Below are 57,671 nucleotides of genomic sequence, written 5' to 3' on the forward strand. Positions count from 1 at the left end.
CATCACGTACAGCTGATGGGCTCCGGCACCATCCTGCGTGAAGTGCGTGAAGCGGCGAAGATTCTGCGTGAAGAGTTCAACATCGGCGCTGACGTATGGAGCGTCACCAGCTTCAACGAACTGCGTCGCGACGGCCTGGCCGTTGAGCGCAGCAACCGTCTGAAGCCTGGCCAGAAGCCTAAGCAGAGCTACGTTGAAGAGTGCCTGAGCGGCCGTAAAGGTCCGGTCATTGCCTCTACCGACTACATGAAGCTTTTCGCCGAGCAGATCCGTCAGTGGGTACCGTCCAAGGAATTCAAAGTCCTGGGCACCGACGGTTTCGGCCGCAGCGACAGCCGCAAGAAACTGCGTCATTTCTTCGAAGTCGACCGTCATTTCGTGGTGTTGGCAGCCCTGGAAGCACTGGCTGACCGTGGTGATATCGAACCTAAAGTCGTGGCCGAGGCCATCGTCAAGTTCGGCATCGACCCGGAAAAACGCAACCCACTGGACTGCTGAGGAGACATTTTGTGAGCGAACTCATTCGCGTACCTGACATCGGCAGCGGTGAAGGTGAAGTAATTGAACTGTTTGTGAAGGTCGGCGACCGTATCGAAGCCGACCAGAGCATCCTGACCCTGGAATCGGACAAGGCCAGCATGGAAGTGCCGGCCCCGAAAGCCGGCGTCATCAAGAGCCTGAAAGTGAAGCTGGGCGACCGTCTGAAAGAAGGCGACGAACTGCTCGAGCTGGAAGTCGAGGGCGCCGCGCAAGCGGCTCCTGCGCCTGCCGCTGCACCGGCGGCAAAAGCTGAAGCCAAACCGGCTGCTGCGCCTGCTGCCGCTGCTCCTGCGCCAGCCGCTGCCCCTGCTGCCGCTTCGGTGCAGCAAGTGCACGTGCCGGACATCGGTTCGTCGGGCAAGGCCCAGATCATCGAGATCCAGGTCAAGGTCGGCGACACCGTCGAGGCTGATCAGTCGCTGATCACCCTCGAATCCGACAAGGCCAGCATGGAAATCCCGTCGCCTGCCGCTGGCGTGGTCAAGGCCATCAGCGTCAAGCTCAACGACGAAGTCGGCACTGGCGACCTGATTCTGGATCTGGAAGTGGCGGGTGCTGCGGCCCCTGCTGCTGCCGCTCCGGCTCAGGCTGCTGCGCCGGCCGCTGCCGCTGCGCCTGCTCCTGCGGCAGCCCCGGCTGCTCCAGTTGCCGACAGCGTTCAGGACATCCACGTTCCGGACATCGGTTCGGCCGGCAAGGCCAAGATCATCGAAGTGCTGGTCAAGGCTGGCGACAGCGTTGAAGCCGACCAGTCGCTGATCACCCTCGAATCCGACAAGGCCAGCATGGAAATTCCATCGCCTGCCGCTGGCGTGGTGGAAAGCGTTTCGATCAAGCTGGACGACGAAGTCGGTACCGGCGACCTGATCCTCAAGCTGAAAGTCAAAGGCGCAGCCCCTGCTGCTGCCCCGGCTCCAGCTGCCGCTGCTGCAAGTGCTCCGGCACCTGCCGCTGCTGCTCCGGCTGCCGCTGCACCTGCTGCCGCCGCTCCGGCTGCTGCTCCGGCCAAGCCTGGCGCGAAAGTTCACGCCGGCCCTGCCGTGCGTCAACTGGCCCGTGAGTTCGGCGTCGAGCTGAGCGCTGTTGGCGCCAGCGGTCCGCACGGTCGCATCCTCAAGGAAGACGTGCAGGTTTACGTCAAGGCGATGATGCAGAAGGCCAAGGAAGCGCCAGCTGCTGGCGGCGCAACCGGTGGCGCGGGCATCCCGCCGATTCCGGTCGTGGACTTCAGCCGCTTCGGTGAAATCGAAGAAGTGCCGATGACCCGCCTGATGCAGGTCGGCGCTGCCAACCTCCACCGCAGCTGGCTGAACGTGCCGCACGTGACGCAATTCGACTCGGCGGATATCACCGAGCTGGAAGCGTTCCGCGTTGCGCAGAAAGCCGTTGCCGAGAAGGCCGGCGTCAAGCTGACCATTCTGCCGCTGCTGCTCAAGACCTGCGCGCACCTGCTCAAGGAGCTGCCGGACTTCAACAGTTCGCTGGCGCCAAGCGGCAAGGCGATCATTCGCAAGAAGTACGTCAACATCGGCTTCGCGGTCGACACCCCGGATGGCCTGCTGGTACCGGTCATCAAGAACGTCGACCAGAAGAGCCTGCTGCAACTGGCCGCAGAAGCTGCTTCGCTGGCTGAAAAAGCCCGCACCAAGAAGCTCTCTTCGGACGAGATGCAGGGCGCCTGCTTCACCATTTCCAGCCTCGGCCACATTGGCGGCACCGGCTTCACGCCGATCGTCAACGCGCCGGAAGTGGCGATCCTCGGTGTTTCCAAGGCAACCATCCAGCCAGTCTGGGACGGCAAAGCCTTCCAGCCGAAACTGATGCTGCCTCTGTCGCTGTCCTACGATCACCGTGTGATCAACGGCGCTGCTGCCGCACGCTTCACCCAGCGTCTGGGCAGCCTGTTGGGCGACATCCGCACCATCCTGCTGTAAAGCAATCGGCCCTCCGGCAACGGAGGGCCGATCGCGTTCCACGTTTTCGAGCGCCACACGCTCGTACCTCAACCCCGTCAGTTTGACGGGGCTTTTTTTTGCCCGCAGAAAAGTTTAAGCGCTTTTATTCCTACAACTTCGGTCCACTTAAGCCACGAGCCCAGTCGACTTCGCGCCGATATTTTTTCTCCGTTGACAACTAACCTTGGCGACGCAAGTTGAACGAACAACTTGTTCAAAACTGACTGTTATTCAAGTATCACTTCGAATGGATTCGAATATGTTCAAACCGACTGTCGGCCCGATTATTGGCCATGTAACAACTGATCACGCCCGTATATTCATGCGCGGCGACTCACAAAACAATGCCACGGTATTTGCCGGCCTGCGTTATCGAAAACTGGACAGCACACAATGGTCAAAGGGTCACTTTGCCCGTTTGAATGCATCACGCGATCTTTGCCAGGTCTTCTCATTGAATGATCTGGACAGTCATTGCGAGTACGAATACCAGACAGGCTGGTTCAGCCCGATGAACCCGGTGCATACCGTTGAAAGCATCGCCGAATTGCCATTGCAATGGCCGCGCGAGATCTACCGCTTTCGTACCCGCGCCAGTGCCCCCGCGCTGCCGCGCGCTTATATCGTCGGCTCCTGTCGCTACCTGCGCATGACCGCCGGCGTTGCCTCCTTGCCCCAACTCGGCGACCGCATATTCGCCTCGATCAATCAGTTGATCGAAGGCGCCGAGCCACCGATCAGCGCCACCCTGATGACCGGAGACCAGATCTATGTCGACGGCCTCAACCTGATCGCCCCGGATCGCGAGTACAAGGATATTCTGCTCAAATACCGCGCCGCGTTCTCGCAACCGAATATTCAGCGGCTGATGTCCGGCACCTCTACTTACATGATTCTCGACGATCATGAAATTGAAGATAACTGGCCGGCCAAAGCCAGCAAGTCTGATCATGAGTTATATCGCAACGCGATGGCCGCCTATGAAATCTATCAAGCCAGCCACAGCCCGGTGCATGAACTTACAACTAACGAAGCGCTGAATCGGGCAAAACCCGAACACTACTGGTACCAATTCAGCGACGGCGATATCGAATGGTTCGTGACTGACAGCCGTACCCGACGCAACTTGTCAGCCGATGATCGCCGCATTCTCGATGAGGCGCAGGAACAGGCGCTGCTCAAGTGGCTGATCAACAGCCCGGCGCGGGTGAAATTCGTCGTGACCAGCGTAATGTTCTACCCGGATCGCAAACAGCTTGGCGACGACGCCTGGAAAGCCTTTCCGGAACAGCGCCTGCGCCTGCTGGAAACCATCCGCACCCGCCAAATCAGGAATGTCATCTTCGTCTCAGGGGACGTTCACGGCTCGCTGACCGCGCGCCTGACCCACAGCGAAGACCCGGACTTCGAAGTCCACACCATCGTCTCTTCGCCGTTTTACAACAGCAAGCTGCTGCCGTATGCCACGGCGTCGACGTTCCTCCTCGATCAACCGCTGGTGACAACGGCGGCGGGTGATTATCGGCATGAGCTGACGAGTACCGTGGTCAGTGAGGACAACTTCGCGCATGTGCTGGTCGAGTCTGATCAGATTTTGGTCAATTACCATGATCGCGAGGGTAAAAAGCTGCAGTCAGTCGGTATAAATTTGCGCTAACCCTATAAAGATCGCAGCCTTCGGCAGCTCCTACAGGACATCGTATTCCGTGCAGGAGCTGCCGCAGGCTGCGATCTTTTGCTCTTTTCAACCACCCACTGGAGAAATGCCCCGAGCGGCCGACACATTCTTATAGCACTTGGCCTTCATCTCTCTTGTCAGTCGGTGCCGCAATGATGCAACCTTGCCGCAGGCAACAGTAAAGAGGGCGAGAGCCCGGCGCGTTCAGCATATTTCCAAGCGAGTTCCCTTCATGAAGAGCCAACCCGATGCCGCCAGCCGTATGGTGGCCGAGGTAGTGACGCAGTTGCCTGTGCCCTCGCGGCTCGGCATGCTGCGTTTCGAGCGCTTGAATGAAGCCAGCTGGGCGATGCTGTTTCTCGACCCCAACTGCGAACGCCAGTTCGGCCAGCCGGCCGTCGAATTGTGCGCACTGGTCGGCTCGCCCTACGCCAGCCTGATGGAACCCGAAGCGCGCTATCAGCTGCACGACGCGATCCAGCAGCAACTGCGCGACAGCCCGCACTATCTGGTGCGCTACACGCTGCACACCGCCGCCGGCGTGCTGAGCATCCTCGAACTGGGCGAAGCCTATAAACAGCACAATCGGCACTTGCTGCGCGGCTATCTGCTGGCAGTCGATGATGTGTTCGACGAGGCGCCAGCGCTGCCCTCCGTCGACCTCGAAACCCAGAACTCGCGCCTGCAGATCGCCCTCGAACTGAACCAGCGCGCCCAGCAGGAACAACTGCAGCACCTGGACCGAGTGCGTGCCCAACAGGATCTGATTCTGCTGCTCGCCCGCCAGCGTTACAGCAGCCACAACTCGCTGCAAGAAGCCGCCGAACTGATCACCCGCTGCGCCTGCGATATCTATGAGATCGACTGCGCCAGCCTGTGGAACCTCGAAGGCAATCTGCTGGTGCCGATTTCGGCGTATCACCGCGCGACCCAGGAATATCTCCTGCCCGAGGTGATCGACATCAGCGGCTTCCCCGATTACATGGAAGCGCTGCACGGCAGCCGCGCCATCGACGCGCACAATGCGATGCGCGACCCGCGCACCCGCGAGATGGCCGAAGCCCTGCGTCCGCGTGACGTCAACGCCATGCTCGACGCCAGCATCCGCGTCGACGGCCAGGTGGTCGGCGTGCTCTGTCTGGAGCAGACCGGCGTCACCCGTGCCTGGCAGTCCGACGAAATCGCCTTTGCCGGTGAGCTGGCGGATCAGTTCGCCCAAGTCATCAACAACCACAACCGCCGCACCGCCACCAGCGCCCTGCACCTGTTCCAGCGCGCGGTCGAGCAAAGCGCCAACGCCTTTCTGCTGGTCAATTGCGACGGCGTGGTCGAGTACGTCAACCCGAGCTTCACCGCGATCACCCAGTACTCCACCGAGGAAGTCCACGGCCAGCGCCTTTCGGAGTTGCCGGCTCTGGAAAATCTCAGCGAGCTGCTGTTCGACGCGCCCTCGGCGCTGGCCAAGAGCAACAGCTGGCAGGGCGAATTCAAGAGCCGCCGCAAGAACCTCGAACCGTACTGGGGCCAGTTGTCGATCTCCAAGGTGTATGGCGACAACCGCGAACTGACGCACTACATCGGCATCTACGAAGACATCACCCAGACCAAGCTCGCGCAGCAGCGCATCGAGCGGCTGGCGTACACCGACAACCTGACCAACCTCGGCAACCGCCCGGCATTTATCCGCAATCTGGACGAACGCTTCGCCCGCGATAGCGATACGCCGATCAGTCTGCTGCTGGTGGATATCGACAACTTCAAGCGGATCAACGACAGCCTCGGGCACCAGACCGGCGACAAACTGTTGATCAGCCTCGCCCGGCGCCTGCGCAACAGCCTCAGCCCGAGCGGCAGCCTCGCGCGCTTCGCCAGTAACGAATTTGCGGTGCTGCTCGACGACACCGACCTCGCCACCGGCCAGCAGATCGCCAACCAGTTGCTGGCGACCCTCGACAAACCGATGTTTGTCGACAACCAGCTGATCAGCGTCACCGGCTCCGTGGGCCTGGCCTGCGCGCCGCTGCACGGCCGCGATCCGCAAACCCTGATGCGCAACGCCGGCCTCGCCCTGCACAAGGCCAAGGCCAACGGCAAACATCAGGTCCAGGTCTTCACCGAAGCGTTGAATGCCGAAGCCAGTTACAAACTGTTCGTCGAGAACAATCTGCGCCGCGCCCTGACTCAGAACGAGCTGGACGTGTTCTATCAGCCCAAACTGTGCCTGCGCAGCGGTCGCCTGCTGGGCATGGAAGCGCTGCTGCGCTGGAACCACCCGGAACGGGGGATGATTCGCCCGGACCAGTTCATCAGCGTTGCCGAAGAGACCGGCCTGATCATCCCGATCGGCAAGTGGATTGCGCGTCAGGCCTGCCGCATGAGCAAGGCCCTGACCGCCGCTGGCCTGGGCAACCTGCAAGTGGCAATCAACCTCTCGCCGAAACAGTTCTCCGATCCGGATCTGGTCGCGTCCATCGCCAACATCCTCAAGGAAGAAGCGCTGCCGGCCAATCTGCTCGAACTGGAGCTGACCGAAGGCCTGTTGCTGGAAGCCACCGAAGACACTCACTTGCAGCTCGATCAGCTCAAGCGCCTGGGCCTGACCCTGGCCATGGACGACTTCGGCACCGGTTACTCGTCGCTCAGCTACCTGAAGAAATTCCCGATCGACATCATCAAGATTGATCGCAGCTTCATCCACGAAATCCCTGACAATCAGGACGACATGGAAATCACCTCGGCGGTGATCGCCATGGCGCACAACCTGAAGCTCAAAGTCGTGGCCGAAGGCATCGAGACCGCCGAGCAGCTGGCGTTCCTGCGTCGCCACCGTTGCGACGTCGGCCAGGGCTACCTGTTCGACCGACCGATCCCCGGCGGCGAACTGATCCAGGCGCTCAAGCGCTATCCGCGCGGGCCGCTCTGTCTCTAGCCCCCCACAGATTTCCCTGTCGATGAATTACCCTTGTGGGAGCGGGCTTGCTCGCGAATGCGGTTTGTCAGGCAATGTTGATGTCGACTGACACACCGCATTCGCGAGCAAGCCCGCTCCCACATTTGAATAGTGCGAAATCCGGCATCATTCGGCACACTGGCGGTCTGACTTTTTACATCCCATCCTGACTGAGAGGAACGATCATGGTTCTGCGCTCGGAAATTCTGGTGAACAAGAACGTGCTACCGACCAAAGATCAAGCTCTGCCCGGCCGCGAAACCGCGATGACCCTGCCTGAAAAGCATTTCGTCTTCGAAGAAACCCCATTGCTCGGCCCGTTCTTTCAGGACGTCGACTTTGCGATCTTCGGCCTCGGCTGCTTCTGGGGCGCGGAACGCCGCTTCTGGCAGCGCGAAGGCGTGGTCAGCACCGTGGTCGGTTATGCCGGCGGCTACACGCCGAACCCGACCTACGAAGAAGTTTGCTCGGGCCTGACCGGCCACGCTGAAGTGGTGTTGGTGGTGTACGACAAGGCCAAGGTCAGCTACGCAGAGCTGCTGGCGATGTTCTGGGAACTGCACAACCCGACGCAGGGCATGCGTCAGGGCAACGACATCGGCACCCAGTACCGTTCGGTGATCTACGCGACCTCGCCAGAGCAACTGGACGCGGCGCTGAAGAGCAAAGCGCTGTATCAGGCTGAACTGTCGAAGGCAGGCCTGGGTGAAATCAGCACCGAGATCGAGCAGGCGCCGACCGTGTACTTCGCCGAGGCCTATCACCAGCAATACCTGGCGAAAAACCCTGAAGGTTATTGCGGGATCGGTGGCACCGGCGTGTGCATGCCACCGAGCCTGGCGGGTAACTGACTTAAAACTGTGGCGAGGGAGCTTGCTCCCGCTGGGGTGCGAAGCGCCCCCAAAACTGGTGAACGCGTTCTTCAGGAAGAACCGGCTCTCCGATTTTACGACTGCTGCGCAGCCGAGCGGGAGCAAGCTCCCTCGCCACAAGTTCTGCGACTCAGCTTTCAGCGATCAACCAGTCCATCTGCCACCCACCCTGGGTCTGCCCAAGCTTCTTCGACAACCACGGCAGCAGCTCACGCAATTCTTCCTCCAGCCCCCACGGCGGATTGGCAATCGCCATCCCGGAGCCGTTCAGGCTGTTCGGCGTATCCAGCGGATGCACCAGCAGTTCCACGCGCAGTAACTTCGGCGCACCGGTACCGGCCAGGTCCTGATAGAAGCGCCGCAACGCACGTTGGTCCTTTACTGGGTACCAGATCGCCGCCACAGTCTGGCGCATGCGGCCAATCGCTTCTTTCAGCGACGCCGCACACTTTTGCATCTCATCAAGCTGCTCGAACGGCGGATCGATCAGCATCACCGCGCGTTTCTCCTGCACCGGCAACATCGCCCGCGCCACATGCCAGCCCTCGCCCAGATGCACCTTGACCCGACGGTCGCCGGCCATGTTCTCTTTGAGCTGCACGCCGTCTTCCGGGTGCTTCTCGTTGAGCATCACCCGATCCTGCGGCCGGGTCAGACGCCGCGCCAGCTCCGGCGAACCCGGGTAGTAGCGCAACTGGCCATCCGGGTTCATCTCGTGCAGCACCTTCATGTAGTCGGCGGTCAGCGCCGGCAGATCCGGCTGATCCCACAACCGCGCGATGCCTTCCAGGTACTCGCCGGTACGGTTGGCCTGATCACCCTGCAGGTCATACAGACCGATGCCGGCGTGCGTGTCGAGATAGGCAAACGGCTGCTCCTTGCGCGACATCAGGGCGATGAGGCGGGTCAAGGTCAGGTGTTTGAACACATCGGCGTGATTGCCGGCATGGAAGGCGTGACGATAATTCATGGCTGCTCCTGCGAGGGCCGTGAAGTTTACCTTTTACCGGCCGGCAAGTCAGGGGTTGGCGGCCGAGCGGGCCCCAACAGCAAAGATCGCAGCCTGCGGCAGCCTACACAGAATTGGCGTACCCCCTGTAGGAGCTGCCGAAGGCTGCGATCTTCTGCTCTTGCCTGGGTGGCGAGGGGATTTATCCCCGATGGGCTGCGCAGCGGCCCCAAGACCTCAATCCCCCATTTCGTCTGACACGGCGACAGCCGGGTTGCGCCTGCTACGCAGCCGAGCGGGAGCAAGCTCCCTCGCCACAAAAACGCTCCCAAGCTTAAAGGGACAGGTTGCCGAGGCGTTTACCGATGACATCCAGCACATCGCAGCCGTCACGCAGCGGAATGGCGCAGAGCATGGCGAAGTCGCTGAGGATGATCGAGTCGCACTCGACCGAGCCGCGCATGCACATGTTTTCCAGCACCTGGATCACGGCGCGGATGCGGTGGTTGGCGGCGTCCATGAGGATGTCGAGGGGGACTTGGGTGTCGATGAACAGAGTGGGCATGTCGCTGCAGTTGCCGGTCAGGGCCATGAAGCGGTTGTCGGGATGGGGGATGATTTTTTCGTAGGGTGGGTCGGGTTTAAGCATCGTCATATTTTCTACCATGGATGTAAAAATGAACTGCCTCGCTCCTTCCTACGGGATCGGGTGGCAGCTGTGCGCGGGAGTAGGAACCGACCCATGGAATTCGGCCACGCCAAAGCGTGCCCCGCACACAGCCGCCGCTAAAAATATTGCTGGCACAAGTTACATGTCGCAATTAAATCAACAGCGCTGATGCACCATAGGTAACGGGTTCCTACACCCTGTCACCACTCTCGCGGTGACAACGAAAAGACTATCCCTGCTACCCAACGCCCACCAGTTCATGAAAGCCGCCGCAACTCGCGGGAAATTTCCGAAGCCTTCGCCCGGAAATTTCATTCTGCTTCGTCCTGCAAATACCCCAATAACGCCGCTTGCGAGGATTCTTCCGACGCCGAAACCTGAAAAAACTGCCGAACCTTGCAGCGCAACACAGCCTGCGGAAACGCCTCGTACAGCGCAGGATGCTCCTCGCTCAGCCACTGCAGCGCATTACCGATCCGGACTGCATTGCCTGCTGAAGCCAGTACCGACTCAGGTACTTTCCACCAAGGAAACACCCGCCCCGAAACCTGCGCCCTGCCCCCGATCTCCACGGCCTGTCCATTGATCAAGCCGCGCGAGATCACTGGCATCAACTGCGCCAATTGCACTTCGTCGGACTGCAGGATCGGCAACACAAACCGCCCATCCCAGAAGCGAAAAAACACCGCTGTGCCGTCCGGCATCAGCACTTGAGTCAGGCTGCGAAAGTGCTCAACTACCACCTCAAGGCTCGCCGAAGACACCGCCAACCAGCCCCAGTCGCGAGATTCGGAAGAGGCCACCCAATCGAGAAGTTCACTGTCCGCCGCGACAATTCCCACGAAGGGCATCACTGCGTCCCACTCGGCGTAAATCGTGTCCGCCCAGATCGGGCTCGGTGCAACCAGCGGTGGCCTGGCGTCGCTGGCGTTACTCAAGATCGCGAACAGTTGCTCCGAAGCTTTCAGCGGTTCACGCGCCAGCCACTCTGAAGGCGTAAGGCGCTCAGGCTGCACAGACACCGTCCTTGCAGCGTTCGCACTCCTCGCAGAATGGCGCATCACCTTTAAAGCTCATGATTTGTGCGGCGGTGAGCATGGCCGCTGGTGCGGCTGCAAGTTTTGCCGGCAGCCCCGGCACACTCGGCGCCGCGCTCATCGCCGCCATGGGCGCCCCACCCACAACAATCGGCACGCTACTGAAGATCCCGCCGGGGCCGATGTTGATCCACTGCCCGCCGGCCTGAATCGTTGCGCTCGCGCCGCCGTCGATCACCACTTGTTGCCCGGCACTGAGGTGGATTTGCGCGCTGGCGCTGGTGGCCTGATTGCTCACCCGAATATGCCGATCGCCGACCACCGTCAGGTGATCGTCCTGCTTCACTTCGGTCTGGCGCTGACCGTGGGTGATGCGCTGCTCGTCGGCCTTTAATTCATGCTTGGCAAGGCCAGTGACGACTATGCTGCGCTGGTTGTCGACCTGCACCTGTTGGTCGTGCAGCACGTGCTGGGTCCAGTTGCGCTGGGCGCGCAGGTAGATTTCCTCGGCGCCCTTTTTGTCCTCGATGCGCAATTCGTTGTACCCGCCGCCACCGGGGCTGCTCTGGCTGCGGAAGATGCTGCGGGTCTGGTCGGCGGGCAAGTCCAGCGGCAGCGGAGTTGCGGCGTTCGGCAGGCAACCCATCACCAACGGTTTGTCGGCATCGGCGTCGATGAAACCGACCAGCACTTCCATGCCGACCCGCGGGATCAGCACGCTGCCGTAATGGTCATGCGCCCAGCCCGTGGCGACGCGCAGCCAGCAACTGGAGTGTTCGTTGAGCTCGCCGTCGCGATCCCAGGCCAGTTGCACCTTGACCCGGCCGTACTCGTCGCAGTGGATTTCCGTGCCTTGCGGCCCAGTGACCACGGCCGGTTGATAGCCAGGCATACGCGGTTTTTCCGGCCCCAGTGTCGGGCGAAAGAACACCGCCCACGGCGTAGCAAGAAAGGTATTACGGTAACCCTGGAATGCTTCGCCATCGCTGGTCACCGATTCTTCCAGCACTTGCGGCTGTCGCCCACGGTGCTCGATGGCAGTGAGCAGCCACAGGTCATTCCAGTCCTGGCGCGGATGCTCGCTCAGTTGCAGGAAATGTCCGCAAACCAGTGCGGATACGTCGCTGATGCCCTCGGCCTGACGGTAGTCGGCGACATGCCTTTCAAGCGCACGTTGCGCCAGATGCCTGCCAGTTTCACGGTCGTTGAATTGGCCGGGAAAGTGATAGTCCTCGAGCACCGGGCGCTGTTCACTGTCGCTGCGGCTTTGCAGTTGCAGACGCGGTTTTTCGAAGTTGTAGTCGCGCCGGGTGACCACGCTGGTGCGGGTTTCCAGCCGGACATTGAAGCGCTTGATCGCCGGCGCCGTCGACGCCATGCCGCTGCCCGGCAAATACAGTGTCGGCTCGGCGAGGCGCGGGAACACCGTTTGATCATCACCGAACACCAACACATGCCCGTCCGGGCTGTGCTGAAAGTGGTAATGAATGCCAACCTCGGCACATAGCCGCTGAATGAACGCCAGATCGCTCTCGGCGTACTGCACGCAATATTCACGCACCGGGTAATCACTGCCGAGACGAAATTCGAAGGCATCGCGCAGGATTGCGTGGTCCTTGAGGATTCGCGCGACAATCTGCGGCACCGTCTGATGCTGGAAAATCCGCTGGTTGATGCGGTGTCCGAGGTAAGTCAGACGCGGCACAAGGCTGACGTGATAACGCGTCAGACGCTTCCCGGAGTCGCCCTGCCCGACCTGATAAATCTGACCGTGGATGCCACTGCCAGCGGCATCGAAACTCAGAAATGCCTGACGGTGCAGCAAGCTTTCGAGGTCCAGATCCGGTCGTTCACTGACCAGTTCCAGCTCGAAACGAAAGGGTTGGCTGATGGCTTCCTTGCCGGTGAACTCAAGGACTTTGAGATCAAATTGGCCGCCTTCGAGGGTCAACGTGAAACGCGGTTGATTGGCAGGCGCGAACATCCGATGTCTCTCTGCAGAATGAGGGCGGGCGATTCTGCATGAGGGGCAAGGGGTGTTGGGTGGGTGACGGGAAAATCAGATTTTCCCTACTTTTTCTGGCGAAAAAACCTTCGGCTATTGGCGCAATCGACTACAGACATATCCCCAAACTCACCACCATCCCTTGTAGGAGTGAGCCTGCTCGCGATAGCGGTGTGTCAGTGGCAAGAATACCGACTGAAACACCGCTATCGCGAGCAGGCTCACTCCTACAGGGGAATTGCGGTACATCAGGGATATTGCAGGCACAAAAAAACGGCCCGTCTCCTGTAGGAAACTGGCCGTTTTCGCGTGAGCGTCAGCTCAGAACAATTACTTGTTCAGGTGGAAATCCTTTTCCGCTGCCTGGAAGCGCTGCACCATGCCAGCGGTCGGCTCGCCGAGCTTACTGACGATGTAGATCGCCAGGCTGGCGAAGATGAAGCCCGGGATGATTTCGTACAGCCCCATCACCTCGAAATGCTTCCACACCACCACGGTGATGGCGCCGACCAGGATGCCGGCCAGTGCGCCGTCGCGGGTCATGTCTTTCCAGATCACCGAGATCAGCACCACTGGACCGAACGCGGCACCGAAACCGGCCCAGGCGTAGGACACCAGGCCCAGCACGCGGTTGTCCGGGTTGGCGGCCATGGCGATAGCGATCAGCGCCACCAGCAACACCATCGCGCGGCCGACCCACACCAGCTCCAGTTGCGAAGCGGATTTGCGCAGGAAGGTTTTGTAGAAGTCTTCGGTCAGGGCGCTCGAGCACACCAGCAACTGGCAGCTCAGGGTGCTCATCACAGCGGCGAGAATCGCCGACAGCAGGACACCGGCCACCCATGGGTTGAAGAGGATTTTTGCCAGTTCGATGAACACCCGCTCGTGGTTCTCGGTCACCGGAACGGCCACTTCCGGGTGCGCCGAGAAGTAGGCGATACCGAAGAAGCCCACGGCGACGGTGCCGCCCAGGCACAGGATCATCCAGGTCATGGAGATGCGACGGGCGTTGGCAATCGACTTCACCGAGTCAGCGGCCATGAAACGCGCGAGGATGTGCGGCTGACCGAAGTAACCCAGACCCCAGCCCATCAGCGAGATGATGCCGATGAAGGTGGTGCCCTTGAGCATGTCGAAGTTGCTCGGGTCCTGGGCTTCGATGGCCAGGAACGTGGTGTCGACGCCGCCGGTGGCCAGCAGCACGATAATCGGCGTCAGCAGCAGGGCGAAAATCATCAACGTGGCTTGTACGGTATCGGTCCAGCTCACCGCGAGGAAACCGCCGACGAAGGTGTAGGCAATCGTCGCCGCCGCACCGGCCCACAGCGCCGTCTCGTAGGACATGCCGAAGGTGCTTTCGAACAGACGGGCGCCCGCCACGATGCCGGAAGCGCAGTAAATGGTGAAGAACACCAGAATCACGATCGCCGAGATGATGCGTAGCAGGCCGCTTTTGTCTTCGAAACGGCTGGAGAAGTAGTCCGGCAGGGTCAGGGCATCGCCGTTGTGCTCGGTCTGCACGCGCAGACGGCCGGCGACGAACAGCCAGTTCAGATAGGCACCGACAATCAGGCCGATGGCGATCCAGCTTTCGGACAGACCAGACATGTAGATGGCGCCCGGCAGGCCCATCAACAACCAGCCGCTCATGTCGGAAGCACCGGCGGACAACGCCGTTACCACGCTGCCGAGGCTGCGGCCGCCAAGAATGTAGTCAGAGAGGTTGTTGGTGGAGCGATAGGCCATGAAGCCGATCAGTACCATTGCTGCGATGTAGATCACGAACGTGATCAGTGTTGGATTGCTTACGCTCATTAAGTTACGCCCTGGCTTTGTTTTTATGTTGCAGCGGTGATCAATCGTCCACAAACGATGACGTTTGGCAGACGAAACGGGATCCCGCGCATTTAGGACTGATGTTTCCCCAGGAAAGCCACCAGCCGATGCACCGGGTATTCCCGGTTGCACCTTGGGCGCGAATGCTATGCAACAAAGCAAAAAAGGTGCAACCAGTTTCTGGCGATTAAGTTGCACCTAGTCGGATATACCGATAAATACGCGATTTTTGCTCCCTTTTAGCGCAGTCCAGGCGCTTCGCTAGAAGCAAAAGCACCAAGCCAGAGCGGCACTTCAGTACCAGAAAATAATTCCTGACGAAGCGTTTATTTTTCCGACAAAAAAAGGGTTGCACCCGGTTGCACCTCATTCAGCGCACGGCTAATCTTGCCGCCAGCTGATGCCACGCAACTGTGGCAACCATGAGGATAAAAATATGGCTACCACCACCCTTGGGGTCAAACTCGATGACCCGACCCGCGAGCGCCTGAAGGCTGCCGCGACCTCGATTGATCGCACCCCGCACTGGCTGATCAAGCAGGCAATTTTCAATTACCTGGAAAAACTCGAGGGTGGTGCAACCCTGACCGAGCTGAACGGTTTGACCGCCAAGGACGCCGACGACGCTGGCGAAGTGCAGACCGATCATGCCCACCAGTGCTTCCTCGAATTCGCTGAAAGCATCCTGCCGCAATCGGTACTGCGCGCTTCGATCACCGCCGCTTACCGTCGCCCAGAGCCGGAAGTGGTGCCGATGCTGATCGAGCAGGCGCGCCTGCCGGCACCGATGGCCGAAGCCACCAACAAACTCGCCGCGTCGATTGCGGAAAAACTGCGTAACCAGAAAAGTGCCGGCGGTCGTGCAGGCATTGTTCAGGGCCTGCTGCAGGAATTTTCCCTGTCGTCCCAGGAAGGCGTGGCGCTGATGTGCCTGGCCGAAGCGCTGCTGCGGATCCCCGACAAGGGCACTCGCGATGCGCTGATCCGCGACAAGATCAGCACCGGCAACTGGCAGCCGCACCTGGGCAACAGCCCGTCGCTGTTCGTCAACGCCGCGACCTGGGGTCTGCTGCTGACCGGCAAACTGGTGTCGACCCACAACGAAGCCGGCCTGACCTCGTCGCTGAGCCGGATCATCGGCAAGAGCGGCGAGCCGATGATCCGCAAGGGCGTCGACATGGCCATGCGCCTGATGGGCGAGCAGTTCGTCACCGGCGAAACCATCGCTGAAGCTCTGGCCAACGCGAGCAAGTTCGAAGCCAAAGGCTTCCGCTATTCCTACGACATGCTCGGTGAAGCGGCGCTGACCGAACACGATGCGCAGAAGTACCTGGCGTCGTACGAACAAGCCATCCACTCGATCGGCAAAGCCTCCCACGGCCGTGGGATTTATGAAGGCCCGGGCATTTCCATCAAGCTTTCGGCCCTGCACCCGCGTTACAGCCGCGCCCAGTACGAGCGGGTGATGGACGAGCTGTACCCGCGCCTGCTGTCGCTGACTCTGCTGGCCAAGCAATACGACATCGGCCTGAACATCGACGCCGAAGAGGCCGACCGCCTCGAGCTGTCGCTGGATCTGCTCGAGCGCCTGTGCTTCGAGCCGCAACTGACCGGCTGGAACGGCATCGGCTTCGTGATTCAGGCTTATCAGAAGCGTTGCCCGTACGTGATCGACTATGTGATCGATCTGGCCCGCCGCAGCCGTCATCGCCTGATGATCCGTCTGGTGAAGGGCGCGTATTGGGACAGCGAAATCAAGCGCGCCCAGGTCGAAGGCCTGGAAGGCTATCCGGTCTACACCCGCAAGGTGTACACCGACGTTTCCTACATTGCCTGCGCACGCAAACTGCTGTCGGTGCCGGAAGTCATCTACCCGCAGTTCGCCACGCACAACGCCCACACCTTGTCGGCGATTTACCACATTGCCGGTCAGAACTATTACCCGGGCCAGTACGAATTCCAGTGCCTGCACGGCATGGGCGAACCGCTCTACGAGCAGGTTGTCGGCAAAGTGTCCGAAGGCAAGCTGAACCGTCCCTGCCGCGTGTACGCACCGGTCGGCACCCACGAAACCCTGCTGGCGTACCTCGTGCGTCGTCTGCTGGAAAACGGCGCCAACACTTCGTTCGTCAACCGTATCGCCGACCAGTCGATTTCAATTCAGGAACTGGTAGCCGATCCGGTGGCGCAGATCGAGCAAATGGCAACTGTGGAAGGTGGTTTCGGCCTGCCGCACCCGCGTATTCCGCTGCCGCGTGACCTGTACGGCGCCGAGCGCGCCAACTCCGCCGGCATCGACATGGCCAACGAACATCGTCTGGCCTCGCTGTCCTGCGCCCTGCTCGCCACCGCGCACAACCACTGGAAAGCCGCGCCGATGCTCGGTTGCGCTTCCAGCAACGAAGCCCCGGCACCGGTGCTGAACCCGGCGGATCACCGCGATGTGGTCGGCCATGCGCAGGAAGCCACCGTCGAAGACGTCGACAACGCGATCCAGTGCGCGCTGAATGCGGCACCGATCTGGCAGGCCACCCCGCCAGCCGAACGTGCGGCGATTCTGGAGCGTGCCGCTGATCTGATGGAAGGCGAGATCCAGCCACTGATGGGCCTGCTGGCCCGTGAAGCCGGCAAGACTTTCGCCAACGCCATTGCTGAAGTGCGTGAAGCGGTGGACTTCCTGCGTTACTACGCAGTGCAGGCGCGCAACGATTTCAGCAACGACGCCCACCGCCCACTGGGCCCGGTGGTGTGCATCAGCCCGTGGAACTTCCCGCTGGCTATCTTCAGTGGTCAGGTCGCTGCCGCACTGGCCGCCGGTAACCCGGTACTGGCCAAACCGGCTGAGCAGACTCCGCTGGTCGCCGCGCAAGCCGTACGTTTGCTGCTCGAGGCGGGGATTCCCGAAGGCGTGCTGCAACTGCTGCCGGGTCGCGGTGAAACCGTCGGTGCCGGTCTGGTCGGCGATGAGCGCGTCAAAGGCGTGATGTTCACCGGCTCCACCGAGGTCGCGCGCCTGCTGCAACGCAACATCGCAGGTCGTCTCGACAGCCAGGGCCGTCCGATTCCGCTGATCGCCGAAACCGGCGGGCAGAACGCGATGATCGTCGATTCTTCGGCGCTGACCGAACAAGTGGTGATCGACGTGGTGTCCTCGGCCTTCGACAGCGCCGGTCAGCGTTGCTCGGCCCTGCGCGTACTGTGCTTGCAGGAAGATTCCGCCGACCGTGTCATCGAAATGCTCAAAGGTGCGATGGCTGAAAGCCGTCTCGGCAACCCTGAGCGTCTGTCCGTGGACATTGGCCCGGTGATCGACGCCGAAGCCAAGGCCGGTATCGACAAGCACATCCAGGGCATGCGTGATAAAGGTCGCAGCGTGTACCAGGTGGCTATCGCCGATGCCGAAGAAGTCAAACGCGGCACCTTCGTCATGCCGACCCTGATCGAACTGGAAAGCTTCGACGAACTGCAACGCGAGATCTTCGGCCCGGTGCTGCACGTGGTTCGCTACAAGCGCAAGGACATCGACCAGTTGATCGGCCAGATCAATGCGTCCGGTTATGGCCTGACCCTCGGCGTGCACACCCGCATCGATGAGACCATCGCCAAGGTGATCGACAACGTCAACGCCGGTAACGTCTACGTCAACCGCAACATCGTCGGTGCCGTGGTCGGCGTGCAACCGTTCGGCGGCGAAGGCCTGTCGGGGACTGGCCCGAAAGCCGGTGGTCCGCTGTACCTGTACCGCTTGCTGTCGACTCGTCCTACTGACGCGATCGAACAATCCTTCGCGCGCGGTGATGCAGCCGTCGCCCCGGACGTGCGTCTGCGTGATGCCATGAGCAAACCGCTGAACGCCTTCAAGGCCTGGGCCGAGAGCAACCAATACGCTGACCTGAGCAGCCTGTGCGTGCAGTACGCCGCGCAATCGCAAAGCGGCATCACCCGCGTGCTGGCCGGCCCGACCGGCGAGAAGAACAGCTACGCGATCCTGCCACGCGAACACGTGCTGTGCCTGGCGGACGTCGAAGGCGATCTGTTGACGCAACTGGCGGCGGTATTGGCTGTCGGTGGTTCGGCGGTTTGGCCGGAATCCGACATCAGCAAGGCATTGTTCGCACGCCTGCCGAAGGAAGTTCAGGCGCGGGTCAAACTGGTTTCCGACTGGAACAAGGATGAAGTGGTGTTTGATGCCGTGCTGCATCACGGCCATTCCGACCAGTTGCGTGGTGTCTGCCAGCAGATTGCCAAGCGTGCCGGTGCGATCGTTGGCGTTCAGGGCCTGTCCCAGGGCGAGACCAACATTGCGCTGGAGCGTCTGGTGATTGAGCGGGCATTGAGCGTCAACACCGCGGCGGCGGGGGGTAATGCGAGCTTGATGACTATCGGTTAAACCGCTGTAACTCCAGGCGACCGCAATGGCCGCCTGGAATAACACCTATGTAGGAGTGAGCCTGCTCGCGAAAGCGATCTATCAGGCACATTCATTTAGCTGACAGACCGCTTTCGCGAGCAGGCTCACTCCTACAGAAGATCAAAAGATCGCAGCCTTCGGCAGCTCCTACAAAGACCGTGTAGGAGCTGCCGAAGGCTGCGATCTTTTGCTTCTTTATCACGCCCATCAATCATCCTGTTCAGCGTTTATCAGCACGCCTAGACTCGGCCCAACCCCAATTTTCAGGTAGGCCGCCATGTCCGAGACGCTGCTCAGTTCCCGCAATCTGGCTTTCGAGCTGTACGAAGTCCTCGATGCCGAAGGCCTGACCCGACGTGAGCGCTTTGCCGAGCACAACCGCGAGACCTTCGACGCGGCCATCGGCACCGCGCGCAGCATCGCCGAGAAATACTTCGCGCCGCACAACCGCAAGGGCGACGAGAACGAGCCGCGCTACGAGAAGGGTCAGGCGATTCTGATTCCCGAAGTCAAACCGGCGGTGGATGCGTTTCTCGAAGCAGGTTTCCTCAACGCCGCGCGCAGCTTCGAAGCCGGCGGCATGCAACTGCCGACACTGCTGTCGCAAGCCTGCTTTGCGCACTTTCAAGCGGCGAATGCGGCGACCACGTCCTACCCGTTCCTGACCATGGGCGCGGCCAACCTGATCGAAAGCTTCGGCAGCGACGAGCAGAAACAGCGTTTCCTGCAACCGATGATCGACGGCCGTTTCTTCGGCACCATGGCCCTGACCGAACCGCACGCCGGCTCATCGCTGTCGGATATTCGTACCCGCGCCGAACCTGCGTCCGACGGCACGTATCGCCTCAAGGGCAACAAGATCTTCATTTCCGGCGGCGATCATCCGCTGTCGGAAAACATCGTGCACATGGTCCTGGCCAAACTGCCGGACGCGCCGCCGGGGGTGAAAGGTATTTCGCTGTTCATCGTGCCGAAGTTTCTGGTCAACGCTGACGGCAGCCTCGGCCAACGCAACGATGTGCTGCTGGCCGGGCTGTTCCACAAGATGGGCTGGCGTGGCACCACTTCCACCGCGCTGAACTTCGGCGATAACGGCGAGTGCGTCGGCTATTTGGTGGGCAAGCCGCATCATGGCTTGAGCTACATGTTCCAGATGATGAACGAGGCGCGGATCGGCGTCGGCATGGGCGCGGTGATGCTTGGTTACGCCGGTTACCTGTACTCGCTGGAGTACGCCCGCGAACGCCCGCAAGGGCGGGTGCCGGACAGCAAGGATCCGAGCACCGCACCGGTAGCGATCATTCAGCACGCGGACGTCAGACGCATGCTGCTGACGCAAAAATCCTACGTCGAAGGGGCCTTTGACCTCGGTTTGTACGCCGCACGGCTGTTCGATGACACCACCACGCTGGAAACTGAAGCCGAGCGCAAACAGGCGCATGAGCTGCTGGATTTGCTGACGCCGATCGTCAAATCCTGGCCGTCAGAGTTCTGCCTGAAGGCCAACGAACTGGCGATCCAGATTCTTGGCGGCCATGGCTATACCCGCGAATACCCGGTGGAGCAGTACTACCGCGACAACCGTCTGAACCCGATCCACGAAGGCACCCACGGCATTCAGTCGCTGGACTTGCTCGGGCGCAAACTGGCGCAGAACGGCGGCGCGGGCCTCAAGCAGCTGATTCGCTTGATCGCCAACACGGCTGAGCGCGCGACCGCGTACGAATCGCTGACCGCATTGCGCGAGCCACTGGAGCAACTGGTAGCCCGCCTGCAAACAGTCACCATCGGCCTGCTGACCGATCTGGCGCAGGGCAAGGTCAACAGCAGCCTGGCGAATTCGGCGCTGTACCTGAAAGTGTTCGGGCACACAGTGATTGGCTGGCGCTGGCTGGAACAGGCAATTCGTGCCGAGGAAGGCTTGGCCAAGGGCAATGCGGCGGATGCTGACTTCTATAAGGGCAAGCTGCAGGCGGCGCGGTATTTCCTGACGTGGGAAGTGCCGGGTTGCCAGCATGAGCTGGCGTTGCTGGAGGCGCGGGATGATACGTGTCTGGCGATGCGGGATGCGTGGTTCTGATCCGGATTATGTGTCGCAGCTGATGCCGTCTTCGCGGGCAAGCCCGCTCCCACAGGTTTATCTGGCGTACATGAGTCTTGGGTACGACACGGACACTGTGGGAGCGGGCTTGCCCGCGAAGAGGCCCGAACTGACAACACATCAGCTCAACTTGAACCCACCCATCTGCCGCGCCAGATCATCCGCCAACCGCTGCAACATCTGACAATCCTCGCGACAGGCCCGGACCTCCCCCGCCGTGGCCCGGGCCAGATCGGAAATTCCCTGCACATTGCGGTTAATCTCTTCCGTCACCGCCGACTGCTCTTCCGTCGCCGTCGCCACTTGATGGTTCATGTCACTGATGCGCTCGACCTGTCCGGTAATCGCGGTCAACGACGCGCCAGTACGCTGGCTCGATTCAACCCCGGTGCCGGTCGCCGCTTGCCCGGTGCGCATCGATGACACGGCATTCTCGGCGCCTTGCTTGAGGCTGCCGATCATCTGCTGAATCTCGTCGGTGGAGGCCTGGGTTCGGCGGGCCAAGGTCCGCACTTCATCGGCCACCACGGCAAACCCACGGCCCATATCTCCGGCGCGCGCGGCTTCAATCGCCGCGTTGAGCGCCAGCAAGTTAGTCTGCTCGGACACCCCGCGAATCACCGCCAGCACCGAATCGATCGACGCGACCTGATGCGCCAGCTCACCGACCGCGCCCGCCGCCAGGCCAATCTCGTCGGACATGCTTTCTATATGGCGGATCGAGCCGCCGACCACTTCCCGCGCTTGCAGCGCTTCATCCCGCGCGGTTTGCGAGGCCAGCGCGGCGTTGCCGGCGTTCTGCGCGATTTCCTGCACGGTCAGACCCATTTCATGCACCGCCGTGGCGACCATGTCGGTCATTTCCTGCTGGCGCCCGGAGCGTTCGGCGGTGTTCTCCACCACTTTCGCCACTTGGCCGACTGCTGTGCGCAGGCGCTCGCTGGTGGTCAGCACTTCGCCGATCAGCCCGCGCTGGCTGTCGAGAAAACGGTTGAAGCCGCGCGCGAGATCGCCCAATTCATCGGCGCGACTGGAATCTAACCGATGGGTCAAATCTCCACCGCCGCTACCGATTGCTACCAGCGCAGCTGTTACCTGACGAATCGGTCGCACCAACCCTTGGGCCAACCACACCACCAGCGCCAGGCACACCAGTGCCACCGCCAGCCCGATGCCGCCGCTCATCCACATCGCTTTGCGGGCTTCGGCGTAGATCTGCGATTGCGGCACTTCGGCCACCAGCGTCCAGCCCAGATCGCGCAGCGGCAGGCTGAAGGCGAGGAAGTCTTCGCCATCGCGCTGGAAGGAACTGTTAGCGGCGACTTTTTGACCCATGACCGCTTGCGCCGCCGACGCACCGATTTGCTCAGTGAGGGTGCGCTTGCCGCTGAACTGCGCCTCGGGATGGACCTGGATCAAACCGTCGGAACGCACGAGATAGACCTTGCCGCGCTCGCCAAAGCTGAAGTTGTGGATCAGCTCCGACAGCTCTTTCATGCTCAGGCCCAGCCCTGCGACACCGACCACTTTGCCGGCCTGCTCGACCTTCAAGTCGATGAACAGCGCCAATTCTCCGGTGGCGCCATCGTTGTCGATGTTCAGGGTGCGCGGCTGGTTGCTGTCGAGAAAGGAATAGAACCAGGTGTCGGCCGGTTTGGCCCGACTGAGGGTGCGGTCGAGGCCTTTTTCGGTGATGTAGTGGTTGGATTCGGTGCCGATGATCAACGCGGTGAAGGCTTTATGTTCGGCGCGGATGCCTTCCAGATACTGCGCGAAGGCTGCCGTTTTGCTGCTGTCTTCACCCGAAGCCAGCCAGTCGCGCACCATGCTGTTGCTGGCGATGTCTTTGGCGGCGGTCAGGGGTTGAACGAGGATGCGCTCGATGTCGTTGCGCGTCGCTTCGATGCTCGACGGCAGCGCTTGTTCGACCAGATAGCTCTGGGCGAGGCGGTTGACCACCAGGGTATAAATGCCAACCACGATCAGGATGCTGACCAGCAGGGCAGTGCCCATGCTGAGTATCAGCTGCCATTGAATACTGCGTCGCCACAACTGCATGGAGCACCCCCAAAGAATAAGTGGCCGAAACAATGCAACAGCCGTGCCGATTGTATACAGCTCGATCGACAATCTATTCTTTGGTTGTGCGCAACTCCATCAGCCCTGATTGATGGTCTTGGCGATGGTTTCGACCGTGGCGCTGACTTGCTCTTGGTAACGGTCGAGTTCTTCCTGGTGCTGCTTCTTCATTTCGATCTGCTGCGAGCACAGGTTCATCGCGGCCAGCACCAGCAAGCGGTCACCGATCAGCGTCGGGTATTTGCGTTTGGTGTCGGCCAGTGCGGCCTTGAGCATCAGTGCGGCATCCAGCAGGGTCTGTTCTTCCCCGGCCGGTGCCTTGATCGAATAGTCCTCCCCGAGAATGGAGATGACTTTTACCCCTGCGGTGCCGTGGTTCATGCGCTGACAGGACCTGCGTTGACGCGATCAACCAGGGCCTGGATGCGCGCTGCGGTGGCGCCGTGCTTCTCTTCCTGTTCCATCAGGCTCAGTTGCAGGCTTTCGTTTTCATCCTTGGCTTGGGCCAGTTCCGTGGACAGGGTCTGGTTGGTTTGCGTGAGGGTCTGGTTCTGTTGCACCAGGTCGCTGACGAGTTGTTCCAATTGGCTGAGGGATGCTTCCAACATTTTGATCTTCCAAGCGTTTTTCAAAGGGCGCGTACGATAAAGAAAAGTCACTGCGGATGCCAGGGTTATACCGGCGCAAGGCCTTGATTTTCCTGGTGGCCGACCGTTCTCGCGAGTTTAAAAGACTGTGATCTGCCAATCTGGTTCCTGCACTTCGTCGCTCAGGCCCATATGCGACAAATACGCACAGTGCCTCAAGACTTTAGTCGTATGACCGATAAGTCATCCAACAGCAGTCTCAGCCCGCATGGAAGCGGCCCTTTTCGGTATCCGCGCCATGTCCCTTCGCAATATGAATATCGCCCCCCGGGCGTTCACCGGTTTCGCCCTGATCGGCGGCCTGATGCTGATTCTCGGTGTGTTCGCCTTGAACCAGATGAGCAAAATCCGCGGCGCCGCCGAGGACATCACCAACAGCAGCGTGCCGAGCATCAAGAACCTCGACGAGTTCACGCAGTTGACCTTGCGCCTGCGGGTGCTGTCGTATCGCTTGCTGGTCAACCGCGAGCCGGACGTGCAACAGAAGACCATGGAACTGCTGGACACCCGCAACCAGCAGATCCGCGCCGCCCAATCGGCCTATGAGCCGTTGATCAGCGGCCCGCAGGAACGCGCAGCCTACGACCAATATGTGCAGTTGCTGGGGCAGTACCGTCAGATCGAAGACCGGATGAAAACCCTGTCGCGCAGCAATCAGGTGGACGAGTTGCGCAACCTGCTCAACACCGAGTTGCTGAACAACTCCGAAGCGATGAACACCGTGCTCAACCGCCTGATGCAGATCAACGGCGAGCAGATCAGCCAGACCAATCAGGAGGCGGTGGACCAGTACTCCTCGGCGTTCAATCTGGTGGTCAGCCTGCTGGTCATCGCCACCGGCCTGACCTTCCTGTTCGCCTGGCTGCTGACCATCAGCATCACCAAGCCGATCTCCAAAGCACTGGACGCAGCGGAAACCATCGCCGAGGGCAACCTGACCCAGCCGATCCACGTCGACGGCACCGACGAGGCCGGGCGCCTGCTGGCGGCCATGGCCAAGATGCAATCGAAACTGCGTGACACCTTGCAGCGCATCTCCGGCTCGGCCACCCAACTGGCTTCCGCTGCCGAAGAACTGAACAGCGTCACCGACGAAAGCGCCCGTGGCCTGACCCAGCAGAACAACGAAATCGAACAGGCCGCCACCGCTGTCAACGAAATGACCAGCGCCGTGGAAGAAGTCGCGCGCAATGCGGTGAGCACTTCGGAAGCCTCGAAGAACGCCACCACTTCGGCGGGCGACGGCCGTGACCTGGTACAGGAAACCGTCAGCGCCATCGAACGCATGAGCGCCGATGTGCAGAGCACCGCGACCCTGATCGGCGATCTGGCGAATGAATCCCGCGACATCGGCAAGGTGCTGGACGTGATTCGTGGTCTGGCGGATCAGACCAACCTGCTGGCCCTGAACGCGGCGATTGAAGCGGCGCGTGCCGGTGAAGCCGGGCGTGGTTTTGCCGTGGTGGCGGACGAGGTTCGTGCCTTGGCGCATCGCACCCAGCAGTCGACCAGCGAAATCGAGCGCATGATCGGCAGCATCCAGAGCGGCACCGAACACGCCGTGGACTCGATGCGCAACAGCACCGAGCGCGCCGAATCGACCCTGAACATTGCGCGTGGTGCCGGGATGTCGCTGGACACCATCAACACCGCGATCGTCGAGATCAACGAGCGCAACCTGGTGATCGCCAGCGCCGCCGAAGAACAGGCGCAAGTGGCCCGCGAGGTGGATCGCAACCTGGTGAACATCCGCGACCTGTCGGTGCAATCGGCCACCGGCGCGAATCAGACCAGTGCGGCGAGCAACGAGCTGTCGCGTCTGGCGCTGGATCTGAACAATATGGTCGGGCGTTTCAGCCTGTAAATTTTCAGATCAAGGTCAAAAGCCCCTCACCCCAGCCCTCTCCCAGAGGGAGAGGGGGAAAGGGAGCACATTGGGGGCTTTGCAGATTTTGAGTTCGGCTCGATATTGCAGGTCGGTGTAACTTGAACAAACCCCGCGGTCGGTCCCCTCTCCCTCCGGGAGAGGGCTAGGGTGAGGGTAGCGATCCCCAGCCGAACCCATACCTCAAATCCCATAGCGTAAAAAGCTTTTTGACAGCATCACATTTCAACAGGTTAGAATCGCTGGCACGCAGACTGCATGGTCAGTTTGTGCCCGTCTTTACGCTTCTGGAGTACTGCCTTTGAATGCGACGACCATCAACAGCCTGTTCTTGATCGGCGCGTTGCTGGTAGGTGCGAGCATTCTTGTCAGCTCACTTTCCTCCCGTCTCGGCATCCCCATTCTGGTGATCATCCTCGCGGTCGGCATGACGGCCGGGGTCGATGGCGGCGGGATCATTTTCGATAACTACCCGACGGCCTATCTGGTCGGCAACCTCGCACTGGCGGTGATCCTCCTCGACGGTGGCCTGCGTACCCGGGTTTCGAGTTTCCGCGTGGCCTTGTGGCCGGCACTGTCGCTGGCGACGGTCGGGGTGTTGATCACCACCGGGCTGACCGGCATGGCCGCCGCGTGGCTGTTCGACCTGAACCTGATTCAGGGCCTGCTGATCGGTGCCATCGTCGGCTCCACGGACGCCGCTGCGGTGTTCTCGCTGCTCGGCGGCAAGGGCCTCAACGAACGGGTGACCGCCAGCCTGGAAATCGAATCCGGCAGCAACGACCCGATGGCGGTGTTCCTCACCGTAACCCTGATCGACATGCTCGCCAGCGGCCAGACCGGCCTGCACTGGAGCCTGCTGACCCACCTGATCCGCGAGTTCGGCATCGGTGGCGTGATTGGTCTCGGCGGCGGCTGGCTGATGCTGCAACTGGTCAACCGGATCAACCTTGCCACCGGCCTGTACCCGATTCTGGTGATCGCCGGCGGTCTGGTGGTGTTCGCCCTGACCAACGCCCTGCACGGCAGCGGTTTCCTCGCGGTGTACCTGTGCGGTCTGGTGATCGGCAACCGCCCGGTGCGCAGTCGTCACGGGATCCTGCACATGCTCGACGGCATGGCATGGCTGGCGCAAATCGGCATGTTCCTGGTGCTGGGGCTGCTGGTCACCCCGCACGATCTGCTGCCGATCGCCCTGCCTGCACTCGGTCTGGCGCTGTGGATGATTCTGTTCGCCCGGCCGCTGTCGGTGCTGGTCGGCCTACTGCCGTTCAAGGCGTTCCACGGTCGCGAGAAAGCGTTTATTTCCTGGGTCGGCTTGCGCGGCGCGGTACCGATCATTCTCGCGGTGTTCCCGTTGATGGCCGGGCTGCCGAATGCGCAGCTGTACTTCAACCTCGCGTTCTTTATCGTGCTGGTGTCGCTGCTGGTGCAGGGCACAAGCCTGCCGTGGGTCGCCAAACTGCTCAAGGTGACGGTACCGCCGGAACCTGCGCCGATCTCCCGTTCGGCGCTGGAAGTGCACATCACCAGCGAGTGGGAGCTGTTCGTTTACAAGCTCGGCGCCGAGAAATGGTGCATCGGTTCACCCCTGCGTGAGCTGAAAATGCCTGAAGGCACGCGTATCGCGGCGCTGTTTCGTGGTCAGCAACTGCTCCATCCGTCGGGTAGTACGGTGCTGGAAGTCGATGATTTGCTGTGTGTTATCGGCCATGAACACAACCTTCCGGCGCTCGGCAAACTGTTCAGCCAAGCGCCGCAACGCGGCCTCGATCTGCGCTTCTTCGGTGATTTCGTGCTCGAAGGAGACGCCCAGCTTAAAGCGGTTGCAGCGCTTTACGGGTTGCCGGCCGAGGGCATTGATCCGGACATGACGCTGGGTGCGTTCATTGCCCACAAGGTCGGGGGTGCACCGATCGTTGGCGACCAGGTGGAGTGGAACAACACCCACTGGACGGTTGCGGTCATGGACGGGAACAAGATCGGCAAAGTGGGCGTCAGATTCCCCGAAGGAAGTCGCCCGGGTCCCGGTCTCTTCCTCTAAACTGCGTCCACTATCACTTGCTTGACCGGTCTCTATGCCTACCCTGCGCTCTTTCTTTTTTGCGGCCCTGCTGGGCCTGAGTCTTTCCGTCGGCCCGCTGTATGCCGCCGAACCACCGTCCAGCGAAGCCGTGCAGGCCAGCCTGGACAAACTGGCCGACAGCAAACTGCCGGATGCCGATAAAAAGAGCCTGCAGACGGTTCTGCAAAACACCCTCAATCAGCTCAACAACCGGCGTGATTACGACCAGAAGCTGATCGACCTCAAGCAGCAACTGGCCTCCGCTCCGCGGCAGACCATCGAGAACACCCGCGAACTGGCACGTCTCAAGGCCACGGCGGTGACACCGATGGCCCAGCGTTTTCCCAAGGAGTCGATCCAGCAACTGGAGCAGATCCTCACGGATCGCTCGACCCAGCAAAGCGATCTGCAAAAAGCCCTGGCCGATGCCAACAGCCTGATCATCACCGCGCAGACCCGTCCTGAGCGTGCGCAGGCGGAAATCTCCGCCAGCCAGACGCGCATCCAGCAGATCAACACCATCCTCAAATCCGGCAAGGACGCGGGCAAGACCGTCAGCGCCGAGCAGCGCGACCAACTGAACGCCGAGCTCGCCGCGCTGAACGCGCTGATCCCGCTGCGCCGTCAGGAGCTGGCCGGCAACAGCCAGTTGCAGGATCTGGGCAACAGCCAGCACGACCTGCTCACAGAGAAGTCCGACCGCCTCGACCGCGAGATCCAGGAACTGCAGACACTGATCAACCAGAAGCGTCTGGCGCAGTCGCAGGAAACCGTGACCCAGCAATCGATCGAGGCGCAAAAAGCCGGCGGCAGCAGCCTGCTCGCCACTGAAAGCGCGGCCAACCTCAAGCTTTCCGATTACCTGCTCAAGAGCACCGACCGCCTCAACGAAGTCACCCAGCAGAACCTGCAGACCAAACAGCAACTCGACAGCCTGACCCAAAGCGACTCGGCCCTCGACGAGCAGATCAACGTACTCAAGGGCAGCCTGCTGCTGTCGAAGATTCTCTACAAGCAGAAGCAGGCGTTGCCGCGACTCAAGGTCGACCGCGATCTGGCGGACCAGATTGCCGACATTCGCCTGTACCAGTTCGAAGTCAGCCAGCAGCGCGAACTGCTGAGCAACCCGGCGAGCTACGTCGACACCCTGCTCTCCACCCAGCCGCCGGAACAAGTCACCCCGCAACTGCGCAAGAGCCTGCTGGATCTGGCCAACACCCGCGCCGACCTGCTCGAGCGCCTGAACCGCGAACTGAGCGCGGTGCTCAACGAATCGATCACCCTGCAGCTCAACCAGAAACAATTGCTGAGCACCGCGCAAAGCCTGCGCGCCACCCTCGACGAGCAGATGTTCTGGATTCCCAGCAACAAGCCGCTGGACGCTGAATGGATACGCGGCGTGCCGGAGCGGCTCAAGCGCCAGGTCGACACCCTGCCGCTGGCATCGAGCCTGAGCGAGCTGACCGATGGCCTGACCCAGCGTCCGCTGCTGTTCCTGCCACTGGCCTTGCTGATCGGCGCTCTGCTGTGGCGGCGCAAGGCGCTATACGCGCGGCTGAACAAGGTTCACCAGGACATCGGTCACTTCAAGCGTGACAGCCAGTGGCATACGCCGCAGGCGATCCTGATCAACATTCTGCTGGCGATGCCGGTGGCCCTGGGTCTGGGCCTGTGCGGTCTGGCCCTGCAGATCGACGCCCGCGGCCAGAACGCCAACATGGGCGCGGCGCTGCTGCAAATGGGTCAGGCGTGGCTGGTGTTCTACACCGCTTACCGGATTCTCTCGCCGGGCGGCGTGGCCGAACTGCATTTCCGCTGGGACAAACCGCAGGTCGAGTTCCTGCAGGGCTGGATCCGCCGCCTCGGGCTGGTGGTGATGGCGCTGGTGACCGTGGTGGCGGTGGCCGAGTTGCAACCGGCGGCGCTGGCCGACGACGTGCTCGGCATGCCGGTGGTGCTGACCTGCTACGCGCTGATGGCATGGCTGCTCAGCCGCTTGCTGATCAGCAGCCCGGCCCACGAAAACACTTCGCTGTTTCGCAAGGCCGTCGGCGTGATGTTCACGCTGCTGCCGATCGCCCTGTTTGTCGCGGTGTGCTTCGGCTACTACTACACCGCGCTGAAACTCAGCGACCGGCTGATCAATACCCTGTACCTGCTGATGTTCTGGCTGGTGATCGAAGCCACCTTCGTCCGTGGTCTGGCGGTCGCCGCACGCCGTCTGGCCTACCAGCGCGCCCTGGCCAAGCGTCAGGCCGCGAAAGAGGCCGGCGACGGCGAAGCGGTGATCGAAGAGCCGACCCTGGACATCGAAAAGGTCAACGAACAGTCGCTGCGCCTGATCCGTCTGGCGCTGCTCGGCGGCTTCATCGCCGCGCTGTACTGGGTCTGGGCCGACCTGATTTCGGTGTTCTCGTACCTCGACAACATCACCCTCTACGAATACACCAGCGGCACCGGCGCCAACATGAGCATGGTGCCGATCAGCATCGGCGACATGCTCGGCGCGCTGATCATCATCGGCATCACCTTCGCGCTGGCGCGCAACTTGCCGGGTCTGCTCGAAGTGTTCGTGCTGTCGAAACTCAATCTGGCGCAGGGCAGCGCCTATGCGACCACCACGCTGCTGTCCTACGTGATCGCCGGCGTCGGATTCGTCTCCGCCCTGTCGACCCTCGGCGTCAGCTGGGACAAGCTGCAGTGGCTGGTGGCGGCGCTGTCGGTCGGTCTCGGTTTCGGTATGCAGGAGATCTTCGCCAACTTCATCTCCGGCATCATGATCCTGTTCGAACGCCCGGTGCGGATCGGCGACACCATCACCATCGGCAACCTGTCGGGCACGGTGAGCAAGATCCGCATACGCGCCACAACCATCACCGACTTCGACCGCAAGGACATCATTGTCCCGAACAAGACGTTCATCACCGGGCAACTGATCAACTGGTCGCTGACCGACACCATCACCCGCGTCACCCTGAAACTCGGCGTCGATTACGGCTCCGATCTGGATCTGGTCAAGGAACTGCTGCTCAAGGCTGCCCGGGAAAACCCGCGCGTCCTCAAGGAGCCCGAGCCGCACGTGTACTTCCTCAACTTCGGCGAAAGCACCCTCGACCACGAACTGCGCATGCACGTGCGCGACCTCGGTGACCGTAACCCGGTGATCGACGAAGTGAACCGCTTCATCAACCGCGAGTTCAAAAAGCAGCACATCAACATCTCGTTCCGCCAGATGGAGGTGTATCTGAAAAACCTTCATGGCCAGGAATACAAGTTGGTGCCGATCGAGGACGAGAACAAAACCATCGTGCCGATCAGTGGCGAGCAAAAGCCGCTGCAAGAGCCGCCGCCGGCCAAACTCGACTAACCGGTGTGTTCCCAGCAGAATGCTCGGACATTCTGCTGGAGCCGGCCCGTGAAAGCCCTCGACGAACTGACCTTCGACAACCGCTTCGCCCGCCTGGGTGATGCGTTTTCCGCCCATGTGCTGCCCGAGCCGATCGACAACCCGCGTCTGGTCGTCGCCAGCCCCGCGGCCCTGGCCTTGCTCGATCTCGACCCGACGACGGCTGACACTCAGGAATTCGCCGAACTGTTCGGTGGCCACAAGCTGTGGGCCGATGCCGAGCCACGGGCGATGGTCTATTCCGGGCACCAGTTTGGCGGCTACACGCCGCAACTGGGCGATGGCCGAGGCTTGCTGCTGGGCGAGGTCTACAACAACGCCGGCGAACACTGGGACCTGCATTTGAAGGGTGCCGGACAGACGCCGTTTTCGCGTATGGGCGATGGCCGCGCGGTATTGCGTTCGTCGATCCGTGAATTCCTCGCCTCCGAAGCGCTGCACGCGCTGAACATCCCGTCTTCGCGCGCGGCCTGCGTGATTGGCTCCGACACTCCGGTGTGGCGCGAGAAGCAGGAGCGCGCGGCGATGGTGTTGCGTCTGGCGCCGAGCCATGTGCGCTTCGGCCACTTCGAATACTTCTACTACACCAAGCGTCCCGAGCAGCAGAAACAGCTCGGTGAGCACGTACTGGCGATGCACTATCCCGAATGCCTGGAGCAGCCGGAGCCGTATCTGGCGATGTTCCGCGAGATCGTCGAGCGCAATGCCGAACTGATCGCCAAGTGGCAGGCCTACGGCTTCTGTCACGGGGTGATGAACACCGACAACATGTCGATCCTCGGTATCACCTTCGACTTCGGCCCGTTCGCCTTCCTCGACGATTTCGACGCCAACTTCATCTGCAACCACTCCGATGATCAGGGCCGCTACTCGTTCAGCAACCAAGTGCCGATCGGCCAGTGGAACCTCAGCGCCCTGGCCCAGGCCCTGACGCCGTTCATCAGCGTCGAAGCCCTGCGCGAAACCCTCGGCCTGTACCTGCCCCTGTTCCAGGCGCACTACCTCGACCTGATGCGTCGTCGCCTCGGTTTCACCAGCGCCGAAGACGACGACCAGAAACTGCTCGAAGACCTGCTGCAACTGATGCAGAACAGCGGCGTCGATTACACCCTGTTCTTCCGCCGCCTCGGCGAAGCGTCCGCAGAACAGGCCATCACCCAACTGCGCGACGACTTTGTCGACATCAAAGGCTTCGACGTCTGGGGCGAGCGCTACGTGGCGCGGGTTACCCGCGATGGCGACAGCGATCAGGCACAACGCCGAGCGCGGATGCACGCGGTCAACCCGTTGTACATCCTGCGCAACTACCTGGCGCAAAAGGCGATCGACGCCGCCGAACAAGGCGACTATTCAGAAGTCCGGCGCCTGCATGCGGTGCTGAGCAAGCCGTTCGACGAACAGCCGGGGATGGACGGTTATGCCGAGCGGCCGCCGGAGTGGGGCAAGCATCTGGAGATCAGTTGCTCGTCTTGAGGCCGACTAGATGAACACGTCTACAGGTAGCTTGAAAAACTCGGCCAGCCAGCGAACCTGCCGCAAGTTTAACTGCCGCTTGCCGCTCAGGATTTCCGAGACAACTGACTGAGTACCGACCCCGGGCAAATCGCTCTGGGTCAAACCATGTTCACGCATCAAATATCCCAACACTTCATGACCTGGTGGTTTCGGCGCCGGATGATGCGTGCGATCCCACTCCTCAATCCAGTCACTGATGATGTCCAGCAGGCTCGCGAGTGGATGCGAGCCATCATCACCGGTTATCTCAAGGATCTCGTCGACGGCCTGAACCAAGGCGTCGTAATCCTCTTCATTTTCTGGCCGACGCAGAGGACGAGGAAAGAAATCCGGATTTTGGTCAGCACCGGAATCTAGCCAAACATTCTCGAAACCGACAAAGTCCCCGGCAAGCGAGTACATCGCGCGGACATTTAAGTCTTTAACAGACTCAGATCCTTCTAAAAGCTTTGAGAGCGAAAGACGTTTATCCGTTGTGAAGGCCATAGGGATGGGAGTCCAAGCGTTATTTCGTTCAGGTCTGCTCAAGATTACCAATTGGATCAAATACAGATAATCAGATTCAGCACCGACGCGCGTAGGTCATTTCCTTAAGTGACGATGGTAATGACCTACAGACCGATTCCTTGATAATCGCGACTTTGCCTCCAGATCAGTCTTATAGACTTCCTGCCCGAGAGCCCATCATGTCTGAACCACTCCTTATCCCCTGCCCCGCCTGCAACGGCCTCAACCGCATCCCCGCCGAACGCCTGGGCGATCAGCCGAAGTGCGGGCGCTGCAAATCCGAGGTGCTGCTGAGCAAGCCGTTCGAACTCAAGCAAGGCGATTACGCCAGCCAGATCAAAGGGGATCTGCCGTTGTTAGTGGATGTGTGGGCGGACTGGTGTGGGCCGTGCAAGTCGTTTGCACCGGTGTTCGAGCAGGCGGCGGCGCAGTTGGCGGGTAAGTGTCGCTTGGCCAAGCTCGACAGCGAGGCCAATCAACAGTTGTCGGCGCAGTTGGGGATTCGTTCGATTCAGAGTTTGATTCTGTTCAAGAACGGTTGGGAAGTGGCACGCCAGAGCGGGGCGTTTCCGTTGCCGCAGTTGATGGCGTGGCTGCGTAGCCAGGGCATCTGACCCAACACAAATTCAATTGTAGGAGTGAGCCTGCTCGCGATGGCGCCCGCTCAGTCAACAGAGATGTTGAACGTGCTGGCCTCTTCGCAAGTAGGCTCGCTCCCACAGGCGGGTGAGGTGCAATCCGGAAATCAATGGTCTTCGAGCAGGTTATGCAGTTCGACGAACTGTTGCGTCAGTTTGTGCCGTGGGTCGAGGTAGATCAGCGGGGTACTGGCCTGGTGCGATTCACGCATGCGCACCGAGCTGTTCAGGTACACCGGCAGCACCGGCAAGCCCTCGGCAATCAACTCATCGAGAATCTGCTGCGGCAGGCTGGCCCGAGCCTGGAACTGGTTGACCACGATGCCTTCGACGTCCAGACCTTCATTGTGGTCTTCCTTCAACTCTTCGATCTCCGCCAGCAGGCCGTACAGCGCCTGGCGCGAGAAGCTGTCGCAATCGAAGGGAATCAATACTCGATCGGCGGCGATCAGTGCCGACACCGCATAGAAGTTCAGCGCTGGCGGCGTGTCGAGATAAATCCGGTCGTATTCGCCGTCCAGCTCATCCAGCAATTTACGCAGCTTGTTGATCTTGTGCTTGGCCTCAAGCTTGGGCTGCAGATCGGCCAGCTCGGCGGTGGCGGTGATGATGTGCAGGTTGTCGAACGGGGTTTCGTAGATGTCCGCCTGGTTTTTCTTCGAGAACGGCCCGGAAGACAGGGTCTGTTTGAAGAAATCGGCAATGCCCATCGGTATGTCGTTGCCGGTGAGCCCCGTCAGATACTGAGTGGAGTTGGCCTGGGCATCGAGGTCGACCAACAGCGTGCGATAGCCCTCGCTGGCACTTACCGCCGCCAGATTGCAGGCAATGCTGGACTTGCCCACGCCACCTTTCTGATTGAACACCACGCGCCGCATGACAAAACCTCCGTGTATCAAAGAATGACCGAGTGTAGTTGCCTGTGCGTGCGCTTCGCTACCTTCAACGACGCGGACTACAGAGTCAGGCGCAAAAATCTGCGGGTACAGAGAGCAAAAACCTCTCGCGTGCGCTGATATGCCCGACAGACAAATCCCCCACGATCTGGATAATGGCCAAGTGACAGTTTTTCCGCGAACCACTCGGTACATTTTGCTGCGCAAAACGTAACCAACATTTGCTACACACTCGTCGCACCGGGATAATGCGCGCCACCCGGCGCCAAGCGCCACGTCAGGTCAGCCGCGGCTTTGGCGACTCAAAGCGTCATAAAAGCCCGCAGGGGCGGGATGAACTCCGTGATCAACTTCAACATCGCCCAATGGCGCGCGTGGGCCCCGGGGCTCGACAGCGTGGACGCGTGGCAAGCCTGGAGCCGACAACCGGTCGCGCTCCCGGGCAGCGATGCCGCGCCCGATGTGTCGTTTCTGCCGGCAATGCAGCGCCGTCGGCTCAGCCGCTTGGCGCGCATGGCCTTCAGTGTCGGCTGGCCGCTGGCCGACGGACGGGAAAACCTGCCGCTGGTGTTTGTTTCACGCCACGGCGAAACCCCGCGCACCTTCGAGATCCTCAGCGACCTGGCCAAGGACGAGCCGTTGTCGCCGACCCAGTTCAGCCTGTCGGTACACAACGCGATCATCGGTCTGTGGTCGATCATGCGAGGCGAAACCAGCGAAATGACCGCCCTTGCGGCCGCGGGCGATGGCCTGGAACACGGCATCCTCGAAGCCGCCGCGCTGCTCGATGAAGGCGCTCCGGCGGTGCTGCTGATCATCACCGAAGAACAGCCGCCCCAGGCCTATTCGCAGTGGATCGACGACGTCCCGTTCCCTTATGCGCTGGGTCTGCTGCTCACCCCCGGTACCGACTGGCGGCTGACCCTGAACAGCGGACCGGAGGCACTGTCCAAAGCGCAATGGCCACACGCGCTGAATCTGTTGCGCACCCTGCTCGGCCAGCAATCCCATTGCCAACATGCCTGGAAAAATCGTGTATGGACCTGGCAACGCAACCCGTGACTGAGAAGAACCGCGACGCCTATTACTGGCGCTTGCTGGCCACCGCGGCCAGTTTCGCCCTGTTCGGGCTGGGCGGGCTGTGCCTGCGCGTACTGGTATTTCCGCTACTCGGCTGCCTGCCGGGTGACGCGCTCCAGCATCGCCGACGCGCGCGGCAGACCGTCAGTCGGCTGTTCTGGTTTTTCGTGCGGTTCATGGCCCGTACTGGCGTACTGACCTACGACATTCAAGGGGCGGAACGTCTAGGTCGCCCGGGGCAGATGATCATCGCCAACCACCCGTCGCTGATCGACGTGGTGTTCCTGATCGGTCTGGTGCGCCAGGCCAATTGCGTGGTGAAGAAAAGCCTCTGGGAAAACCCCTTCACCCGCGGCCCACTGCGCAGCACCGAGTACATCAGCAATGACGGCAGCATGGACATGCTCGATGCCGCGGCCGAATCCCTGCAAAACGGCCAGACCCTGATCATTTTCCCCGAGGGCACGCGCACTCAACCCGGTCAGGCGCCAGCCTTTCATCGGGGGGCGGCGGCGATTGCCCTGCGTGGTGCGAAAATCCTTACGCCAGTGGTCATCAAGGTCAACCCGACCACCCTGACCAAGGCCGAACCCTGGTATCGCATCCCCCGCCGCCGCGTGCACTTCAGTTTTCGTGTCGGGGCCGATATAGACCCACAGACTTTCGCCACGCAAGGCCCGGCACCGCAGGCCTCGCGCAAGCTCAATGATTATTTGCACTCTTACTACATTAAGGAGCTCGCCGAAGATGAGCGATCTGAATAACCCTGGCCTGGTGCGCGACATCAAACTGCTGATCATCGATGCCCTGGGCCTCGAAGACATCAGCGTCGACGACATCGGCGACGAACAGACGCTGTTCGGCGAAGGCCTGGGCCTGGACTCCGTCGACGCACTGGAGCTGGGTCTGGCGATCCAGAAAAAGTACGGCATCAAGATCGACGCCGACGCCAAAGACACCCGTAACCACTTCACCAACGTGGCGAGCCTTGCGGCGTTCGTCACGGCAAAACAGGCAGCTTGAGACCGGACCATGCAAACTCGTGACGACATTTTCCACACCCTGCGCGATGCCTTGGTCGAGCTGTTCGAACTGGATCCGGCGCGGATCAGCCTGGAGTCCAACCTGTATCAGGATCTGGAGATCGACAGCATCGACGCGGTCGACCTGATCGATCACATCAAACGCCAGACCGGCAAGAAAATCGCCGCCGAAGAATTCAAATCGGTGCGCACTGTCGGTGACGTGGTCGAGGCGGTCTACCGTCTGGTTCAACCGGCCGCATGAGCCGATTGATCGGCCTCGGCCTGCTGCTGGCGGGGCTGCTGTACCCCTTTGCGGTGTATTTCGGCATGGAGCACTTCGCCCCGTGGCAGTTCGGACTGCTGTTGGGCGGGCTGTGGCTGGCGCGCGCGCTGACCGGCGAGCGCAAGCCCGGCAGCCGCTGGATGGCCTGTGTGGCGATCGTGTTCTGCCTGCTGCTGGCGCTGTTCGACAGTCCGCTGTTGCTGCGCTGGTATCCGGTGTTGATCAGCGGCTTCATGCTGGTGCTGTTCAGCCTGAGCCTGAAATACGGCCCGCCGATGGTCGAGCGCCTGGCGCGACTGCGCGAGCCGCACCTGCCGCCCGAGGCGATCCGCTACACCCGCCAGGTCACCGTGGCCTGGAGCGTGTTTTTCTTCTGCAACGGTTTGTGCGCCGCGCTCCTGACCCTGTGGGCGCCGCTGCATTGGTGGATGTTGTACACCGGCCTGATCTCCTACGGATTGATCGGCCTGATGTTTGCCATTGAATGGCTGATACGACAACGGGTAAGAGGCCGTACATGAACTGGATAAAACTTGAGCACCTGCTGCTCAAGGCCCTGCCGGAGCGCGCGATCAGCGCCGCCCCGGCGCTCGACCACACGCAACTGCGCGAGCAGGCGCTGAGCGTTGCCGCCGGCCTGCAAGCACGCGGTGTGCAGCGCATGGCGGTACATCTGGAAGATGCCGCCGACCTCGCCATCGCCCTGTTCGGAGCCTGGCGCGCCGGCGTCGCCGTCCTGCTGCCCTCCGACCTGCAAGCGCAGACCCGCCAGCGCTGGTCGAGTGAAGTCGATCTGTGGCTGAGCGATCACCCCGATGATGCTCACCTGAGCGATCTGCTGCAGCCTGCCCTGCCCGGTGCCGAACTCGATCTCGAACAGTGTCGCCTGAGCCTGTGCACCTCCGGCTCCAGCGGTGAACCCAAGCGTATCGACAAGACCCTGCGTCAACTGGCCAACGAGGTCGAGGCACTGGAGCAACTGTGGGGCGCGGATCTCGGTGCAGCCTGGATCATCGGCAGCGTCGCCACCCAGCACATCTATGGTTTGCTGTTCCGGGTGCTGTGGCCGCTGTGCGCCGGGCGCCCATTCGTGCGCAGGCAACTGGCGTTCCCGGAAGACCTGCAGCGCGCCAGCCGCGAACACCCGGCCTTCGCCTGGGTTGGCAGCCCGGCGCTGCTCAAGCGCATGGGCGATAACCTCGACTGGCCGGCCCTGAGCGCCGTGCGCCGGGTGTTTTCCTCCGGCGGTGCGTTGCCGGCAGACGCGGCGCAGAGTCTGCAGCAACGCCTGCAACAGTGGCCGACGGAAATCCTCGGCAGCTCGGAAACCGGCGGCATCGCCTGGCGTCAGGGCGCCAGCCTGTGGCAGCCCTTCGCCGGGGTTGAACTGAGTCAGGACAGCGACGGCGCCCTGCTGATCGCCTCGCCCTATTTGCCGGCCGGGCATGTCGAACACACCGCCGACGCCGCGCGCATCGCTGCCGACGGGCGTTTCGAACTGCTCGGGCGGCTGGACCGCATCGTCAAACTCGAAGAGAAGCGTATCTCCCTGCCGATGCTCGAACAGGCACTGGTCGCCCACGACTGGGTCGCCGAAGCACGCCTGGGCGTGGTTCAGGAAAACCGTGCGGTGCTGGGCGCCTTGCTGGTGCTTAGCGACGCGGGCCTGTTCGCCTTGCGTGAACAGGGCCGTCGCAGCCTGACCGAAGCCCTGCGCAAACACCTGAGCCAGCATTGCGAAGCGCTGGCCTTGCCCCGGCGCTGGCGTCTGGTGCGGCAACTGCCGCTGAACAGTCAGGGCAAGCTGCCGCAGGCCGACATCGAAGCGCTGCTGCTGGCGCCACGGCCGAAAGCGCCAGAAGTGCTGGAGCAGGTCGAAACCGACGGCGAGTGGAGCCTGCAATTGAGTATTCCGCCAGACTTGGCCTACTTCAGCGGCCACTTCCCCAAAGCCCCGGTGCTGCCCGGCGTGGTGCAGGTCGAATGGGCACTCAACCTCGGCCGACAACTGCTGGACCTGCCCGGCAAATTTGCCGGCATGGAAGTGCTGAAATTTCAGCAACTGGTGCGCCCGGGCGATGAAGTCCAGTTGCACCTGCGTTTCGATCCCGAACGCAGCAAGCTGTATTTCGCCTACCGCAACGACACCGCGACCTGCTCCAGCGGGCGAATCCTGCTAGGAGCTGCCGATGCATAACCTGTGGCGAGGGAGCTTGCTCCCGCTGGGTTGCGCAGCAGCCCCAATTCCAAGCGATACAAAATTAACGGCGAGCGCTGCGCACTCGAGCGGGAGCAAGCTCCCTCGCCACAGTGGGGATGTGTTCAATGCATAACCCTTGCGCGGTGATTCCGGTCTACAACCATGAAACCGCGATCGGCACCGTGGTCGACGCGCTGCTCGGCCAAGGCCTGCCGTGCATTCTGGTGGACGACGCCAGCACCCCGTCCTGCGCGCGCGTGCTGGATGCGCTGGCCGAACGCGACCAGGTGCATCTGGTGCGCCTGACCCTCAATCAGGGCAAGGGCGGCGCGGCGATGACCGGTTTGCGCGAGGCTGCGCGCCTGGGCTTCACCCACGCCTTGCAGGTTGATGCCGACGGCCAGCACGACCTGCACGACGTCGCGCGTTTCGTCGAGGAATCCCGCGCCCACCCGGACGCGATGATCTGCGGTTATCCGCTGTTCGACGAAAGTGTGCCCAAGGGCCGTCTGTATGCGCGCTATCTGACCCATGTGATGGTCTGGATCAACACGTTGTCGTTGCAGATCCGCGATTCGATGTGCGGTTTTCGCGTCTATCCGCTGGTCGCGGTACTGGCAGTGATCGACTCGGCGCGGGTCGGCAAGCGCATGGATTTCGACTCGGACATTCTGGTGCGCCTGTCATGGCGCAATCAGCCAATGCGCTGGCTGCAAACCAGCGTGCATTACCCGCTGGACGGCGTCTCGCACTTCCGCCTGTTCCACGACAACGCGCTGATTTCCAGCATGCACACCCGGTTGTTCTTCGGCATGCTGCTGCGCCTGCCCGTCATCCTCTGGCGACGGTGGCGTACATGAGCGTCGAGACCGACAAGAAGCACTGGGCCGACCGCGAAGAGCGCGGCAGCTTCCTGCTGATGAAATTCACCGCGTTCGCCGCCAAGGTGCTTGGCCGGCGTCTGCTCAGTCCACTGTTGTACGGCATCGTCCTGTACTTCTTCCTCTTCGGTCGCACCGCGCGCAACAGTGCCTGGCAATACCAGCGACGGCTGGCCGACTGGAGCAACCGCGCCGAATTGCGCCCGAGTTACTGGCGGGTGTTCCGCCAGTTCATGGCGTTCGCCGATTCACTGCTCGACAAGCTCGACGTGTGGAACGGCAAGCTGCGCATCGAGCAGATCGAAATCATCGACCCGGCACTGCTGCGCAATCAGTTGCGCGGCAGTCGCGGGCAACTGCTGGTCGGCGCGCATCTGGGTAACCTCGAAGTGTGCCGGGCGCTGGCGGAGATCGGCGAAAAGGTCACCATGAACGTGTTGGTGCACACCAAGCACGCCGAGCAGTTCAACCGCTTGCTGGGCGAGGCCGGAGCGACCAATCTGCGCCTGATTCAGGTCAGCGAACTGGACGCGGTGATCATGCTGCAACTGCACGAACGCCTGGAGCGCGGCGAATGGCTGGCGATTGCCGGCGACCGCGTGCCGTTGCACGGCGGGCGCAGCGTCAGCGTGGACTTTCTCGGCCACCCGGCAGCGTTTCCGCAAGGTCCGTGGTTGCTGGCCGGTTTGCTCAAATGTCCGGTCAATCTGCTGATGTGCCTGAAACAGCCGGACGGCCACTATCGCCTGACCCTCGAACCGTTCGCCGACAGCGTGACCTGGACACGCCGCGAGCGCGAGCAGGTCATTCATCAGTGGGCCACCCGCTACGCGCAGCGCCTGAGTCACTATTGCCTCGAAGCCCCGCACCAATGGTTCAACTTTTACCCTTTCTGGAAGACCGATGACGACGCCAACCCATGAGCCGGTAACCTTCGGCGAACGCCCTTTGCGCATCGAAGACGTGCTGGCCCTGGCCAACCGTCAGGCGCCCGTGCAGTTGCAGAGCGACGCCGCCTACCGCGAGCGCATCGCCAAGGGCGCGCGGTTCCTCGATTCGCTGTTGGACAAGGAAGGCGTGATCTACGGCGTGACCACCGGTTACGGCGATTCCTGCGTGGTCGCGGTGCCGCTGCATCACGTCGAGGCACTGCCGCGTCATCTCTACACTTTCCACGGCTGCGGCCTCGGCAAACTGCTCGACGCGCAAGCCACCCGCGCCGTGCTGGCGGCGCGGTTGCAGTCGCTGTGCCACGGCGTGTCCGGGGTGCGCATCGAATTGCTGGAGCGCCTGCACGCCTTCCTTGAACACGACATTCTGCCGCTGATTCCGGAAGAAGGTTCGGTCGGCGCCAGCGGCGATCTGACGCCACTGTCTTACGTCGCCGCGACCTTGTCCGGCGAGCGCGAAGTGCTGTTCCGCGGCGAACGTCGGCAAGCGGCCGATGTGCATCGCGAACTGGGCTGGACGCCGCTGGTGTTGCGCCCGAAAGAAGCGCTGGCCCTGATGAACGGCACGGCGGTGATGACCGGCCTTGCCTGCCTCGCCTTCGCCCGCGCCGACTACCTGCTGCAACTGGCCACGCGCATCACCGCGCTCAACGTGGTCGCGCTGCAAGGCAATCCGGAACACTTCGACGAGCGCCTGTTCGCCGCCAAACCGCATCCGGGGCAGATGCAGGTTGCCGCGTGGCTGCGCAAGGATCTGGCGATCGACGCGCCGACCGCGCCGCTGCATCGTTTGCAGGATCGCTACTCGCTGCGCTGCGCGCCGCACGTGCTCGGTGTGCTGGCCGACAGCCTGAACTGGCTGCGTTCGTTCATCGAGACCGAACTCAACAGCGCCAACGACAACCCGATCATCGACGCCGAAGCCGAGCGCGTGCTGCACGGCGGGCACTTCTACGGCGGGCACATCGCGTTCGCCATGGACAGCCTGAAAAATCTGGTGGCCAACGTCGCCGACCTGCTCGACCGGCAGCTCGCGTTGCTGGTCGACGAGCGCTACAACCATGGCTTGCCGAGCAATCTGTCCGGCGCCCCGGCGGATCGCGCCATGCTCAACCACGGCTTCAAAGCCGTGCAGATCGGCACCAGCGCCTGGACTGCCGAGGCGCTGAAAAACACCATGCCGGCCAGCGTTTTCTCGCGCTCCACCGAGTGCCACAACCAGGACAAGGTGAGCATGGGCACCATCGCCGCCCGTGACGCGATCCGCGTGCTGGAACTGACCGAGCAAGTCGCCGCCGCCACCTTGCTCGCGGCCAATCAGGGCGTCTGGCTGCGCGGTCGCGATGCAGACGCGCGTGCGCTGCCACCTTCGCTGGCCACCATGCACGAAGAGCTGACCAGGGACTTCCCGCCGGTCATCGAAGACCGTGCACTGGAAGGCGAACTGCGCCTGTGCCTGCAACGCATCGCCGAGCAACACTGGAGGCTGCATGCGTAGCGCCGGAGTGCTGCACGCCGACACGGAAATCCTCGTGCCGTTTTTCGACGTCGACACCATGCATGTGGTCTGGCACGGGCACTACGTCAAATACCTGGAAGTGGCGCGCTGCGCGCTGCTCGACCGGATCGGCCACAACTACACGCAGATGTCCGAGTCCGGATATGCATGGCCGATCATCGACCTGCAACTGCGTTATGTGCGGGGCGCGGTGTTCGGCCAGCGCTTGAACGTACGCGCCAGTCTGGTGGAGTGGGAGAACCGCTTGAAGATCAATTATCTGATCACTGACTTGCAGACCGGCGAGCGCCTGACCCGTGCCTGCTCGGTGCAGGTAGCGGTTGAGATCAGCAGCCGCGAGATGCAACTGGCCTCACCGAAAGTATTCACCGATGCGGTGGAAAGGATGCTGCGATGAACCTGTTCTGCAAATGCCTTGGCGCGATGGCGCTGCTCGCCGTGTCGACGCTGGCCAACGCCTTCGACCTGCAACAGCTCAGCGAGCAACTGGCGAAGCCGGAGGTGATCCACGGCCAGTTCATTCAGGAAAAACACCTGCGCGCCCTGCCTCAGCCACTGATCAGCAAGGGCAACTTCGTCCTGGCGAAAAATCACGGCCTGCTCTGGCTGCTCAAGACCCCGTTGCAACAGGATTACCGCATCACCGCCAACGGCATCGCCCGTCGTGATGGCAACGCTTGGCAACTGCTGCCGAACAAGAGCGCCGGGGCCGAGCAGAACCGCTTGTTCCTCGCCGTGCTGCAAGGTGACAGCAGCGGCTTGCAGCGGGATTTCGAGCTGGCCCTGAGCGGCAGTGCACAGCAGTGGAAACTGACCCTGACCCCGCGTTCGCTGCTGCTCAAGCAAGTGTTCAATCAGATCAATATCGACGGCGGCGAACTGGTGCAGACCATCGAACTGCTGGAAACCCAGGGCGACAGCACCGTGCTGCGGATGAAAGACAGCAGCGCCGGACAACCGTTGAGCGAAGCGGAGCAACATGACTTTGCCGAGTGAACGCAGGCTGCCGTGGCTGTTCCTGATCCTGCTGCTGGCGGTCGTCGCGCTGGCCGGGTGGCAGTGGCGCGACGGTGCGCCACTGTCGGCCAACCTCATGGAACTGGTGCCCGGCACCAACCCTGACGCCCTCGAACTGCGCGCCGAACAGCGCATGCAGGAGCCGCTCAATCGGGAAATGCTGGTGTTGGTCGGTCACACTGATCGCCAGCAAGCGGTGGCCATGGCCCAGACTTTGGGCGAGCAATGGCAGGCCAGCGGTTTGTTCGAAAAGGTGCAGTGGAACCTGCAGGCGGATCTGCCGGCGTTGCGCACGCAACTGCTGCAAGGACGGCTGGCGATGCTCTCGGCGGACGATCGGCAACTGCTGACCGAGCATCCCGATGCGTTCATTCAGCAACGGGTGCAGGCGCTGTTCGACCCGTTCAACGGTTTCACCTTGGTGCCGAGCCAGGACGACTGGCTGGGCCTGACCGGACGCATCCAGAACAGCCAGCCGAAGCACGGCGCGGTGCAACTGGACATCGGCAGCGGCACACTGGTCGCCGATGCCGATGGCAAGAGCTGGGTGCTGCTGCGCGCGCGCACCACCGGCAACGCCTTCGACATGAACCTGCCGCTGAAAGTCGCCGATCTGTTGCAGCACAGTCGCGAGCAGGCAGCGAAAGCCGACGTGCAACTGTTAGCCGCCAGCGGTCTGCTCTACGCCGCCAACGGTCAGCAACAAGCCACCCGCGAAATGACTTGGGTCGGCGGCGGCGCGACCCTCGGTATTCTGCTGTTGTTGCTGTTGGCGTTTCGGCGCTGGCGGGTGCTGCTGGCGTTCGTGCCGGTGCTGGTGGGCATGCTGTTCGGCGCGGTGGCTTGCGTGGCGCTGTTCGGCCACATGCATGTGATGACCCTGGTGCTCGGCTCCAGCCTGATCGGCGTGGCAGTGGATTATCCGCTGCACTATCTGTCGAAAAGCTGGAGCCTCAAGCCGTGGCGCAGTTGGCCGGCGCTGCGCCTGACACTCTCCGGGCTGACGCTGAGCCTGATCACCAGCGCCATCGGTTATCTGGCGCTGGCCTGGACGCCCTTCCCGGCGCTGACGCAAATCGCGGTGTTCTCCGCCGCCGGTTTGCTCGGTGCGTATCTGTCGGCGGTGTGCCTGCTACCGGCCCTGCTGAAAAATGTTGAACTGGTTCCGGCGCAATGGCCGCTGCGCCTGGCCGAGCGTCTGGTGCAACTGCGCGAAACCCTGCTCGAACACGTGCGCACCCCGGTGCTGCTGGCGCTGTTGATCGCCTTCTGCGCCGGTGGCCTGGTGCAGCTGCAAAGCAAGAACGACATCCGCCAGTGGGTCGGTGCGCCACAACGCCTGACCGATGAAGCGCAGACCATCGCACGCATCACCGGTTATCAGCCGACCAGCCAGTTTTTCCTCGTGCGCGCCGCCAATCAGCAGCAACTGCTGGAGCGTCAGGCTGCGTTGAGCGAGCGCCTGCAGCAACTGGTCAACCTCGACAAGCTGCAAGGCTATCTGGCTCTCGATCAGCTGCTCAGTCCGCCGAGCCAGCAACAGCAGGTTCGCGAGGCACTGAGCAAACTGCCGCAATACTGGCAGCCACTGCTCGACCTCGGCGTACCTCTCGCGGCGCTGCAAACCGAATTGCAGCAGTTGCAGAGCCTGCCCGCCGAGGACATCGACGCGGCACTCGCCGGCCCCTTGGGCGAGCCTTACCGCACACTGTGGCTCGGGCCGACCGCTGACGGCGTGGCGGCGATGACCAGCCTGCAAGGCCTGAACAATCCGTCACTGCTGCGGGTGCAGGCCCTGGACTTGCCGGGGGTGATGCTGGTGGATCGTCTCGGCGAATTGAACAACGTGTTCGCCGCGACCCAGATCAGCGCCGCCGAACTGAAACTCGCCTCCTGCGTGTTGATCGTGCTGGTACTGATCGTGCCGTTCGGCTTCGGCGGTGCCTTGCGCATCGTCGCCCTGCCGCTGCTGGCGGCGCTGTGCAGCCTCGCCAGCCTCGGCTGGCTCGGTCAACCGCTGACCCTGTTCAGCCTGTTCGGCCTGCTGCTGGTGACGGCGATCAGCGTCGATTACGCGATCCTCATGCGTGAGCAGGTCGGCGGTGCGGCAGTCAGCCTGCTGGGCACCTTGCTGGCGGCGCTGACGACCTGGCTGTCGTTCGGTTTGCTGGCGGTGTCGAGCACGCCGGCGGTGAGCAACTTCGGCCTGTCGGTGAGCCTCGGGCTGGCGTTCAGTTTCATTCTGGCGCCGTGGGCCGGACGTCACGTCCACAGCGCCAGCGTCGCGGAGCCGACAGCGTGATGGTCGTCGGTTTCTGGCTGATGGCCCTGGCATTGTTCGCCATGGCGACCCGTGTCGGTCGGCATTTCGGCCTGATCCCGATCGTCAGCCAGTTGCTGCTGGCCAGCTTCGGCTTGCCGCTGCTGATGTACTTCTGGATCGAACCGGGCTGGCAGCTCAGCGGTGCCGAACTGATCGCGCCGGGGTGGCTGAAAGACCTCTACAGCCTGAGTTTCGCCCTGTTGCTCGGGCACATTCTCAGTGATGTGATCGACCTGCGGCTGGATCGTCAGAGCGTGAAAATCGCCGTGCCGAGTTTTGCCGTGCCGTTCACCTGCGGACTGGCCGCCGCCGCTTGGCTGCTGCCGGCGCAACCGTGGCTGAACTCGCTCGCAATTGGGTTGGTGTTCGCGATCACCGCAATCCCGGTGCTGTACCTGTACCTGCGCCACATCGACTACCCGCCCGCCGCCACCCGGCGTCTGGTGCAGACCGCCATCCTCATCGACCTGACCTGCTGGACGCTGTTCGGTCTCGCTCAGGGCAGTCTGCATTTGAGCAGTCTGTTGCTGCCGCTGGGTCTGGCCTGCGTGCCGCTGCTGTTGCATTTGTTGCGCGTGCGTCGACCGCTGACCTACAGCCTCGGCTTCTTTGCGCTGCTGGTGCTGGCTGAGCACTACAAGCTCAACGCGCTGATTTTCGGCATCGGCTATCTGTTGTGCATGGCCTTGCTGAAGGTGCCGCTGGTGCTGCCATTGCCGGCGCGGTGGATGAGCCGTTTGCAGACGTGGATCGCGATCCCGCTGATCCTCACCTTCGGCATCGTGCAGATCGACGTACACAGCGCCCTCGCCAGCCTCGGCGCGGTGCAGTGGGCGGCGCTGCTGCTGTTGCCGATTGCCAGTAAACTGCTCGGCAACTGGCTTGGCCTGGGCTGGGCCGGAGCGTCGTTCGCAGGCGCCAGCCGCTGGCGTGAAAGCGTACTGCTGAACATTCGCGGGCTGAGTGAAATCGTCTTTCTCAACCTGTTGCTGCAACAACAGCTCATCAGCCCGGCGCTGTACTTCGCGCTGATGCTGATGGGCCTGATCGCGACGCTGCTGCCGGCCCTGATCGGCCTGCACCGCGCGCCCCTGAAAACCACCGCCACTGCGCCCGGGAGTTCACGTGCCAACCGTTGAAATGCAACGTCGTCAGGTAGTGATCATCGGTGCCGGCCCGTCCGGCGCCATCGCCGCTGCGCTGCTTACGCGCAAGGGCCACGATGTGCTGGTGCTCGAACGCCAGCACTTCCCGAGGTTTTCCATCGGTGAAAGCCTGCTCTGCCATTGCCTGGATTTCGTCGAAGAGGCCGGCATGCTCGACGCCGTCAACGCCGCCGGGTTCCAGTGCAAGACCGGTGCCGCGTTCGCTTGGGGCGAGCGCTACAGCGCCTTCGATTTCAGCGACACCTTCACCGCAGGTAAACCCACCACGTTCCAGGTGCAGCGCGCCGATTTCGACAAGCTGCTGGCCGATCAGGCTGAATTGCAGGGTGCCGAAATCCGCTACGGCGATGCCATCGTCCGCGTCGACTTCGACCGGGCCAGACCGCAGCTCGACGTGCTGCGCGAGGACGGCAGCGAGTACCGCGTCGAAGCGGATTTTGTGTTGGACGCCAGCGGTTACGGGCGCGTGCTGTCGCGTTTGCTCGATCTGGAAGCACCCTCGAATTTCCCGGTGCGCCAGGCGGTGTTCACCCACGTTGAAGATCACATCGACAACCCGGCTTTCGACCGCGAGAAGATCCTCGTCACCACCCACCCCGAGCACCGCGACATCTGGTTCTGGACGATCCCGTTCAGCAACGGGCGCTGCTCGGTGGGTGTGGTGGCTGCCGCCGAACACTTCCAGGGGCGCGACAGCGATCTGGATGCCTGCCTGCGCGGTTTCATCGCCGAAACCCCGAGCCTCGCCGGTGTATTGAACAACGCGGTGTGGGACACCCCGGCGCGCACCCTCGGCGGTTATGCGGCGAATGTGAAAACCCTGCACGGCCCGGGCTTCGCCCTGCTTGGCAACGCCGCAGAATTTCTCGACCCGGTGTTCTCTTCCGGCGTGACCATCGCCATGCGTTCGGCGAGCATGGCCGCTGCGGTCCTGCACCGGCAGTTGCAGGGCGAGACCGTCGACTGGCAGCGCGAATTCGCCGAACCGCTCAAGCGCGGGGTCGACACCTTCCGCTGCTACGTCGAGGGCTGGTACGCCGGCACCTTTCAGGACGTGATTTTTTATCAAGACAGTCAGGCGGACATTCGCCGAATGATCTGCTCGATCCTCGCCGGCTACGCCTGGGATGAACGCAACCCGTTCGTCAGCGAAGCGCGCCGCCGGCTGAAGATGATTTCCGAACTCTGTGCAAAGGACGCCCCATGAATTACTTGAGCGACAGCTACGTCGAGGAAACCCGCTTCGGTTTCTGGTTCCTGCGCAGTCACACCTGGCAGCACCATGTGTTGCGCGTGGCGATCAATGATTTGCGCGGCTTGTTCAGCGAGTCGCTGCCGGCCCATCCGGTGTTGCTGGATGCCGGCTGCGGTCAGGGCAAATCGTTCCGGCATCTGCGCCAGACTTTCGCCCCACAGCGTCTGATCGGCGTCGATGCCGATCCGCACAGCCTGCAATTGAGCGCCGAGGAAGCGGCGCGGCAGGGCTTCGATGTCGAGCTGATCGGCAGTGACTGCGCGACACTCAACGTCGCCGATGCCAGTGTCGACCTGCTGTTCTGCCACCAGACCTTTCATCATCTGGTCGAACAGGAAAAGGCCCTCGCCGAGTTCTACCGGGTACTCAAGCCGGGCGGTTATCTGCTGTTCGCCGAGTCCACCGAGGCTTACATTGATACCTGGGTGATCCGCTGGCTGTTCCGCCATCCGATGCAGGTGCAGAAGAGCGCGGCGCAGTACCTGGAGATGATTCGCCAACAGGGTTTCGAGTTCGGCGAGCGCAATGTCTCGTACCCGTATCTGTGGTGGAGCCGGTCGCAGGATTTCGGACTGCTGGAGCGGTTTGGATTGCGCCGGCCGAAGCCGTTTGGCGAGCGTGAGGAAACGCTGGTGAATGTCGTCGCCCGAAAACCACTGGCAGAGGCTTCCTGATGCAACACTTAACCTGTGGGAGCGGGCTTGCTCGCGAAAGCGGTGGGTCAGTTGGCATTGATGTCGGATGTGCCGACGCCTTCGCGAGCAAGCCCGCTCCCACAGGGGTTGTGGTGTGGCTGGTATTGTTGCTAACGGCCCTGCTAAGTGGATGCGCCAGCCAGGCCCCGCTGCCTGCGAGCAACCCTACGCTGCCGTTACCGCTGCAATTGCACATCGAGCGCGAGCAAGCCGATCAGCGTCAGGACTGGCTGCTGGTGATCCAGCGCGAAGGTCCCGGCATTCGCTGGTCGATGATGGACCCGCTGGGCATCCCCCAGGCGCGTCAGCAACTGATCGACGGGCGCTGGCAGGCCGACGGGCTGCTGCCGCCCAACCCGGAAGCCCGGGAGCTGTTTGCCGCGTTGCTGTTCGCCCTGACCCCTGCCGGCGAACTGGCGCGCAATTATCCCGCCGCGCAGCAGCAGGGCGAGCAACGCACGCTGGCGCCGCGCTGGACGGTCCGTTATGCACAACCGTTGAGCTTCCAATTGAATCTGCCCCAAGGCCCGCACTATCGGGTTTCTCCCCTCGGTGAACCGACGCCATGACTGCCTACCTCAATGCCCTCGGCGTGATCTGCGCGCTGGGCCGCGACAAGCACCAGGTCGCGCAGAATCTGTTTGCCGGTGACTGCTCAGGCATGCGTCGCGAGTCCGGCTGGGTGGCCGGGCGGGAGTTGCCGGTGGCGGCAGTGCACGCTGAGCTGGCGGCGATTCCGGCCGAACTGGCCGACCAGAGCAGCCGCAACAATCAACTGCTGCTGGAAGCCGCGCTGCAGATTCGCGAGGACATCGACCGGGCGATCCAGACCTATGGTCGCGCGCGCATCGGCGTGGTGCTCGGCACCAGCACCTCGGGGATCGACGAGGCCAGCCGAGGGCTGGCGCACTATCTTCGCGAGCAGCAGTTCCCTACCGAGTACGACTATCGGCAACAGGAACTCGGCGCCCCGGCGAATTTTCTCGCCGACTGGCTGCAACTCAGCGGCCCGGCCTATGTGATTTCCACCGCCTGCACGTCCAGTGCGCGAGCGTTGATGAGCGCGCAGCGCCTGCTCGATCTGGGCCTGTGCGACGCGGTGCTGTGCGGCGGCGTCGACAGCCTGTGCAAACTGACGCTCAATGGTTTCAGCGCACTGGAAGCGGTGTCCGACGAGCGCTGCAATCCGTTCTCGGCCAACCGTAACGGCATCAACATCGGCGAAGCGGCGGTGCTGTTCCTGATGAGCAAGCAGCGCAGCGACGGCCCGGCCATTGCCCTGCTCGGCAGCGGCGCCAGCTCCGACGCGCACCATATTTCCGCGCCGGAACCGAGCGGCCGCGGCGCCCTGCAAGCGATGCAGAAAGCCTTGAGCCGCGCACAGCTGCAAGCGGCGCAAATCAGCTACCTGAACCTCCACGGCACCGCGACCCAGCACAACGATGCAATGGAAAGTCAGGCGGTCGCCACGCTGTTCCCCGACGGCGTGGCCTGCTCGTCGACCAAGCCGATGACCGGGCACACCCTCGGCGCTGCCGGCGCCCTCGAAGCGGCGTTCTGCTGGCTGAGCCTGAGCGCCGACAACCCGCAGCAAACCTTGCCGCCACACGTCTGGGACGCCCAGCCCGACCCCGACTTGCCGGCGCTGAAGTGGGTGACCGCGAGCGCACGCCTGTCGTCCATTGCACCCCGCTACCTGATGAGCAACTCGTTTGCTTTCGGCGGCAACAACGTCAGCCTGATTATCGGAGACGCCCCATGAACGACTGGCCGCTCGCCGAACTGCTGCCCCACGCTGGCGACATGATTTTGATCGACCGCATCCTCAGCTTCGACGAGGAGCAGATCCACACCCGCCTCACGGTCAAGCCCGACGGCTTGTTCAACCTGCCCGACGGCAGCTTGCCGGCGTGGGTCGGCATCGAGTTGATGGCGCAGAGCGTCGCCGCCTTCGCCGGTTGTCATGCCCGCGTGAACGGCAATCCGGTGGAACTGGGTTTCCTCCTCGGCACCCGCAAGTTCGAGTGCAACGTCGAGGCGTTTGCGGCCGGCAGCGAACTGACCATCCACGGCATCCGTTCGCTGGAAGACGACAACGGCATGGGTGTTTTCGAATGCCACATCAACGCCCCCGGCATTGAGGCCAGCGCCCGCTTGAACGTGTTCCGCCCGCCACAGCCCAGCCAATACCTTGAACAAAACAGAGAGTCGAACGATGACTGAATCCGTACTGGTCACCGGCTCCAGCCGTGGCATCGGCCGCGCCATTGCCTTGCGTCTGGCGCAGGCCGGGCACGACATCGTCCTGCATTGCCGCAGCGGCGTGACTGAAGCCCAGGCCGTGAAAGCCGAAGTCGAAGCGCTGGGCCGCAACGCGCGCATCCTGCAATTCGACGTCGCCGACCGCGAAACCTGCAAAACCATTCTCGAAGCCGACGTCGACACCCACGGTGCCTATTACGGCGTAGTGCTCAACGCCGGCCTGACCCGCGATGGCGCTTTTCCGGCGCTGAGCGATGACGATTGGGACGTGGTGTTGCGCACCAACCTCGACGGTTTCTACAACGTCCTGCACCCGGTGATGATGCCGATGATCCGTCGTCGCGCCGCCGGTCGGATCGTCTGCATCACTTCGGTGTCGGGTTTGATCGGCAACCGTGGCCAGGTCAACTACAGCGCCTCCAAGGCCGGGGTGATCGGCGCGGCGAAAGCATTGGCGATCGAACTGGGCAAGCGCAAAATCACAGTTAACTGCGTCGCGCCGGGTCTGATCGACACGGCGATGCTCGACGAAAACGTGCCGGTGGAAGAACTGATGAAAATGATCCCCGCACAACGCATGGGCACCCCGCAAGAGGTCGCTGCTGCGGTGAATTTCCTGATGTCGGCGGAAGCCTCGTACATCACCCGCCAGGTCCTGGCGGTCAACGGAGGCCTGTGCTGATGAAGCGCGTCGTCGTCACCGGCATGGCCGGCATCACCTCGCTGGGCAGCGACTGGCAGACCATCGCCGGTAACTTCGCGGCCAACCGCAGCGGCATCCGCCGGATGGACGAGTGGGACCGCTTCAGCGAACTCAACACGCGTCTGGCCGGGCCGATTGATGATTTTGTCGTACCGCCACACTGGACCCGCAAGCAACTGCGCAGCATGGGCCGGGTCTCGCGGCTGGCCGTAGGCGCGGCGGAACAGGCACTGGCCGACGCCGGGCTGCTCGGCGACGAGTCGATCAAGGACGGACGCATGGGCGTGGCCTGCGGCTCGTCCACCGGCAGCACTGACGAGATCAAGGCGTTCGGCAACATGCTGCTGAACTCGGTGGCCGAAGGCCTCAACGCCAACTCCTACGTGCGGATGATGCCGCACACCACCGCGGCCAACATCAGCATCTTCTTCGGCCTCACCGGGCGCCTGATTCCGACGTCCAGCGCCTGCACCAGTGGCAGCCAGGGCATTGGCTACGCCTACGAGGCGATCAAGTTCGGCCGCCTGCCGCTGATGCTCGCCGGCGGTGCCGAAGAGCTGTGCCCGACCGAAGCCATGGTGTTCGACGCGCTGTACGCCACCAGCCTGAAAAACGATGCGCCACAGACCAGCCCACGTCCTTACGACAAGGGCCGCGACGGTCTGGTGATCGGTGAAGGCGGCGGCATGCTGGTGCTCGAAGATCTGGAGCATGCGCTGGCTCGCGGTGCGCGGATCCATGCGGAGATCGTCGGTTTCGGCAGCAACGCCGACGGTCAGCACACCACCCGCCCCGAACAGATCACCATGCGCCGCGCGATGGAACTGGCGCTGGAAGACGCCGGACTGTCGCCGGATGCCATCGGTTACGTCAATGGTCACGGCACCGCTACAGAACAGGGCGACATTGCCGAAACACTGGCGACCAGCAGTCTGTTCGGCGAACACATGCCGATCAGCTCGCAGAAGAGTTTCCTCGGCCACACGCTGGGGGCCTGCGGCGCGCTGGAGTCGTGGTTCAGCATCGAAATGCTCAATCGCGACCTGTACGTGCACACGCTCAACCTCGATGAGGTCGACCCGCACTGCGGCAAGCTCGATTACCTGCGCGGCGAATTCCGCCAGATGCACCACGAATACGTAATGAACAACAATTTCGCTTTTGGTGGCGTCAACACCTCGTTGATTTTCCGCCGCTGGCACTGACCGCAACACGTTTGGAGTGAAGGGAATGACTCAGTTTCACCGCATCGCCGCCCTGCTGGCCCTGGCCTTTGTGCTCGGCGGTTGCACCAGCAAACCGGTTTACAACGCCAAGGAAGAGTTCTCGCCCAACCTCGGCTTCACCCAGGCGCAAATGAGCCGCGCCATCGTCACCGCACTCAATGATCGCCAGTGGGTGGTGCAGTCGGTGCGTCCGGGCATGATCAAAGCGGCGATTACTGTACGCGGCCGTCACCACGCCGAAGTCGACATCCCGTTCAGCCCGACCTCGTTCGAAATCGACTATCGCAGCAGCTACGGCTTGGACGCCAAGGACGGCAAGATCCACGGCAACTACAACCGCTGGGTCAACCGCCTGCGCGACAACGTCCTCAAGGAGCTGTCGATCAACCCGGACATCGAGTTCGTCAACGACCTGGGCATCGTCAAGCAAGGCGCCGACGAACCGACCTACCTGAGCTTTCGCGAGGGCGTCAAACGCGCCACCGACGCCGGCCTGCTGGACGGCAGCGTGAAGTTCTACCTGGCCGGCGAAACCCTGCCAAAACAGGTGCGCAAACTCGACACCGTGAGCAGCAGCCGCAAGACCAACGGCTCGAACAAATCCGATGCCGACGCCTGCTTCTGGGCCCTGCAATCGGCCCTCGCGACCCTGCAGAACGCCGCGAAAAAAGCCGACGCCAACGCCGTGATCAACATCGCCAGCGTCGACCAGCGCGACCTTTACAAAGACACCGAGAAATTCCAGTGCCGCGCCGGCCTGGTGGTGTCGAGCGTGGCGTTGCGTGGAGACCTTGCGCACGTTGACTGACTGAGTGAATCCAATCCTGTGGCGAGGGGATTCATCCCCGATGGGTCGCGTAGCGGCCCCGAAACCTGAGAACTCGGAGCATCAGACCTACCGAGTTCACTGGTTTTACGACGGCTGCGCCGCCGATCGGGGATAAATCCCCTCGCCACAAGGCGTTGTCTCCATTTCTGCATCTACACTCGCTCAACAGGCCCTCATTCAACGCCTGCCTGAACGGCGAGCCCACTGTTCGAACACTCGCGGTTCTCTTTCACCGTCAAGGAGATGACCATGCAAGTGAAAGCCCTGATCGCCGCCACGCTCCTCGGGCTATTGCCCAGCACCAGCCACGCCACCAATCTGATGTACATGCCGTTCGAAACCGTGCTTTCGGATGCGATTCGCGCCGGGCGCCTGGATGGCAGTGTGAAGTTCTATCTGATCGGCAATGGGCCGCAGGGCACGCAGCAGTTGTTGCGCCGGGATGTGGTCAGTGATCTGAAGACCAATGGCTTCAACAAGAGTGACCATGATTCCTGCGAGTGGGTGCTGCAGTCGAACCTGATCAAATTGCAGGCCGATGCCAAGCGGGTCGGGGCAAATGCGGTGGTCAACATCGTCAGTTATTACGACCAGCATGTGCGCAAGGATTTGAATACCTATGAATGCCGGGCCGGGGTGTTTGTGACGCGGGTGGCGCTGAAGGGGGATTTGGTGCGGTTGCCCTGAGGGGCGTTGGTGTTTGAGTTGACGCCTTCGCGAGCAGGCTCGCTCCCACCTTGGAATGCGTTCCCCTGTGGGAGCGAGCCTGCTCGCGATTTGATTGCGCAGCAATCAAGCTTTTGAAGGCTCGACCTTGCGCGTCAGCAGTTCGACGAACGCCTTGGCCATCGGCGATTTCTGATCCTTGCGCTGCACCAACCACACCGCCGACACCGCCTCCGGATCGAGCAGCGCTCGGTAGACCACGCCGTCGATGCGCATCCGCTGATACGACGCCGGCAGTACCGAAACTCCCAGCCCCGCTGCGACCAGCCCGATGATGGTCATCGCCTCACCGGCCTCTTGGGCGAAGTGCGGGCTGAACCCGGCATCACGAGCCAGACTGAGCAGTTGCGCATACAGCCCGCTGCCGTAGCTGCGCGGAAAGAACACGAACGGCTCCAGCGCCAGCGCCGAGAGGAACAGGCCTTCCTCGCTGCCCTGCGCCAGCGGATGTTTGGAGCCGAGCACCGCCACCAGCGGCTCACGCATCAGTTCCACCACACTCAACGAATCCGGCAGACCCAGCGGGCGCATGATCCCGACCTCGATCGACTCATCCACCAGCCCTTCGGCGACTTGCGTGCTGCTCATCTCCCGCAGGTTCAGGTGCACCGCCGGAAAGCGCTGGCGAAAGGCAAAAATCGCCTGGGGAATGGTCGAGTTGAACGGCGCCGACGAGGTGAAGCCAATCTTCAATTCGCCGAGTTCGCCGAGTTGCGCACGCCGGGCGACGTCCGCCGCTTTGTCGACCTGCGCCAGCACCAGTCGCGCCTCCTGCAGAAACAACCGGCCGGCCTCGCTCAGCTCGACCCGACGATTGGTGCGCTCGAACAAGCGCGCGCCGACCTCTTGCTCCAGCGCCTGAATCTGCTGGCTCAGCGGTGGCTGGGAGATCCCCAGCACCTGCGCCGCGCGGCCGAAATGCAGTTCTTCGGCGACGGCGATGAAGTAGCGCAGATGACGCAATTCCATGGAAACCCCATTAGGTCGTTAAAGCTATCAAACAGGTCGAACAATATATTGGATAGAAACATTAGCCAGCTATATGATTTTTTCATTGCCTGCCTGGCCGTGCCCTCCGAGGTCTGATGTGAAAACCGCCGCCGCCCCTCTTGCCCATGAAGTTCCGCCTGCCGCGGCGGAGGATGTCATCGCCGAGCTGCAGGAGATCTACATCGAAAAAGGCACGCCGATGTTCATGCGCACGGTGCTCGCGCTGTTCAGCGGCGGCTTCGCGACCTTTGCCCTGCTGTACTGCGTGCAGCCGATGATGCCGCTGCTGTCCCACGAGTATGGAATCAACGCGGCGCAGAGCAGCCTGATTCTGTCGGTGGCGACCGGCATGCTGGCCTTCGGTCTGTTGATCACCGGGCCGATTTCCGACCGGGTCGGACGCAAACCGGTGATGGTCGCGGCACTGTTCGCCGCCGCGCTGTGCACCATCGCCAGTTCGATGATGCCGAGCTGGCATGGCGTGCTGATCATGCGCGCGCTGATCGGGCTGTCGCTGAGCGGTCTGGCGGCGGTGGCGATGACCTATCTGAGCGAGGAAATTCATCCGCAGCACATCGGTCTGGCGATGGGCCTGTACATCGGCGGCAACGCGATTGGCGGGATGAGCGGCCGGTTGATCACCGGGGTGTTGATCGACTTCGTCAGCTGGCACACGGCGATGCTGGTGATCGGCGGTCTGGCGCTGATCGCAGCGGCGGTGTTCTGGAAAATCCTTCCCGAGTCGCGCAATTTCCGCTCGCGCTCGCTGCATCCGCGCAGCCTGCTCGACGGCTTCACCATGCACTTTCGCGATGCCGGTCTGCCGCTGCTGTTTCTTGAAGCGTTCGTGCTGATGGGCGCGTTCGTCACCCTATTCAACTACATCGGCTATCGCCTGCTCGCTGCGCCGTACAACCTCGATCAGGTGTTCGTCGGCTTGCTGTCGGTGGTGTACCTGTCGGGCATCTACAGTTCAGCGAAGATCGGATCGCTGGCGGACAAACTGGGGCGGCGCAAGGTGCTGTGGGCGACGATTGCGCTGATGTTCGCCGGCCTTGCGCTGACCCTGTTCACCCCGCTGTTGCTGGTGATCGTCGGCATGCTGATCTTCACTTTCGGCTTCTTCGGCGCGCACTCGGTGGCGAGCAGCTGGATCGGCCGTCGGGCGCTGAAGGCCAAGGGCCAGGCGTCGTCGTTGTACCTGTTCAGTTATTACGCAGGGTCGAGCATTGCCGGGACGGCGGGCGGGGTGTTCTGGCATTTGGGCGGCTGGAACGGGATTGGGTTGTTTATCGGCGCACTGTTGCTGGTGGCGCTGCTGGTGGCGTTGAAACTGGCGAAGTTGCCGCCGTTGCAGGGTGTCAAAGCCTGATACAAAACCCTGTAGGAGTGAGCCTGCTCGCGATAGCGGTGTGTCAGCCAATACATCGGGCGACTGACTTACCGCTATCGCGAGCAGGCTCACTCCTACAATTGATCCGCGTCCGACGTTGAATTGTGGAAACAAAAACGCCCGGCATAAGCCGGGCGTTTTCTATTGGGCGTCGATCACTCGTGATACTGCGCCGACAACTCGTGCACCGCACGCAGGAACGCGCCCGCGTGCTCCGGATCGACCTCAGGGGTAATGCCGTGGCCGAGGTTGAACACGTGGCCGCTGCCCTTGCCGTAGCTGGCCAGAATGCGCCCGACTTCAGTGCGGATCGCTTCCGGTTTGGCGTAGAGGACGGTCGGGTCCATGTTGCCTTGCAGCGCGACTTTGTCGCCGACACGGGCGCGGGCGTTGCCGATGTCGCAGGTCCAGTCCAGGCCCAGTGCGTCGGCACCGGCCTCGGCGATGCTTTCCAGCCACAGGCCGCCATTCTTGGTGAAGAGGATCACCGGCACTTTGCGACCGTC

The 57,671-nt window shown here is 62.0% G+C and carries 46 protein-coding genes and 2 pseudogenes (1 of these 48 running past the window's edge); 36 read left to right on the forward strand and 12 right to left on the reverse strand.

Annotation, left to right across the window (positions count from 1 at the left end):
- The 5 genes from ACIOUG_RS15210 to msrA all read left to right on the forward strand — a co-directional run.
- On the forward strand, positions 1-498 hold a 498-nt coding region (locus tag ACIOUG_RS15210), incomplete at its 5' end, for a transketolase-like TK C-terminal-containing protein (RefSeq protein ID WP_401066691.1).
- Positions 499-509: 11 nt separating this feature from the next.
- Positions 510-2,474, forward strand: a complete 1,965-nt coding sequence (gene aceF / locus ACIOUG_RS15215; protein WP_401066692.1) for a dihydrolipoyllysine-residue acetyltransferase — start codon at positions 510-512, stop codon at positions 2,472-2,474.
- Between the two features lie 280 nt (positions 2,475-2,754).
- Positions 2,755-4,152 (forward strand): alkaline phosphatase D family protein, encoded by a 1,398-nt coding sequence (locus ACIOUG_RS15220; protein ID WP_401066749.1) that lies wholly within the window; start codon positions 2,755-2,757, stop codon positions 4,150-4,152.
- Between the two features lie 253 nt (positions 4,153-4,405).
- Positions 4,406-7,102 (forward strand): putative bifunctional diguanylate cyclase/phosphodiesterase, encoded by a 2,697-nt coding sequence (locus ACIOUG_RS15225; RefSeq protein WP_401066693.1) that lies wholly within the window; start codon positions 4,406-4,408, stop codon positions 7,100-7,102.
- Between the two features lie 206 nt (positions 7,103-7,308).
- Positions 7,309-7,974 carry a peptide-methionine (S)-S-oxide reductase MsrA gene (gene msrA, locus ACIOUG_RS15230; protein WP_401066695.1) on the forward strand — a complete coding sequence of 222 codons (666 nt, stop codon included), beginning with the start codon at positions 7,309-7,311 and terminating at the stop codon, positions 7,972-7,974.
- 151 nt (positions 7,975-8,125) lie between these two features.
- On the opposite strand, the gene ACIOUG_RS15235 is transcribed toward msrA, so the two are convergent.
- From ACIOUG_RS15235 to putP, 5 genes are all read right to left on the reverse strand, one after another.
- On the reverse strand, positions 8,126-8,965 hold the full coding sequence (locus tag ACIOUG_RS15235; RefSeq protein WP_003220988.1) for a 23S rRNA (adenine(2030)-N(6))-methyltransferase RlmJ: 840 nt from the start codon (positions 8,963-8,965) through the stop codon (positions 8,126-8,128).
- 313 nt (positions 8,966-9,278) lie between these two features.
- Positions 9,279-9,599 carry a hypothetical protein gene (locus ACIOUG_RS15240; RefSeq protein WP_097087106.1) on the reverse strand — a complete coding sequence of 107 codons (321 nt, stop codon included), beginning with the start codon at positions 9,597-9,599 and terminating at the stop codon, positions 9,279-9,281.
- 326 nt (positions 9,600-9,925) lie between these two features.
- Positions 9,926-10,630 (reverse strand): DUF4123 domain-containing protein, encoded by a 705-nt coding sequence (locus ACIOUG_RS15245; RefSeq protein WP_401066696.1) that lies wholly within the window; start codon positions 10,628-10,630, stop codon positions 9,926-9,928.
- Positions 10,620-12,635, reverse strand: coding sequence for a type VI secretion system tip protein VgrG (locus ACIOUG_RS15250; RefSeq protein ID WP_401066698.1), 2,016 nt, complete (start codon positions 12,633-12,635; stop codon positions 10,620-10,622). Before ACIOUG_RS15250 ends, ACIOUG_RS15245 begins: the two co-directional genes overlap by 11 nt.
- 351 nt (positions 12,636-12,986) lie before the next feature.
- The gene (gene putP / locus ACIOUG_RS15255; RefSeq protein ID WP_401066700.1) at positions 12,987-14,471 is read right to left on the reverse strand and encodes a sodium/proline symporter PutP; all 1,485 of its coding nucleotides are present in this window, start codon (positions 14,469-14,471) and stop codon (positions 12,987-12,989) included.
- 457 nt (positions 14,472-14,928) lie between these two features.
- On the opposite strand from putP, the gene putA reads away from it, so the two are divergent.
- Both putA and ACIOUG_RS15265 read left to right on the forward strand, forming a co-directional pair.
- A complete protein-coding gene (gene putA, locus ACIOUG_RS15260; RefSeq protein WP_401066701.1) occupies positions 14,929-18,882 on the forward strand; it encodes a trifunctional transcriptional regulator/proline dehydrogenase/L-glutamate gamma-semialdehyde dehydrogenase in 3,954 nt (1,317 codons plus the stop codon).
- A gap of 298 nt (positions 18,883-19,180) precedes the next feature.
- On the forward strand, positions 19,181-20,983 hold the full coding sequence (locus ACIOUG_RS15265) for an acyl-CoA dehydrogenase (RefSeq protein WP_401066703.1): 1,803 nt from the start codon (positions 19,181-19,183) through the stop codon (positions 20,981-20,983).
- Between the two features lie 141 nt (positions 20,984-21,124).
- Here ACIOUG_RS15265 and ACIOUG_RS15270 read toward each other — a convergent pair whose 3' ends face one another.
- The 3 genes from ACIOUG_RS15270 to ACIOUG_RS15280 all read right to left on the reverse strand — a co-directional run bounded on the left by ACIOUG_RS15270 (position 21,125) and on the right by ACIOUG_RS15280 (position 23,691).
- The gene (locus tag ACIOUG_RS15270) at positions 21,125-23,062 is read right to left on the reverse strand and encodes a methyl-accepting chemotaxis protein (RefSeq protein WP_401066705.1); all 1,938 of its coding nucleotides are present in this window, start codon (positions 23,060-23,062) and stop codon (positions 21,125-21,127) included.
- Between the two features lie 99 nt (positions 23,063-23,161).
- Entirely contained in the window at positions 23,162-23,464 is a 303-nt protein-coding gene (locus ACIOUG_RS15275) for a cell division protein ZapA (RefSeq protein ID WP_003220971.1), read from the reverse strand.
- On the reverse strand, positions 23,461-23,691 hold the full coding sequence (locus tag ACIOUG_RS15280) for a hypothetical protein (RefSeq protein ID WP_003220969.1): 231 nt from the start codon (positions 23,689-23,691) through the stop codon (positions 23,461-23,463). The genes ACIOUG_RS15275 and ACIOUG_RS15280 overlap by 4 nt, the downstream gene beginning before the upstream one ends.
- 343 nt (positions 23,692-24,034) lie before the next feature.
- On the opposite strand from ACIOUG_RS15280, the pseudogene ACIOUG_RS15285 reads away from it, so the two are divergent.
- From ACIOUG_RS15285 to selO, 5 genes and pseudogenes are all read left to right on the forward strand, one after another.
- Positions 24,035-24,691 (forward strand): annotated as a pseudogene (locus ACIOUG_RS15285) (MCP four helix bundle domain-containing protein); the annotation flags it as partial.
- A 303-nt stretch (positions 24,692-24,994) separates the two neighbouring features.
- A pseudogene (locus ACIOUG_RS15290) lies at positions 24,995-25,594 on the forward strand (methyl-accepting chemotaxis protein); the annotation flags it as partial.
- A 322-nt stretch (positions 25,595-25,916) separates the two neighbouring features.
- Positions 25,917-27,659 (forward strand): potassium/proton antiporter, encoded by a 1,743-nt coding sequence (locus ACIOUG_RS15295; RefSeq protein ID WP_027611349.1) that lies wholly within the window; start codon positions 25,917-25,919, stop codon positions 27,657-27,659.
- Between the two features lie 34 nt (positions 27,660-27,693).
- Positions 27,694-31,047, forward strand: a complete 3,354-nt coding sequence (gene mscK / locus ACIOUG_RS15300; protein WP_401066707.1) for a mechanosensitive channel MscK — start codon at positions 27,694-27,696, stop codon at positions 31,045-31,047.
- A gap of 48 nt (positions 31,048-31,095) precedes the next feature.
- Positions 31,096-32,559, forward strand: coding sequence for a protein adenylyltransferase SelO (gene selO / locus ACIOUG_RS15305; RefSeq protein WP_401066708.1), 1,464 nt, complete (start codon positions 31,096-31,098; stop codon positions 32,557-32,559).
- Between the two features lie 6 nt (positions 32,560-32,565).
- On the opposite strand, the gene ACIOUG_RS15310 is transcribed toward selO, so the two are convergent.
- Positions 32,566-33,003 carry a type II toxin-antitoxin system HigA family antitoxin gene (locus ACIOUG_RS15310; RefSeq protein ID WP_401066751.1) on the reverse strand — a complete coding sequence of 146 codons (438 nt, stop codon included), beginning with the start codon at positions 33,001-33,003 and terminating at the stop codon, positions 32,566-32,568.
- Between the two features lie 284 nt (positions 33,004-33,287).
- Between ACIOUG_RS15310 and trxC the strand changes: the two genes are divergently transcribed.
- Positions 33,288-33,722, forward strand: coding sequence for a thioredoxin TrxC (gene trxC / locus ACIOUG_RS15315; protein WP_401066709.1), 435 nt, complete (start codon positions 33,288-33,290; stop codon positions 33,720-33,722).
- A 131-nt stretch (positions 33,723-33,853) separates the two neighbouring features.
- Here trxC and ACIOUG_RS15320 read toward each other — a convergent pair whose 3' ends face one another.
- A complete protein-coding gene (locus tag ACIOUG_RS15320; protein WP_401066711.1) occupies positions 33,854-34,624 on the reverse strand; it encodes a ParA family protein in 771 nt (256 codons plus the stop codon).
- A gap of 351 nt (positions 34,625-34,975) precedes the next feature.
- On the opposite strand from ACIOUG_RS15320, the gene ACIOUG_RS15325 reads away from it, so the two are divergent.
- The 22 genes from ACIOUG_RS15325 (at position 34,976) to ACIOUG_RS15430 (ending at position 54,743) form a co-directional block, all read left to right on the forward strand.
- Entirely contained in the window at positions 34,976-35,704 is a 729-nt protein-coding gene (locus ACIOUG_RS15325; RefSeq protein WP_401066713.1) for a beta-ketoacyl synthase chain length factor, read from the forward strand.
- Positions 35,680-36,486, forward strand: a complete 807-nt coding sequence (locus ACIOUG_RS15330; RefSeq protein WP_401066714.1) for a lysophospholipid acyltransferase family protein — start codon at positions 35,680-35,682, stop codon at positions 36,484-36,486. The genes ACIOUG_RS15325 and ACIOUG_RS15330 overlap by 25 nt, the downstream gene beginning before the upstream one ends.
- Positions 36,470-36,745, forward strand: a complete 276-nt coding sequence (locus ACIOUG_RS15335) for a phosphopantetheine-binding protein (RefSeq protein ID WP_127648661.1) — start codon at positions 36,470-36,472, stop codon at positions 36,743-36,745. The genes ACIOUG_RS15330 and ACIOUG_RS15335 overlap by 17 nt, the downstream gene beginning before the upstream one ends.
- A gap of 9 nt (positions 36,746-36,754) precedes the next feature.
- Positions 36,755-37,009 (forward strand): acyl carrier protein, encoded by a 255-nt coding sequence (locus ACIOUG_RS15340; protein ID WP_401066716.1) that lies wholly within the window; start codon positions 36,755-36,757, stop codon positions 37,007-37,009.
- Positions 37,006-37,551, forward strand: coding sequence for a hypothetical protein (locus tag ACIOUG_RS15345; protein ID WP_401066718.1), 546 nt, complete (start codon positions 37,006-37,008; stop codon positions 37,549-37,551). Before ACIOUG_RS15340 ends, ACIOUG_RS15345 begins: the two co-directional genes overlap by 4 nt.
- Complete coding sequence (locus ACIOUG_RS15350) at positions 37,548-39,227, forward strand: AMP-binding protein (protein ID WP_401066719.1); 1,680 nt, start codon at positions 37,548-37,550, stop codon at positions 39,225-39,227. The genes ACIOUG_RS15345 and ACIOUG_RS15350 overlap by 4 nt, the downstream gene beginning before the upstream one ends.
- 128 nt (positions 39,228-39,355) lie before the next feature.
- Positions 39,356-40,090: a glycosyltransferase family 2 protein gene (locus tag ACIOUG_RS15355; RefSeq protein WP_401066721.1), complete on the forward strand. Its 735-nt coding sequence runs from the start codon at positions 39,356-39,358 to the stop codon at positions 40,088-40,090.
- The gene (locus ACIOUG_RS15360; RefSeq protein WP_401066722.1) at positions 40,087-41,034 is read left to right on the forward strand and encodes a glycosyl transferase; all 948 of its coding nucleotides are present in this window, start codon (positions 40,087-40,089) and stop codon (positions 41,032-41,034) included. Before ACIOUG_RS15355 ends, ACIOUG_RS15360 begins: the two co-directional genes overlap by 4 nt.
- A complete protein-coding gene (gene hutH, locus ACIOUG_RS15365) occupies positions 41,015-42,559 on the forward strand; it encodes a histidine ammonia-lyase (protein WP_401066724.1) in 1,545 nt (514 codons plus the stop codon). Before ACIOUG_RS15360 ends, hutH begins: the two co-directional genes overlap by 20 nt.
- The gene (locus ACIOUG_RS15370) at positions 42,552-42,977 is read left to right on the forward strand and encodes an acyl-CoA thioesterase (RefSeq protein WP_401066726.1); all 426 of its coding nucleotides are present in this window, start codon (positions 42,552-42,554) and stop codon (positions 42,975-42,977) included. The genes hutH and ACIOUG_RS15370 overlap by 8 nt, the downstream gene beginning before the upstream one ends.
- Complete coding sequence (locus ACIOUG_RS15375; RefSeq protein WP_401066727.1) at positions 42,974-43,576, forward strand: outer membrane lipoprotein carrier protein LolA; 603 nt, start codon at positions 42,974-42,976, stop codon at positions 43,574-43,576. Before ACIOUG_RS15370 ends, ACIOUG_RS15375 begins: the two co-directional genes overlap by 4 nt.
- Positions 43,560-45,899, forward strand: a complete 2,340-nt coding sequence (locus ACIOUG_RS15380; protein WP_401066729.1) for an MMPL family transporter — start codon at positions 43,560-43,562, stop codon at positions 45,897-45,899. The genes ACIOUG_RS15375 and ACIOUG_RS15380 overlap by 17 nt, the downstream gene beginning before the upstream one ends.
- The gene (locus tag ACIOUG_RS15385; RefSeq protein WP_401066753.1) at positions 45,899-47,059 is read left to right on the forward strand and encodes a sodium:proton antiporter; all 1,161 of its coding nucleotides are present in this window, start codon (positions 45,899-45,901) and stop codon (positions 47,057-47,059) included. The genes ACIOUG_RS15380 and ACIOUG_RS15385 overlap by 1 nt, the downstream gene beginning before the upstream one ends.
- Complete coding sequence (locus ACIOUG_RS15390; protein WP_401066731.1) at positions 47,046-48,293, forward strand: NAD(P)/FAD-dependent oxidoreductase; 1,248 nt, start codon at positions 47,046-47,048, stop codon at positions 48,291-48,293. The genes ACIOUG_RS15385 and ACIOUG_RS15390 overlap by 14 nt, the downstream gene beginning before the upstream one ends.
- Positions 48,290-49,015, forward strand: a complete 726-nt coding sequence (locus tag ACIOUG_RS15395; RefSeq protein ID WP_401066733.1) for a class I SAM-dependent methyltransferase — start codon at positions 48,290-48,292, stop codon at positions 49,013-49,015. Before ACIOUG_RS15390 ends, ACIOUG_RS15395 begins: the two co-directional genes overlap by 4 nt.
- Positions 49,015-49,605: a hypothetical protein gene (locus ACIOUG_RS15400; protein ID WP_401066735.1), complete on the forward strand. Its 591-nt coding sequence runs from the start codon at positions 49,015-49,017 to the stop codon at positions 49,603-49,605. Before ACIOUG_RS15395 ends, ACIOUG_RS15400 begins: the two co-directional genes overlap by 1 nt.
- Positions 49,602-50,798 (forward strand): beta-ketoacyl-[acyl-carrier-protein] synthase family protein, encoded by a 1,197-nt coding sequence (locus ACIOUG_RS15405; protein ID WP_401066737.1) that lies wholly within the window; start codon positions 49,602-49,604, stop codon positions 50,796-50,798. The genes ACIOUG_RS15400 and ACIOUG_RS15405 overlap by 4 nt, the downstream gene beginning before the upstream one ends.
- Positions 50,795-51,259: a hotdog family protein gene (locus ACIOUG_RS15410; RefSeq protein WP_401066738.1), complete on the forward strand. Its 465-nt coding sequence runs from the start codon at positions 50,795-50,797 to the stop codon at positions 51,257-51,259. Before ACIOUG_RS15405 ends, ACIOUG_RS15410 begins: the two co-directional genes overlap by 4 nt.
- Positions 51,252-51,980 (forward strand): 3-oxoacyl-ACP reductase FabG, encoded by a 729-nt coding sequence (gene fabG / locus ACIOUG_RS15415; RefSeq protein ID WP_401066740.1) that lies wholly within the window; start codon positions 51,252-51,254, stop codon positions 51,978-51,980. The genes ACIOUG_RS15410 and fabG overlap by 8 nt, the downstream gene beginning before the upstream one ends.
- Complete coding sequence (locus ACIOUG_RS15420) at positions 51,980-53,206, forward strand: beta-ketoacyl-ACP synthase (RefSeq protein ID WP_401066742.1); 1,227 nt, start codon at positions 51,980-51,982, stop codon at positions 53,204-53,206. Before fabG ends, ACIOUG_RS15420 begins: the two co-directional genes overlap by 1 nt.
- A 25-nt stretch (positions 53,207-53,231) precedes the next feature.
- Positions 53,232-54,035 carry a hypothetical protein gene (locus ACIOUG_RS15425; RefSeq protein WP_401066743.1) on the forward strand — a complete coding sequence of 268 codons (804 nt, stop codon included), beginning with the start codon at positions 53,232-53,234 and terminating at the stop codon, positions 54,033-54,035.
- Between the two features lie 270 nt (positions 54,036-54,305).
- Complete coding sequence (locus ACIOUG_RS15430; protein WP_401066744.1) at positions 54,306-54,743, forward strand: excinuclease; 438 nt, start codon at positions 54,306-54,308, stop codon at positions 54,741-54,743.
- A 105-nt stretch (positions 54,744-54,848) separates the two neighbouring features.
- Here ACIOUG_RS15430 and ACIOUG_RS15435 read toward each other — a convergent pair whose 3' ends face one another.
- Positions 54,849-55,751 (reverse strand): LysR substrate-binding domain-containing protein, encoded by a 903-nt coding sequence (locus ACIOUG_RS15435; RefSeq protein ID WP_401066745.1) that lies wholly within the window; start codon positions 55,749-55,751, stop codon positions 54,849-54,851.
- Positions 55,752-55,824: 73 nt separating this feature from the next.
- Between ACIOUG_RS15435 and ACIOUG_RS15440 the strand changes: the two genes are divergently transcribed.
- On the forward strand, positions 55,825-57,144 hold the full coding sequence (locus tag ACIOUG_RS15440) for an MFS transporter (RefSeq protein WP_401066747.1): 1,320 nt from the start codon (positions 55,825-55,827) through the stop codon (positions 57,142-57,144).
- A gap of 176 nt (positions 57,145-57,320) precedes the next feature.
- On the opposite strand, the gene hemE is transcribed toward ACIOUG_RS15440, so the two are convergent.
- A protein-coding gene (gene hemE, locus ACIOUG_RS15445) for a uroporphyrinogen decarboxylase (protein WP_103485588.1) crosses the window boundary here: on the reverse strand, positions 57,321-57,671 show its 3' portion. Its footprint extends 717 nt past the window's final position; only the last 351 of its 1,068 coding nucleotides appear in the window; the start codon falls outside the window, past its right edge; its stop codon occupies positions 57,321-57,323.

The sequence above is a fragment of the Pseudomonas sp. NPDC087803 genome (assembly GCF_044742995.1).
Taxonomy (GTDB): Bacteria; Pseudomonadota; Gammaproteobacteria; order Pseudomonadales; family Pseudomonadaceae; genus Aquipseudomonas.

Bases quoted from the DNA above. Each gene is read 5' to 3' on its own strand.
- ACIOUG_RS15435 (WP_401066745.1), bottom strand. From the start codon at position 55,751: ATGGAATTGCGTCATCTGCGCTACTTCATCGCCGTCGCCGAAGAACTG.
- ACIOUG_RS15350 (WP_401066719.1), top strand. From the start codon at position 37,548: ATGAACTGGATAAAACTTGAGCACCTGCTGCTCAAGGCCCTGCCGGAG.
- ACIOUG_RS15395 (WP_401066733.1), top strand. From the start codon at position 48,290: ATGAATTACTTGAGCGACAGCTACGTCGAGGAAACCCGCTTCGGTTTC.
- ACIOUG_RS15270 (WP_401066705.1), bottom strand. From the start codon at position 23,062: ATGCAGTTGTGGCGACGCAGTATTCAATGGCAGCTGATACTCAGCATG.
- hutH (WP_401066724.1), top strand. From the start codon at position 41,015: ATGACGACGCCAACCCATGAGCCGGTAACCTTCGGCGAACGCCCTTTG.
- ACIOUG_RS15330 (WP_401066714.1), top strand. From the start codon at position 35,680: ATGGACCTGGCAACGCAACCCGTGACTGAGAAGAACCGCGACGCCTAT.
- ACIOUG_RS15405 (WP_401066737.1), top strand. From the start codon at position 49,602: ATGACTGCCTACCTCAATGCCCTCGGCGTGATCTGCGCGCTGGGCCGC.
- ACIOUG_RS15225 (WP_401066693.1), top strand. From the start codon at position 4,406: ATGAAGAGCCAACCCGATGCCGCCAGCCGTATGGTGGCCGAGGTAGTG.
- ACIOUG_RS15235 (WP_003220988.1), bottom strand. From the start codon at position 8,965: ATGAATTATCGTCACGCCTTCCATGCCGGCAATCACGCCGATGTGTTC.
- ACIOUG_RS15335 (WP_127648661.1), top strand. From the start codon at position 36,470: ATGAGCGATCTGAATAACCCTGGCCTGGTGCGCGACATCAAACTGCTG.
- ACIOUG_RS15370 (WP_401066726.1), top strand. From the start codon at position 42,552: ATGCGTAGCGCCGGAGTGCTGCACGCCGACACGGAAATCCTCGTGCCG.
- ACIOUG_RS15355 (WP_401066721.1), top strand. From the start codon at position 39,356: ATGCATAACCCTTGCGCGGTGATTCCGGTCTACAACCATGAAACCGCG.
- mscK (WP_401066707.1), top strand. From the start codon at position 27,694: ATGCCTACCCTGCGCTCTTTCTTTTTTGCGGCCCTGCTGGGCCTGAGT.
- putA (WP_401066701.1), top strand. From the start codon at position 14,929: ATGGCTACCACCACCCTTGGGGTCAAACTCGATGACCCGACCCGCGAG.
- ACIOUG_RS15410 (WP_401066738.1), top strand. From the start codon at position 50,795: ATGAACGACTGGCCGCTCGCCGAACTGCTGCCCCACGCTGGCGACATG.
- ACIOUG_RS15345 (WP_401066718.1), top strand. From the start codon at position 37,006: ATGAGCCGATTGATCGGCCTCGGCCTGCTGCTGGCGGGGCTGCTGTAC.
- ACIOUG_RS15265 (WP_401066703.1), top strand. From the start codon at position 19,181: ATGTCCGAGACGCTGCTCAGTTCCCGCAATCTGGCTTTCGAGCTGTAC.
- ACIOUG_RS15280 (WP_003220969.1), bottom strand. From the start codon at position 23,691: ATGTTGGAAGCATCCCTCAGCCAATTGGAACAACTCGTCAGCGACCTG.
- ACIOUG_RS15325 (WP_401066713.1), top strand. From the start codon at position 34,976: ATGAACTCCGTGATCAACTTCAACATCGCCCAATGGCGCGCGTGGGCC.
- ACIOUG_RS15310 (WP_401066751.1), bottom strand. From the start codon at position 33,003: ATGTACTCGCTTGCCGGGGACTTTGTCGGTTTCGAGAATGTTTGGCTA.
- ACIOUG_RS15375 (WP_401066727.1), top strand. From the start codon at position 42,974: ATGAACCTGTTCTGCAAATGCCTTGGCGCGATGGCGCTGCTCGCCGTG.
- ACIOUG_RS15360 (WP_401066722.1), top strand. From the start codon at position 40,087: ATGAGCGTCGAGACCGACAAGAAGCACTGGGCCGACCGCGAAGAGCGC.
- msrA (WP_401066695.1), top strand. From the start codon at position 7,309: ATGGTTCTGCGCTCGGAAATTCTGGTGAACAAGAACGTGCTACCGACC.
- ACIOUG_RS15440 (WP_401066747.1), top strand. From the start codon at position 55,825: ATGATTTTTTCATTGCCTGCCTGGCCGTGCCCTCCGAGGTCTGATGTG.
- ACIOUG_RS15240 (WP_097087106.1), bottom strand. From the start codon at position 9,599: ATGACGATGCTTAAACCCGACCCACCCTACGAAAAAATCATCCCCCAT.
- ACIOUG_RS15425 (WP_401066743.1), top strand. From the start codon at position 53,232: ATGACTCAGTTTCACCGCATCGCCGCCCTGCTGGCCCTGGCCTTTGTG.
- fabG (WP_401066740.1), top strand. From the start codon at position 51,252: ATGACTGAATCCGTACTGGTCACCGGCTCCAGCCGTGGCATCGGCCGC.
- ACIOUG_RS15400 (WP_401066735.1), top strand. From the start codon at position 49,015: ATGCAACACTTAACCTGTGGGAGCGGGCTTGCTCGCGAAAGCGGTGGG.
- trxC (WP_401066709.1), top strand. From the start codon at position 33,288: ATGTCTGAACCACTCCTTATCCCCTGCCCCGCCTGCAACGGCCTCAAC.
- ACIOUG_RS15385 (WP_401066753.1), top strand. From the start codon at position 45,899: ATGGTCGTCGGTTTCTGGCTGATGGCCCTGGCATTGTTCGCCATGGCG.
- ACIOUG_RS15420 (WP_401066742.1), top strand. From the start codon at position 51,980: ATGAAGCGCGTCGTCGTCACCGGCATGGCCGGCATCACCTCGCTGGGC.
- ACIOUG_RS15380 (WP_401066729.1), top strand. From the start codon at position 43,560: ATGACTTTGCCGAGTGAACGCAGGCTGCCGTGGCTGTTCCTGATCCTG.
- ACIOUG_RS15320 (WP_401066711.1), bottom strand. From the start codon at position 34,624: ATGCGGCGCGTGGTGTTCAATCAGAAAGGTGGCGTGGGCAAGTCCAGC.
- putP (WP_401066700.1), bottom strand. From the start codon at position 14,471: ATGAGCGTAAGCAATCCAACACTGATCACGTTCGTGATCTACATCGCA.
- ACIOUG_RS15220 (WP_401066749.1), top strand. From the start codon at position 2,755: ATGTTCAAACCGACTGTCGGCCCGATTATTGGCCATGTAACAACTGAT.
- ACIOUG_RS15340 (WP_401066716.1), top strand. From the start codon at position 36,755: ATGCAAACTCGTGACGACATTTTCCACACCCTGCGCGATGCCTTGGTC.
- ACIOUG_RS15275 (WP_003220971.1), bottom strand. From the start codon at position 23,464: ATGAACCACGGCACCGCAGGGGTAAAAGTCATCTCCATTCTCGGGGAG.
- ACIOUG_RS15430 (WP_401066744.1), top strand. From the start codon at position 54,306: ATGCAAGTGAAAGCCCTGATCGCCGCCACGCTCCTCGGGCTATTGCCC.
- ACIOUG_RS15250 (WP_401066698.1), bottom strand. From the start codon at position 12,635: ATGTTCGCGCCTGCCAATCAACCGCGTTTCACGTTGACCCTCGAAGGC.